Origin of the sequence: Pseudomonas sp. NPDC089741 (assembly GCF_044748825.1) — a bacterium.
Taxonomy (GTDB): Bacteria; Pseudomonadota; Gammaproteobacteria; order Pseudomonadales; family Pseudomonadaceae; genus Aquipseudomonas; species Aquipseudomonas helmanticensis.
Genome location: NZ_JBIVGT010000011.1, coordinates 33,064 through 88,989 on the forward strand (window position 1 = coordinate 33,064; position 55,926 = coordinate 88,989).

Here is a 55,926-nt window from a genome sequence, read left to right on the forward strand (position 1 = left end):
GGTTGGACGAGGACGATTTGGCCCGTTGGGCCACCGCTGCGGGACTCGTTCCCGGGGAAAGCCTCTATGGAGGCGTACGTAATGGTTTCCAGATTCAGGTTCGCCACTTTCAGCGACCGACTGGCGACACTCACCATCGGTAAATTCAGGAAAACATCGAGATGAGCGAATACTCCCTCTTCACCTCCGAGTCCGTGTCCGAAGGGCATCCGGACAAAATCGCCGACCAGATTTCCGATGCGGTGCTGGACGCCATCATTACCCAGGACAAACACGCACGCGTTGCCGTGGAAACCCTGGTCAAGACTGGCGTGGCCATCGTTGCCGGTGAAGTCACCACCAGCGCTTGGGTCGATCTGGAAGAGATCGTGCGTAACGTGATTCTCGACATCGGCTATAACAGCTCCGACGTCGGCTTCGACGGCGCGACCTGCGGCGTGATGAACATCATCGGCAAGCAGTCCCCGGACATCAACCAGGGTGTTGACCGTGCCAAGCCTGAAGATCAGGGCGCCGGCGACCAGGGCCTGATGTTCGGTTACGCCAGCAACGAAACCGACGTTTTGATGCCTGCACCGATCACCTTCTCGCACCAGCTGGTACAGCGCCAGGCCGAAGCCCGTAAATCGGGTCTGTTGCCTTGGCTGCGTCCGGACGCCAAGTCGCAAGTGACTTGCCGTTACGAAGGCGGCAAGGTTGTCGGTATCGACGCGGTTGTTCTGTCGACCCAGCACAACCCTGAAGTGTCGTACAAAGACCTGCGCGAAGGCGTGATGGAGCTGATCGTCAAGCACGTGCTGCCTGCCGAACTGCTGAGCAAAGACACCCAGTTCCACATCAACCCGACCGGCCAGTTCATCATTGGCGGCCCGGTAGGTGACTGCGGTCTGACCGGTCGCAAGATCATCGTCGACAGCTACGGCGGCATGGCCCGTCACGGCGGCGGCGCGTTCTCCGGTAAAGATCCATCGAAGGTTGACCGTTCGGCTGCCTACGCTGGCCGTTATGTTGCCAAGAACATCGTCGCTGCCGGCCTGGCCGAGCGTTGCGAGATTCAGGTTTCCTACGCGATCGGTGTTGCTCAGCCTACTTCGATCTCGCTGAACACCTTCGGCACCGGCAAGATCAGCGACGACAAGATCGTCAAACTGGTCCGTGAAGTGTTCGACCTGCGTCCATACGCAATCACCACCATGCTTGATCTGCTGCACCCGATGTACCAGGAAACTGCAGCGTACGGCCACTTCGGTCGCACGCCAGAGACCAAGACTGTTGGCGAAGACACCTTCACCACGTTCACCTGGGAAAAAACCGACCGCGCCGACGCTCTGCGCGCCGCTGCTGGTCTGTAATATTTCCCCGGCGGTACCCAAAAGCCCCGCACGGTTCGCGCCGTGCGGGGCTTTTTCATGGCTGCCAGATCAAAAGATCGCCGCCTGCGGCAGTTCGTACAGATATCCGCATGCCAATGTAGGAGCTGCCGCAGGCTGCGATCTTTTGATCTTCAGCCGTCGAAACACCCCGAAAAACACCTGCCCACCCCTGCCCGAAATCCCGACTAGCCTTCAAATACCTTCCCTGAGCAAGGATGCTCACGATGCGCTCTCTGCTTGTTTTCCTGCTGACCTTCATCAGTCTCACTACGCTCGCCGACTGTCCCGACTGGACCGCCCTCAAAGCACAGAACGAAATCACCGCCCTGCAAAACCAGATCGACCAATGGGACGACGCCTACCACCGCGAAGGCCACTCACCGATTGCCGACGAACTCTACGATCAGTCGCGCCTGCGCTTGAGCGAGTGGCGGCTGTGCTTCGATCTGCCGTCCGCGCCCAAGCCGTTGCGCACGGCCTCAGGCTCAATCGCACACCCAGTCGCTCACACCGGCCTGGACAAGTTGCACGAGGCCGCCGCCGTGGAAACCTGGCTGCGCGACCGCCAGGACGTCTGGGTACAACCGAAAGTCGACGGTGTTGCGGTGACGCTGATCTATCGCGCTGGAGTTTTGCAGCAGGCCATCAGTCGTGGCGACGGTGTTCGTGGGCAAGACTGGACCACATCGGCACAGAAAATCGGCGCCATCCCTCAGCGCCTCACGCAACCACTGGATCTGCTGGTGCAAGGCGAACTCTACTGGCGCTTGAGCGAACACGTGCTGGCGCGGGCCGGCAGCGTCAACGCCCGCGCCAGCGTTGCCGGGCTGATGGCGCGCAAATCCCTCGATTCAGAACAAGCAAACGGGATCGGGCTATTTGTCTGGGACTGGCCGCAGGGACCGCCGGACTTGCCCGAGCGCATGTCCACGCTGGCAACCTTGGGCTTCGCCACAAGCGCGCCCTACAGCCACGCCGTCAGTGACTTTGCAGAGGCGCAGAAATGGCGCGATCACTGGTATCGCTCGCCCCTGCCGTTTGCCACCGACGGCGTGGTTTTGCGCCAGAGCCGGCGCCCGCCAGCTGAACGCTGGCAAGCCCGCACACCCTATTGGGCCGTCGCCTGGAAGTATCCGTTTGCGCAAGCATTGGCCGAGGTGCGCAAGGTCAATTTCAAGATCGGCCGAACCGGGCGCATCACACCAGTCCTCGAACTCAAACCAGTCATGCTCGATGATCGGCAGATCAAACGGGTCAGCGCCAGTTCGTTGAAGCGCTGGCAAGCGCTGGATATACGCCCAGGCGATCAGGTTGCAATCAGCCTCGCCGGTCTCACCATTCCCCGGCTCGACAGCGTTGTGCTGCGCGCCACCGAACGGGTCGACATCGACATTCCCAACGCCGAGGACTTCCACGCTTTGAGCTGCTGGCAACTTGATCCGGGTTGTGAAAGCCAATTCCTTGCACGGCTGACCTGGCTCAGTGGCAAACAAGGGCTGGCGATGCAGAATGTGGGGCGAGGCACGTGGGAGAAACTTCTCGAAACACGCCGCCTGAACAACCTGCTGGATTGGTTGACCCTCGACGCGCCAGAGCTTGCTAACATTGCTGGCTTCGGCGAACGCAGCAGCGTGCGCCTGATGGAAAGCTTTCACAGCGCCCGCCAACAACCGTTTGCCCAATGGCTTAAAGCAATCGGCTTGCCGCCAACTGGCCAGGCACAACTGCCGGACTCGTGGCAGGCGCTGGTACACCGTGACACCGAACAATGGCAGGCAGAAGCCGGCATAGGCCCGGGACGCGCGGCGCAATTAAGCGCATTCTTCCGCGACCCGCAGGTGCTGGCCCTGAGTGAAACCTTACATGCCGCCGGAATCGACGGTTTCTGAACACGCAATCCCGCCTCGCCGGGAACCCAACGGCGGCCAGGGCGCTCCAACAGCGCAGTGCCTTACCGACCCGATTGCCTTTGCACATGGAGCTTTTATGAAATTTCTCGCACCGCTCGCCATGCTGACCCTCTGCGGCATGATGGCCGCCCCTGTAATGGCCGATGAAGACGCCCCGGGCCTGACCGGTTGCGCCGCCAAGAAGCAGGGCATCATGAATCAGATCGAACAGGCCAAGTCGCGCGGCAATGCCGATCAGCAGGCAGGTCTGGAAACGGCCCTGCGTGAAGTGAACGAACACTGCACCGACGCCGGCCTGAAGAAAGAACGCGAAAACAAAGTGCTCGAAGCCAAACACGAAGTCAGCCAGCGCCAGGCCGATCTCGACAAGGCAATGAAAAAGGGCGATCCGGAGAAGATCAACAAGCGCAAAGACAAACTCGCTGAATCGCGCAAAGAACTGCAGGACGCGCTGGACGAAATCGACAAGTAATTGATGGCCCTGTCGCGAGGGGATTTATCCCCGTCCGGCGGCGAAGCCGTCGCAAATCCGGCTAGTCGGGTCTGACTGAAAAAACCCGGTTGTATGGTTTTGGGGCTCCTTCGCAACCCAACGGGGATAAATCCCCTCGCCACAAGGTTACTCAGCAGTCTTGTAGATCAATGATCCCGAAACTGTTTATGGCAAGCAGTGCAGGCGTCTTCAACTTTCTGCACCGCAGGCCCCAGGTTGCTGGCTTTATACGGCTGGACCTGACTGGCGATCACCAATTCACCGGTGGCCGCTTCAAGGTTGCGGGCCATTTCCTGAAAACGCGCCTGCTGCTTCCAGACATCGTCCTTGGCGCTGGTGTGATCTTCCTCGCGAACCTGCGGGAAATGCTTCCACGGCTCATGGGACAACGCATCGAGTTTCACCGCACCTTCGGCGAATTTCGGCCCATCGAACGGAATACGTCCACGCAACATGCCGCCGAGGTCTTCACCGGTCTTGAGCATTTGCTTGAAGATCGCCTTGCGTTGGCCCAGCGGCGAATTCGGATCGACACCGCCACAGGCGGACAAGGTCAGACAGGCCAGCAATACAACAGAAATTCTTTTAAGAGTCATGGTGGCTTCAGGTCACGGAATTCGGCGGCCAGTATCCTCGCGTCACCGCCAAACACCAATAGCCCTATTAAAAATACGGGTTGCTTGAACGCATGGAGCATTCGGGCAACCGGCACAGGAATCACTCCATGAACAGCCGTTTCCAGGCCTGGCGTCACCCGCTGATCGCAACCCTTCCGCTGCTGGCAATCCTCGCTGGCTGCACCGGTGGCGAGACTGCCAAGCCGAAAACCCATGCCCTCGCGACCTATTCCAGTGCCACTTGGGAAGCACTGCCGGCGGTGTCTGATAGCGACCTGGTCGCCGGTTTCGGTTCGTGGCGCAGCGCCTGCACCCGACTCAAGGCTGATACGGTCTGGGGCCCGACCTGCGCAGCAGCAGCCACAGTGCCGCAAAGCGCCACGGAGATTCGCGCGTTCCTCAAGCAGAATCTGGATGTCTACGGCCTGCGCGCTGAAAACGACAACCCCAACGGTTTGATCACCGGTTACTACGAACCGGTCTACCCCGGCAGCTTGACGCCGACCGACACGGCCAATGTGCCCGTGTATGGCGTGCCGGAAGACATGATCATTGTTTCACTGGACAGTATTTATCCAGAACTCAAAGGCAAACGTCTGCGCGGTCGCCTCGAAGGCCGCGTGCTCAAGCCTTACGACGACGCAGCGACCATTGAATCGAAAGGCGTCAAAGCCCCTGTGGTTGCCTACCTGACCGATCCGATGAACCTGCAATTTCTGCAGATCCAGGGTTCCGGGCGTATTCAGACCCAGGACGGCAAACAGCTGCGTATCGCCTACGCCGATCAGAACGGTCATCCGTACCGGCCGATCGGGCGCTGGCTGGTCGAACAAGGTGAGCTGAAGAAAGAAGACGTGACCATGAGCGCAATCAGCAACTGGGCCAAAGCCAATCCGGCGCGCATCCCGGAACTGCTCGGCAGCAATCCGAGCTATGTGTTCTTCACTCGCAACCCGGACAGTAACGAAGGCCCTCGTGGTTCGCTGAACGTACCGCTGACTGCCGGTTACAGCGCGGCAGTGGATCGCAAGGTGATTCCGCTGGGCAGCCTGCTGTGGCTGTCGACCACCCGCCCGGATGGCACGGCACTGGTGCGCCCGGTGGCGGCGCAGGATACCGGCGGCGCGATTGCCGGCGAGGTCCGCGCGGATCTGTTCTGGGGCACCGGTGATGCGGCCGGGCAACTGGCCGGCGACATGAAACAGCAAGGGCAGATCTGGATGCTCTGGCCCAAAGGCGCGGCGCTGCCGCAAGTGCCGCAGGTGGCTGACAAACCCTGAAAAGCAAAAGATCGCAGCCTGCGGCAGCTCCTACAGGGATTAACACATAACCTGAGTAGGAGCTGCCGCAGGCTGCGATCTTTTGATCTTGCTTTACCTAAACCGAAACAAAGAAGAACGAAGCAATCAACCCCATCCCCACAAACCACACCAGCGACCGCAAGATCGCCCAGTCCGCCAGATAGCAAATGATGTACAGCAGACGACTGGTGATAAACAGCACCGCCAGCACATTGACCGTCACCAGCTGCGCCGTGCCCACCAGGTGCGCAACGATCACCGCCGCCGCAAACGCCGGCATCACTTCAAAGCTGTTCAGTTGCGCGGCATGCGCACGTCTCGCCACACCGCTGAGGCTTTCGAGAAAGTCGCGCGGATCATGGTTGTCACTCAGTCTGTAACCGCCCACGGCCTTGGCCACACCCGTGCAGACATACGGCAGAAAAATCGCGACCAACACACACCACAGAGCCACCGTCATAACGCCGTCCTTTTTTCGATTTATAGAATTCGCAGGCCGTCAGAACTTCATGATCAACATGCCGATCAGCACCAGCCCACAGGCTAAGAGCCGTGGCCGGCCGAAAGGTTCTTTCAGGTAGCGCATACCGAACAGCACCACCAGAATCACGCTGATCTCGCGCAACGCCGCCGCTTCGGCAATCGAGCCCAACTGCATCGCCCACAGCACCAGAGCGTAGCTGGCCAACACGCAGAAGCCCACCGCCAGCCCGAGCTTCCACTCCTCGCGCCAGAACAGCCGGAACGCCGGGCGCTTGGCGACCCACGCCAACAGCGGAAACGGCCAGGCACTCAGCAGCGTCACCCAGACCAGATAATCCAGCGGGTGCGACCAGCGTCGCAGCGCCTGGCCATCGATGTAGGTGTAGCAGCCGATGCACAGGCCGATCAGCGCCACCACCGGCAGCATCGACCACGGCAGGTGTTTTCCGCCGCCGCCCTGCCAAAGCAGACAAACCATGCCCAATGGAATCAGCATGATGCCGAAGATCTGCTGCGTGGTGAGGACTTCGCCGGCGAAGATCAGCGTCAGCGCCAGCACCACCAGTGGCGACAACCCGCGCATCAGCGGATAGACCAGGCCGAGATCGCCGACCCGATAAGCCTGGATCAACAGGTAACGATAGAGCAGTTCAAACGCCGCAGAAGCGAGAATCCACGGCCAGATTTCCATGGGCGGCAGACTCACGAACGGCAACGCGATGGCGACCACCAGCAGCGCCACGGTGTCCATGCACGCCACCACCAGCAGCCGTTCGGCGCTGAATTTGATCAATGTGTTCCACGTCGCGTGCAACAGCGCCGCCACCAAAACCAAAGCTGTCGCCAGCACGTCTTACCCCTTGTTTTTATAGTCTCGATGTAGGAGCTGTCGCAGGCTGCGATCTTTTGATTCTGATTTTTAACAACCAGATCAAAAGATCGCAGCCTGCGGCAGCTCCAGTGAGCACCCGAAAACCCAAACGGTTAAACATCCGAAAACCGAATAGTCAGATTATTGATTCGCGATGTGTCAGCAGCTGTTTATACTGCAACCGACCACGCCGCACTCAGTTGCGCACAGAAAAATACCAATAATTCCTGCCTGCCCCGTACTCATTCGAGAACGGTCGCTGGCCTGCGTATGCCTGATCAACGCGTCAAGACTAACGACAGAGACCTTGCGCATGCCACTCGCCTTGCTTGCCCTTGCTGTTGCCGCGTTCGGCATCGGCACCACTGAATTCGTCATCATGGGCTTGCTGCCCGACGTCGCCCGCGACCTCGCCGTGAGCATTCCTCACGCTGGCCTGTTGATCACCGGTTATGCCCTGGGCGTAGTGTTCGGCGCGCCGATCCTGGCGATCGGCACCGCCAACATGCCGCGTAAAGCGACGCTGCTGGGCATGACGCTGATGTTCATCCTCGGCAATATCCTCTGCGCCCTCGCACCGAACTACGCGACATTGATGGCGGCGCGCGTGGTCACCGCGTTGTGTCATGGCGCGTTTTTCGGCATCGGCTCGGTGGTCGCCGCCGGACTGGTGGCACCGAACAAACGCGCGCAGGCAATTGCCATGATGTTTACCGGCCTGACGCTGGCCAATGTCCTCGGCGTGCCGTTGGGTACAGCGCTCGGTCAATACGCCGGCTGGCGCTCGACGTTCTGGGCAGTGTCGGTGATTGGCGTGATCGCGGCGCTCGCGCAGTGGTTATGGCTGCCAAAACACATCCCGATGGACAAGGCCAATCTCGCCAGCGAATTCAAAGTGCTGGGCAAGGTCAATGTGCTGTTGGCGTTGGGCATGAGCGTATTGGCGTCCACCAGCCTGTTCAGCGTGTTCACTTACATCGCGCCGATCCTGCAGGACATCACCGGTGTCAGCCCGCACGGCGTGACCGTGATGTTGCTGCTGTTCGGAGTCGGCCTGACCGGTGGCAGCATGCTCGGCGGGCGCTTGGCCGATAGCCGTCTGCTGCCGTCGCTGGTCGGTGTGGCCTTGGCGGTGGTGGTAATTCTCGCGGCATTCAGTCAGACCAGCCGTTCGGTGATTCCGGCCGCCATTACGCTGGTGCTGTGGGGGATTTTTGCCTTTGCGCTGTGCCCGATCCTGCAATTGCTGATCATCGATCAGGCCCATGAAGCGCCGAACCTCGGCTCGACGCTGAACCAGAGCGCATTCAATCTCGGTAACGCGGCGGGCGCGTGGATTGGCGGGCTGGTGGTGGCCAGTGGCGCGGACCTGGCGGACTTGCCTTGGACGGGTGCGCTGGTCGGTGTATTGACGGTGCTGACGGCGCTGTTTTTCATCTATCTGCAACGTCGCGAAGCGGCTGCGGTCAATGTGTCCGGCTGATCGGGTTTAGCCTGCAAGAGCCCTCACCCTAGCCCTCTCCCAGTGGGAGAGGGGACTGACCGTGTTGAATGTTTGAGTTACATCGACCTGAAAATTTCGAGCCGAACTCAGGCCCTGAAAGACTTGAAGATCTGCTCCCTTTCCCCCTCTCCCTAAGGGAGAGGGCTGGGGTGAGGGGGCTGTTGATCTCATCACACCCTCAACTGTGTCCCGATCCTGACTCAGCCCATCCAATCCCTGCACCAAAGATTCGGTGCGCTGTCTTTCCACCCCTCATCCAAAGGACCCCGGATGCTTGAACTTGTCGCCGCTTTCATCTGCCTCACCACCCTCCTCACCTTCGTCAACTTCCGCTTCATCGGCCTGCCGCCGACCATCGGTGTGATGGTCACTGCGCTGTTGTTCTCCCTGTTGCTGCAAGGCCTGAGCGTGCTCGGCTACCCCGGCCTCGAAGAACGCGTGCAGCAACTGATCGGCCAGATCGACTTCGGTGATCTGTTGATGAACTGGATGTTGTCATTCCTGTTGTTCGCCGGCGCCTTGCACGTCAACCTCAATGATCTGCGCAGCTACCGCTGGCCCATCGGTTTACTGGCGACTTTCGGCGTATTGATCGCCACCGCGGTGATCGGCAGCCTCGCCTTTTACATCTTTGCCCTGTTCGGCTGGCACGTGAGCTTCCTCTATTGCCTGTTGTTCGGCGCGCTGATCTCGCCGACCGATCCGATCGCCGTGCTCGGCGTGCTGCGTACCGCCAATGCGTCGAAACCGCTGAAAACCACCATCGTCGGCGAGTCGTTGTTCAACGACGGCACCGCAGTCGTGGTGTTCACTGTGCTGCTGGGCATCGCTCAACTCGGCGAAACCCCGACCATCAGTGCCACGGCCATGCTGTTCGTTCACGAAGCGATTGGCGGCGTGTTGTTCGGCGGGATGATCGGTTACCTGGTCTATCGGATGATCAAGAGCATCGAGCAGCATCAGATCACGGTGATGCTCACTCTGGCGCTGGTCATCGGCGGTTCGGCGATGGCCACCGAGATTCATGTTTCGGCACCGATTGCGATGGTGGTCGCCGGTCTGATCATCGGCAATGTCGGCCGTAATCTGGCGATGAACGAAATGACCCGGCGCTATCTCGACGGTTTCTGGGAATTGCTCGATGACATGCTCAATGCGCTGTTGTTCGCGTTGATCGGCATGGAGCTGTTGCTGCTGCCGTTCAACTGGCTGCACGTGGCGGCAGCGAGTTTGCTGGCGGTGGCAATTTTGTTGTCACGCCTGCTGACCGTGGCCCCGGCCATCGTCCTGCTGCGGCGCTGGCGGACGGTGCCGGCCGGCACGATCCGGATTCTGACCTGGGGCGGTTTGCGCGGCGGTGTCTCGGTGGCACTGGCGCTGGCCCTGCCGCTGGGCCCGGAGCGCGATCTGCTGCTGAGCATCACCTACATCGTGGTGCTGTCGTCGATCCTGTTGCAGGGCCTGACCATCGGCAAACTGGTCAAGCATGCGACTCGCAATGAGCCAAGTACCGCGACTGAGTCAGCGCACTGACGCATCCCTGCGGCGCCGTCGTGGATTACTGTCATGACGCGTCGCCGAGCAATTCGAGCAGATGCCGCATCGCTAATGGGCGGTGCGGCGTCGAGCTGTGCATCACCACCAGTTCGCGCGAATAGCGCTGCCCATCCCCCACCGGCATGACACACATGCCGTCCAGCGCCATCCCGGCCCATTGCGGCACCAGCGATACCCCCATCCCCTGCGCGACCAGCATGACGATGGTTTCCAGCGCATCCAGCTCACAGAGCACATTGGGTTCGATCGCCTGCTCATCGAGGTAGCGCTGAGCAATCTGCCCGCCCCATGAACGCGCGTCGTAACGTATGAGTGGGCCTGCGCGCAGCAGCGTTTCCAGCGATTGCCCGGCGTGCGCGGCCGGAGCAACCAGAACCAATGGCTCAACCTTAAGCACAGTCAGCGCCATGGCCTTGGGTGGCTGAAACGGCGGCCTGACCAGAATCGCCGCGTCCAGTTCGCCTGCCAGCACTTTCTCGTAAAGGCTTTTTGAATCACCCGGCGTGATCTTCAATTTCAGCGCCGGCGCCGATAACGCCAAGCGCTCGATCAATCCCGGCAACACACCGGTCAGCGCCGTCGAAATCGCCCCGATCTTCACTTCACCCGTCAAAGCATCGTGATGCAGATCGTTTTGCAGCGCCTGCGTCTGGTCGATGATCGCCCTGATTTGCGGCAGCACCAGCAAACATTGATCCGTCGGCCGTGCCGCATGCGCGGTGCGCAGCAACAAGGCATAACCCAATGATCGCTCGAGTGCCTGCACCCGCTGACTGATCGCCGCCGCCGTGCGGTTTTCGCGGCGTGCGGCCGCCGCAATCGAACCGGTTTCAACCACCGCGATCAGGCTTTGAAGAAAGCGCACGTCCATAAGTTTTCCTTTCGCTCAGAACAAGGCGAAGCCGTTTTGCCTCGCCGATCAGCCTGTTTACCCTGAGCGCTCCTTCACTCGGGGCTATCACATGAACAGACCCTTTCACGCTGCATACCATGTTTGCGACCTGGAACAGGCACGGATTTTTTATCGAGATGTGTTGGGTTGTACTGAGGGCCGCAGTACAGAGAGCTGGGTCGACTTCGATTTTTTCGGCAATCAGATTTCGCTGCACTTGGGCACACCCTTCGCCACCACCCGCACCGGACACGTTGGCGAACACAAAGTGTTGATGCCGCACATCGGTGTCGTTTTGCCGCTCGAAGAATGGCTGGAACTGGCCGAGCGCCTGAACCGTCTCGGCAGCGTTTTCGAGATCCCGCCATTGATCCGCTTTGCCGGCGAACCTGGGGAGCAACGCACGATGTTCTTCCTTGACCCCAGCGGCAACCCGATCGAAGTCAAAGGCTTCAAGGACTTCAGCGGCCTGTTCGCACATTGACTCCACCCCCAACAACCACAAGAAAAAAGGGGCACAACATGAGCAGCAAAACACCCACCAGTCTTGTCACGCGCATCATGATCGGGCTCGTTGCCGGGGTTATTGTCGGCATCCTTCTCAACCAGTTTCCCGAATACAAAACCTGGTTCATCGACAACTTGCTGCAACCGGCAGGAGACCTGTTCATCAGGCTGATGAAAATGATCGTGGTGCCGCTGGTCTTTGCCTGCATGGTCGTCGGCATAGCCGGCGCGGGCAGTACCAAGGCGCTTGGCCGGGTCGGGATAAAGACGCTGGTGTATTTCTTCACGATCACCAGCATCGCCATCGTCTTCGGTCTGATTGTCGGTAACGTGTTCCAGCCCGGCGCTGGTGCGGACTTCAGCAGTACCCTACAGGCACCGGTCAGCGGGCTGGCCACTTCAGGTGAAACACAGAATCTTGGCCGAACCCTGGTCAACATCGTTCCGGACAACATCGTACTGGCGATGTCGCAGGGCAAACTGCTCTCGGTGTTGTTCTTTGCCATCCTGTTCGGCTGCGCCCTGTCGATGCTGCCCGAGCAACAGAAGGCGCCGTTGATCGCGGTGATGCAGGCGGTTTCCGACACCATGTTCAAGGTTACGCATCTGGTCATGCACTATTCGCCGATCGGCATCTTCGGCCTGATCGGCGTGACCGTGGCCAGCTTCGGGTTGAGTGCCTTGCTACCGCTGGCCAAGCTGATCGGCATCACTTACGTAGCAGTGCTGCTGTTCGCATTCTGCGTGCTCGGGTTGGTGGCAAGAATCGCCGGTATCCGTTTTTTTCACCTGATCCGGGAAATACGCAGTGAACTGCTGTTGGCTTATAGCAGCGCCGCTTCGGCCACGGTGATGCCGCAACTGATCGAGAAAATGGAGCGCTATGGAGCGCCGCGACCGATTACCAGCATGGTCATTCCACTGGGCTACTCGTTCAACCTCGACGGCGCATCACTGTTCGCGGGGCTAGGCACCTTGTTCATCGCCCAGGCTTACGGCATCGACCTCGGGCTGGCAGATCAGGCCATGCTCGTATTGATCATGGTGCTGACATCAAAAGGCGCGGCCGGAGTGCCTGGTTTCATGTTTATCATTCTGACAGCAACGCTCACCGCCGCCGGATTACCGGTGGAAGGCGTGGCGATCATCGCCGGCGTGTACCGTTTGATGGACATGCCGGTGACCGCACTCAATGTGTTGGGCAATGCGTTGGCGCCGTTGGTCATCGCACGCTGGGAGGGACAGCTCAAGGCACCGCAAAGCGAACCGCTCGCACAACCGGCCAGCCCGCCACTCAAGGCCTGAACCTATTGGCGCTTGCTGTCCGGCTCATCCTCGCGGGGTTCGCCAGAGTCTGGTTTATCAGTCTTCGGCGCCCCGCTCTCACTGCGGATCTGTGCATGACTGATCAGCGCGAAGATGAAGCTGCCGCCAATGATGTTGCCCGCCAGCGTCGGCCCGGCAAAGACCATCCAGAAATCGCTCCACGGCAATTCGCCGGCAAACACCAGGTACGACACTTCGGCCGAACCGACGACGATGTGGGTGAAATCGCCGAGCGCCATGAGGTAAGTGATGAGGATGATGATCCACATCTTCGCGCTCTCCATGGACGGGATCATCCAGACCATGGTGGCGATCATCCAGCCGGAAACGATGCCTTTGGCGAACATCTGGCTGGCGTGGTTTTCCATGACCTTGCGGCCGATTTCGAGGAAGGCGTGATCGGTCTTGGTGTCGAAGATCGGCAGTTCGAGCATCACGTACGCGACCAGAATCGTGCCGCAGAGGTTGCCGACCAGCACCACCGTCCACAGGCGGATCAGTCGGCCGAAGTTACGGATCGTCGGCTTGGTCATGACTGGCAGCACGGCGGTCAGGGTGTTCTCGGTGAACAGTTGCTGACGGGCGAGAATCACCGCCAGGAAGCCTGCGCAGTAACCGAAACTGGCTATCACCTTGAATTCGTCACCTTCGGGCAGGCGCGAGTTGAGCAGGCCCATGCCCATCAGCGACAGGCCCATGGTCAGCCCGGCCGCCAGTGCCGACCACCAGAGTGCGGCGATGCTGCGCTCCAGTTCCTGATCGCCTTGTGAGCGGATGATTTCGTGCAGGACGGCCGCGCGCGGCGGCTGGCTCTTCTCGACTTCGTGCTGTTCTTTGGCCGAGAGATCGGGGGTCTTGCCGTCGGTGGGGGTGGTCATGGCGTGGCAACCGTGGGGGGTGGTGTTTACCTACGACCCTTGCGGCTTGTAATACGTTCTGTGAGCGCCACGCTAATAGTGTAGGAGCTGCCGAAGGCTGCGATCTTTTGACTTTGTTTTTTGTAAAGCAAGATCAAAAGATCGCAGCCTTCGGCAGCTCCTACAGGGGTCGCGTTATTTAGTGACTAATTCGTCTTCCTGAAACTGGTCTTTGACATATTTGATTTCAGTGCGGCCATGCGGTGCCGGCAGGCCGTCTTCGCCAAGGTTCACGAAAACCATCTTCTCGACGGTCAGAATGCTCTTGCGAGTGATCTTGTTGCGCACTTCACAAGTCAAGGTGATCGAGGTGCGGCCGAACTCGGTGGCGGTGATGCCCAGCTCGATGATGTCGCCCTGGCGCGAGGCGCTGACGAAGTTGATCTCGGAAATGTACTTGGTCACCACGCGCTGATTGCCCAGCTGCACGATGGCGTAAATCGCCGCTTCCTCATCGATCCAGCGCAGCAAGCTGCCGCCGAACAGGGTGCCGTTGGGGTTGAGGTCTTCGGGTTTTACCCATTTGCGGGTGTGGAAATTCATCTTCACTCCTGAGTGTCTTGCCGAACGATGGACGGTATCTTGGCAGACTGAGCGGTCATGCTCCATGCGGCTTCGACTATGGTCGTCATTAACGATCTTCATCTGGCCGACAGAAACCCTTTGGAAGATCAGTCTAGACGGCTATAATCGCCACCGTTTCAAAACGGTCATCTTCAATTGATACCGTTTTCCCGCCACCTGTCCGAGGGGCGCTGCAGCAGGTTCAACCTGTCAGGCTCGGATGGGGCGTTGACTGGCCACGGCCGGACACTAAACGCACAACGGCGCCCATTCGCATACATTACGAATGGAGGCTCATCATGAGCGCTGTTATCACGCCTGCAGATTTTAACGATTACAAAGTTGCCGACATGTCCCTGGCTGCCTGGGGCCGTCGCGAAACCATCATTGCCGAATCGGAAATGCCAGCTCTGATGGGTCTGCGTCGCAAGTACTCCGGCGAACAGCCGTTGAAAGGCGCCAAGATCCTCGGCTGCATCCACATGACCATTCAAACTGCCGTACTGATCGAAACCCTGGTTGCCCTGGGTGCCGAAGTTCGCTGGTCGTCGTGCAACATCTTCTCCACTCAGGATCAGGCCGCTGCCGCTATCGCTGCTGCCGGCATCCCGGTTTTCGCCTGGAAAGGCGAAACTGAAGAAGAATACGAGTGGTGCCTGGAGCAGACCATCCTGAAGGATGGCCAGCCATGGGACGCCAACATGATCCTCGACGACGGCGGCGACCTGACTCAGCTGCTGCACGACAAGTACCCACAGGTTCTGGATCGCGTTCACGGCGTGACCGAAGAAACCACTACCGGCGTACACCGTCTGCTGGACATGCTGGCCAAGGGCGAGCTGCGCATCCCGGCCATCAACGTCAACGACTCGGTGACCAAGTCCAAGAACGACAACAAGTACGGCTGCCGTCACAGCCTGAACGATGCAATCAAGCGCGGTACCGACCACCTGCTGTCCGGCAAGCAAGCGCTGGTCATCGGTTACGGTGACGTGGGCAAGGGTTCGGCGCAGTCCCTGCGTCAGGAAGGCATGATCGTTAAAGTGTCCGAAGTTGACCCGATCTGCGCCATGCAAGCGTGCATGGACGGTTTCGAACTGGTTTCGCCGTTCATCGACGGTATCAACGACGGTTCCGAAGCAAGCATCGACAAAGCGCTGCTGGGCAAGATCGACCTGATCGTGACCACCACCGGCAACGTCAACGTTTGCGACTCGAACATGCTCAAAGCCCTGAAGAAGCGCGCCGTTGTCTGCAACATCGGTCACTTCGACAACGAAATCGACACCGCTTTCATGCGCAAGAACTGGGCATGGGAAGAAGTGAAGCCTCAGGTACACAAGATCCACCGTACCGGTGCTGGCGCTTTCGACGCTCAGAACGATGACTACCTGATCCTGCTGGCCGAAGGCCGTCTGGTCAACCTGGGTAACGCCACTGGCCACCCAAGCCGCATCATGGACGGTTCGTTCGCCAACCAGGTTCTGGCACAGATCTTCCTGTTCGGCCAGAAGTACGCCGACCTGTCGCCAGCCCAGAAAGCCGAGCGCCTGACCGTTGAAGTACTGCCGAAGAAACTCGACGAAGAAGTGGCCCTGGAAATGGTTCGCGGCTTCGGCGGCGTGGTCACTCAACTGACCAAGCAACAGGCTGACTACATCGGCGTGACCGTCGAAGGCCCGTTCAAGCCGCACGCTTACCGCTACTGATTGGCTGAGCGTCGACGCGGTGTGCCTGGCGCACCGCGTTGCCTGACTGGCGCTGCTGACCACTCTGTGTAGGAGCTGCCGCAGGCTGCGATCTGTTGATCTGCAAAGATCGCAGCCTGCGGCAGCTCCTACAGGGTGCAGCGTCCGGCTTACGTGTTTCCAAGGGTATGACCATGTCCCAAGACCGTCGCTACAGCTTCGAGTTCTTCCCGACCAAGACCGATGCTGGGCATGAAAAACTGCTCGCCACTGCCCGTCAGCTGGCCACTTACAATCCTGATTTCTTTTCCTGCACCTATGGCGCTGGTGGTTCGACCCGTGATCGCACCCTCAACACCGTTCTGCAACTGGAAAGCGAAGTCAAAGTACCGGCCGCACCGCACCTGTCGTGCGTCGGCGACAGCAAGGACGACCTGCGCGGCCTGCTGAACGAGTACAAGGCTGCCGGCATCAAGCGCATCGTTGCCCTGCGCGGTGACCTGCCGTCCGGCATGGGCATGACCAGCGGTGAGCTGCGTCACGCCAATGAACTGGTGGAATTCATTCGTGAAGAAACCGGTGATCATTTCCACATCGAAGTCGCTGCTTATCCGGAGATGCATCCGCAAGCACGCAACTACGAAGACGATCTCGCCAACTTCGTGCGCAAGGCCCGTGCCGGCGCCGACAGCGCGATCACCCAGTACTTCTTCAACGCCGACAGCTACTTCTACTTTGTCGACCGTTTGCAGGCGCTGGGCGTGGATATTCCGGTCGTACCGGGGATCATGCCGATCACCAACTACAGCAAGCTCGCGCGCTTCTCCGATGCCTGCGGTGCGGAAATTCCGCGCTGGATCCGCAAGCAACTGGAAGCCTATGGCGATGACACGCAAAGCATTCAGCGCTTTGGCGAGCAAGTCGTCAGCGAGATGTGCGAACGCTTGTTGCAGGGCGGCGCGCCGGGGCTGCATTTTTATTCCATGAACCAGGCTGAGCCTAGCCTGGCGATCTGGAATAACCTGAAGTTGCCGCGTTAAGCATCAAAAGAAAGATCAAAAGATCGCAGCCTTCGGCAGCTCCTACATTGGTGTTAATTACACCTGTAGGAGCTGCCGACGGCTGCGATCTTTTGCTTTTGAAGCCCCGAAACAGAGCTTGTGCAGGCACTTTCTGGCTCTTTCGCGTTTCTCGTCGTAATCTCAAGCCATGCCTTTGATCACACAGTTATTCGCCGTGCTGGTTTTTGCTTGCCTGAGCTTTGCCGCTCGAGGCGAGAAGTTGCGTATTGTCACCGAGCCATGGGCGCCGTACGTGTATGAGGAAGGCGGCAAGAACCTCGGACTCGACTACGAAACCACGGCCATTGTCTTCAAACGCCTGGGCATTGAAGTCGAATGGCAATTCCTGCCGTGGAAGCGTTGCCTGTCGATGCTCGAAACCGGCCAGGCCGACGGTGCACTGGATATTTTTCACAGCGATGAACGCGACGCCACCCTGCTCTACCCGAGCGAGCCGCTGTCGGACGTCGAGTTCGTGATGTTCTACGCCAACAACCGGCCGCATCCGTTCAGCAAACTTGAAGAACTCCAAGGCCTGACCATCGGCACCTCGCCGGGCTATCTGTACAGCCCCGACTTCAGCAATTCGACGCTGTTTACCCGCGAACCGGCGCCGACCCACGAGGCCAATTTCGGCAAACTGGTGCGTGGCCGGATTGATCTGCTGATCACCGATCGCCGCGTCGGCCAGCATTTGCTCGACGAGTTGGATATCCGCAATCAGATCACTGAAAACCCTACAGTTATTAGCCGTCAGAGCCAATTTCTCGCGGTTCGCCGCAATGCCGGCATGGATTTACTCGTACAGCGCTTCGGTGCCGAGCTCAAGCGCTTCAAGCGCGAGCCGGCCTATGCCGAGCTGAGCGCCCGCTATGGCGCAGCTCCGGCGGATGCCGCGCCGTTGAGCAATGCCTCGGCGAGCAGTAAAACCGTTGAGCAGCAGGAAAGCGGCGCACAGTGATTGCTCTGTTATACTCCGGCGTTCCCGCCAGGCTCACGCCCGGACGCCCGGAACCGTAACAGGCCTCTCGACCCGCTACAGCGCAGCTTTGCAGCCCGCGCGAGCACTCCAGACGTGCCTTCGGAACCGCAGCAGGACCGGACGGGATTGCGTCCTCTTAAACGTGATTCGCGCCAGGCAAGACTCCCATTGGGCCAAGCCCTAACTAAAACAGGATTACTCATGTCCTTTGCTTCCCTCGGTCTCTCCGAGGCTTTAGTCCGCGCCATCGAAGATGCGGGCTATACCGAGCCTACTCCGGTGCAACAGCGGGCTATTCCCGCCGTGTTGCAAGGTCGCGACCTGATGGTTGCGGCACAGACAGGTACCGGTAAAACCGGCGGTTTCGCCCTTCCGATCCTGGAGCGGTTGTTCCCCAACGGTCACCCGGACAAATCCCAGCGTCACGGCCCGCGCCAACCGCGCGTACTGGTCCTGACCCCGACCCGCGAACTCGCGGCCCAGGTTCACGAGAGCTTCAAGATCTACGCCCGTGACCTGAAATTCGTCAGCGCCTGCATCTTCGGCGGTGTCGGCATGAACCCACAGGTTCAGGCCATGTCCCGTGGCGTTGACGTACTCGTCGCCTGCCCGGGTCGTTTGCTCGACCTCTGCGGCCAGGGCAGCGTTGACTTGTCCCACGTGGAAATCCTCGTCCTCGACGAAGCCGACCGCATGCTCGACATGGGCTTCGTGCACGACGTGAAGAAAGTTCTCGCGCGCTTGCCGTCCAAGCGTCAGAACCTGTTGTTCTCGGCAACGTTCTCCAAAGACATCACCGACCTCGCCGGCAAGCTGCTGCACAACCCGGAACGCATCGAAGTGACGCCGCCGAACACCACGGTCGAGCGCATCGAACAACGCGTGTTCCGTCTGCCGGCCAGCCACAAGCGTGCGCTGCTGGCACACCTGATCACCGCTGGCGCGTGGGAACAGGTACTGGTCTTTACCCGTACCAAACACGGCGCCAACCGTCTGGCCGAGTATCTGGACAAACACGGCCTGCCGGCTGTGGCGATCCACGGCAACAAGAGCCAGAACGCGCGCACCAAAGCGTTGGCCGATTTCAAGGCTGGCGAAGTACGCATTCTGGTCGCCACCGACATCGCTGCACGTGGTCTGGACATCGACCAGTTGCCGCACGTGGTCAACTTCGAACTGCCGAACGTTGATGAAGACTACGTTCACCGTATCGGCCGTACTGGCCGTGCCGGTCGTTCGGGCGAGGCGATCTCGCTGGTCGCGCCGGACGAAGAAAAACTGCTGAAAAGCATCGAGCGCATGACCAAGCAGAAAATCGCCGACGGCGACCTGATGGGCTTCGATTCGAGCACCATTGAAGCCGAGAAGCCGGAAGTGCGCGAGCGTCCGGACGTGCGTAACCCGCGCAACCCACGTGGCCCACGTGGCCCACGCGGCGACGGGCCAAATGGTGGCGGCGGTGGCGGCGGTCGTAAAGACAAAGGCAAAGACAAGGGCAAAGAGAAGCCGGCCGGTGAACGTGGCGAGCGTCCTGCCCGTCAGCAGAAACCGCGCGAAGGCACGCCGGCCCGTGAACAGCGTCCGAGCCAGCCACCGCGTGCGGCGGCTGATCGTGCACCGGACGAGTTCCTCGACGACGATGTGGATAACTTCGGTAACCGCGTTGACTACGTGCCAAAGCCAGCTCCGGCTGGCGGTCGCGGCCGTCGTCCAGGCGCACCGGCGCAGGGCGCAGGCGCAGGTTCCGGCGCACCACGTGGCGGTCAGCCACAAGGTCGCCAGAACGGTCCGCGCAACAGCAACGGCTCGAGCACCGGCACCCCACCGGCCAAACGCAGCGGCCCGCGCAACGGTGCACCGCGTGATGGTCAGCCGGCTCGTCGCGATGACGCTTCATCCTCGCGCAACCGCCGTCCAGCCCGTGACGACCAGCCACGCAGCGAACCGGCTGTGCAAAACCCGCGCAGCAACGGTCCGAAGATCATGCACAAGGAATCGAAAGCCGACCGCTTCCCGACACCTGAGCAGCTCGATCAACTGCCAGCTCGCCCGCGTGGCGAAAAACCGGCCTTGCTGACCCGCAATCGCTGAGTTAACGCCGCCATAAAAAATGCCCCGCCTCGAAAGAGCCGGGGCATTTTTCATGCACCAAACAAACCCGCTTCTTGTAGGAGCTGCCGAAGGCTGCGATCTTTTGATCTTGATCTGCAAAAAGCCAGGATCAAAAGATCGCAGCCTTCGGCAGCTCCTACAGGGGAAGTTGTGTTTTGACGGGCAATAAAAAACGCCCCCGGCCTTTCGACCGGGGGCGTTTTTGTGTGGCGGGGGAAAGTTATTTAACTTTCACGCCTTCCAGCGAGATGTCCAGATCTGCAGTTTGCGAGGTAGGACCTGGGCCCTTGATCCCGAAATCGTTCAGGTTGAGGGTGGTGGTGGCGTTGAAACCAGCACGCTCGCCGCCCCATGGATCCTTGCCTTCGCCGTTGAACGTGGCCTTGAAGGTCACTGGCTTGGTCACGCCGTGCAGGGTCAGGTCGCCAGTCACGTCAGCAGTCTTTTCACCGGTCGATTTAACGGCAGTGGAGACGAACTTGGCATCAGCAAACTTGCCAACATCCAGGAAGTCTTTGCTGGCGATGTGCTTGTCACGTTCAGCGTGGTTCGACCACAGGCTGGCGGTTTTCACATCAACAGCGATCTTGCTGGCTTCAGGCTTGGCCGAATCCCACGAGAAAGTACCGTCGAAATCTTTGAAAGTACCGTGGATGAAGCTGTAACCCAGGTGGCTGATTTTCCAGTCAACGAAGGCGTGCTGACCTTCCTTGTCGATTTTGTAGTCCGCTGCCATGGCCTGAGCCGAGAGCAGTGCAGAACCGATTGCCAGAGCGGCCAGAGTCTTTTTCAACATGCTTTCTTTTCCTTTGAGTCGAGGTTGAATTTCAGGCTTTGCGACCGAGCATTCGTGTCAGGGTCGCATCACGATCGAGAAAGTGGTGCTTCAATGCTGCCAACGCATGGAGACCGGAAAAAATTACCAGCGCCCACGCCAGCCAGAGATGAATCACCCCAGCGGTATCTGCCTGATCCGGTAGCCCGGAAACCAGTGCAGGAACTTCAAACAGGCCAAACACCGGGATCCCGACACCGTCTGCGGTGGAAATCAGGTAACCGGCAAGCATCACAGTGAACAGCGCCAGATAGAGAAACCCGTGGCCGAACTTGGCGCCGATACGGGTCATGCGGCTGTAGCTTTGCAGCGTCGGCGGCGGTGGGCTGATAAAGCGCCACAACACCCGCAACACCATCACGGCCAGCAACACCAGGCCGATGCTCTTGTGCAGATCCGGCGCCTCTTTGCGCCAGCTGCTGTAGTAATCCAGCCCGACCATCCACAGGCCCAACGCGAACAGCCCGAAGACCACCAGCGCCACGCCCCAGTGCATGAAGATGCTGACCCAACCATAGCGCGATGAAGAGTTACGTAGCTGCATTGCCCAAATCCTGTGAGAACTGCGAACCAAGACTAGCGAGTTATCTATCGAATTAAAGCGGAAAATTTCGCTTTGAAATATCGATAAATACGATCAAGAGTCTGTAAGTGGCGTGTTAAGGAAAGATTAAAGGCGATTACGGCGTGGGGCGTCTGGACAAATGATCGTTGCTGAACCCTCGGGCGCCTGCACAAGCGCAAGCAAAGGTGGCCATGGGAAACTGCCGAACGGGACAGAGTTATTCGTGGAACCGGCCCTTTATTCATGGCTGATTAGTTATGAAGCACCGCCGGTGGTTGCAGGCAATCGGCGCTGTAGGGATCTATCTGGCATTTATGCGCGAGTTCTGAACTATAACCGCCAGGTAATAAGCGCCCGTTGGAGCAACCTGGAAGTGCAATCAGCAAAAGCATGAGCGTGAACGTTTTCATCAAGTGCCTCCTATTTTTCCCAGCATAGAATTGGCGCCGGGGCACCCGCTATCACCTCAGTCTGAGTACTTTGTGGGAAGGCTCCGGTACACAAGTAAGCCCCGTGACCGGATGGCGAAGGACAAAATTGCAGGGCAAAAAAACGCGACCCGAAGGTCGCGTTTTTTATTGAAGCAAAGGCTTACTGCGCCTTGGTCTCAGTAGTGGCTGCCGGTTTGGCCGCTGGCTTCTTCGCCGGTTCGGCCTTTTTCGCTGCCGGTTTGGCTGGGGCCTTCTTCGCCTCGGTTTTAGCTGCAGGCTTCTTCGCCGCTGGCTTGGCCGCCGCTTTCTTCGCCGGTTCAGCTTTCACCGGAGTCACTGGCTTCGGTGCTTCCACCGGAGCTGGCGCAGGTGCCGGAGTCGGCGCAGGCGCTGGAGCAACCGGAGCAGGAGCTGGCTCTGGCGCCTTCACAGGCTCTGGCTTCTTCTCGTCATCCGAACCGCCGAACAGGTTGCTGAAGAAGTTGCCCTTCTTCGCTGCCACGGCACCCGCCGCGCCTGCCGCTGCTGCAGCCGGCAGCACTTTGGCTGGCTCGAACGATTTGCCTGCCGCCAGATCTTCAACCTGACTGGCCGCACGCTGACCGGTGCGCAGTGCACCTTCCAGGGTGCCCGGGTACAAGGTGTCGGTGTGTTCGCCAGCGAACGTCACACGCTGCAGCGGACGTTCCCACAGACGCCAGAACTTGCTGATCTGGCCCGGGCCGTAAGCCAGGTACGCGCCACCCATCGAAGGATCGGTGCTGTAGCGACGGATTTCATAACCGGTGAACGAGCCACGGGCCTGTGGATAAAACGCGTGCAGACGAATCAGCACCTGATCGACCATCTGTTTGTCGCCAAACGCCTGCATCACGCGGGCATTGTCGCCGGACAGGTTGATCACCACGTTGGCGCCGCCCTTCAGGGCTGGTTCGATCCAGAGCATACCGAGACCGGTGTTGCTGTAGATCTCGCCGGACATGCGCGCCTTGCTTTCCCACACCGGCGTCTTGAACTTCAGCATGATCTGGTCGCGCCAACCGTAGTTGGTGCCCTTGATCGCCGCAAGATGCTGAGCATCCAGCGCAGGCGTCAGCGCAATCTTGTTCAGTGCACGCAATGGCACGGCCAGCACCACGTAGTCAGCCTGGTAGCCAACGCTGCCGACCTTGACGGTCACGCCGTCCTTGTCCTGGGTGATCGCCGACACTGGCGCGTTGGTCTTGATGGTTTTGATCTGTTTGACGAACGCCTGCGCCAGTACCTGGCTACCGCCGACCAGACGCGAAGCGCGCAGGTCACGGTCGGACACGCCGCGATAGACGCGGTTCTGCTGCGCGAAATACAGCAGCGACAGACGCGAAGGCTCGTCGTAGTGAGTGCGGATGTCCTGGTTGATCAACTGACGCGCGGTCGCTGGCAAGTTCTGCTTGTCGAGCCAGCTCGATACGGTGATCTGGTCCAGCGCGTGCAGGGTGTTGGTCGCGGCCGGGTTCTGCGGATCGTCGATCGAACGCGCCAGATCGTCGAGGGTTTTCTGGTAGCGCTTCAAGGCATCGGCGGTGGCCGGCTGCTTGGTCGCCAGATCAGCGGCGGAGAAATACTCGCCGTCGATCAGATAACCCGGCGTACGCACGAATTCCGGTGCTGGCGTGGTGCCCAGCTTGAAGGTCGAAACGTACTTGTTCAGCACCGGCTGGGTCTTGTCGTTGCCGATCCACTCGCTGGTGGCCATACCGGAGCGACCGCCCAGGCTTGGTTTGGCTTCCAGCAGGGTGACCTGCCAACCTTTGTTTTGCAGTTCGTAAGCGGCAGTCAGGCCCGACAGGCCGCCACCGATCACGATTGCGGTTTTATCCTTGGCCAGCGCCGTAACGCTGAACAGCCCCAATATCACCAGCGCACAGGCGCGCAGCCAACCGACAGACATTCAGCGAACTCCGGAAATACACAGAAAAAAGCAGTTGTGCGGGTCAGACGACCCAAAGAACCGCGAAGAATACGTTAGCCATCAAAACGCCGCCAGCGACGTCTATCGGCTCATACAAAGTAGCTCAATCGACACAATGGGTTGTCCCCGCGCGACGCATTGCATAGGCTTGCGCGATTGTTTGCCCGCGCCTGACGCGAGCCGCCTCGAGGAGACTGTAAATGGGCCTGAATAACCAGTGGATGCAACGCGACCTCGCGGTGTTGTGGCATCCCTGCACCCAGATGAAAGACCACGAACAGCTGCCGCTGATCCCGATCAAGCGCGGTGAAGGCGTCTGGCTCGAAGACTTCGAAGGCAAGCGCTACCTCGACGCCGTCAGCTCGTGGTGGGTCAACGTGTTCGGCCACGCCAACCCGCGCATCAACCAGCGCATCAAGGATCAGGTCGATCAGCTTGAGCACGTGATTCTGGCGGGTTTCAGCCATCAGCCGGTGATCGAGCTGTCCGAGCGTCTGGTGAAGATGACGCCGGAAGGCCTGAACCGGGTGTTCTACGCCGATAACGGTTCGTCCTGCATCGAAGTCGCGCTGAAAATGAGCTTTCACTACTGGCTCAATCGCGGCCAACCGAACAAAAAGCGTTTCGTCACCCTGACCAACAGCTACCACGGTGAAACCATGGCGGCGATGGCGGTCGGCGACGTGCCGCTGTTCACCGAGACCTACAAAGCGCTGCTGATGGACACCATCAAAGTGCCGAGTCCGGATTGCTACGGGCGCCCCGAAGGCATGAGCTGGGAAGAACATTCGCGCAACATGTTTGCGGCCATGGAACAGACATTGGCCGAGAACCATGACAGCGTCGCGGCAGTGATCGTCGAGCCGCTGATTCAGGGCGCTGGCGGCATGCGCATGTATCACCCGGTGTATCTGAAATTGCTGCGCGAGGCTTGTGATCGCTACGGCGTGCACTTGATCCTCGATGAAATCGCCGTTGGTTTCGGCCGTACCGGGACGATGTTTGCCTGTGAGCAGGCCGGCATTCGCCCGGACTTCCTCTGTCTGTCGAAGGCCCTGACCGGCGGCTACCTGCCGCTGGCGGCGTGCCTGACCACCGACGAGGTCTACAGCGCGTTTTACGACGACTATCCGACCTTGCGCGCGTTCCTGCATTCGCACAGCTACACCGGCAACCCGCTGGCGTGCGCGGCGGCACTGGCGACGCTGGATATTTTCGAGCAGGACAACGTCATCGAGAACAACAAGGCGCTGGCCCAACGCATGGCCTCGGCGACGGCGCATCTGGTCGATCATCCGAATGTGTCGGAAGTGCGCCAGACCGGCATGGTCCTGGCCATCGAGATGGTCAAGGATAAGGCCACGAAAGAGGCCTACCCTTGGCAGGAGCGTCGCGGTTTGAAGGTGTTCCAGCATGCGCTGGAGCGTGGCGCGCTGCTGCGTCCGCTGGGCAGCGTGGTGTATTTCCTGCCGCCGTACGTGATCACCCCGGAGCAGATCGACTTCCTCGCCGAAGTCGCCAGCGAAGGCATCGACATCGCTACCCGTGACAGCGTCAGCGTCGCCGTGCCAAAAGATTTCCACCCCGGCTTCCGCGATCCGGGTTGATTGCCATCTAAAGGTTTGAAAAAAACCCTGTGGCGAGGGGATTTATCCCCGTTCGGCTGCGCAGCAGTCGTGAAATCAGCACACGCAATACTCCTGACTCACCGCGTTTGCAGATTTTAGGGCGGCTTCGCCACCCAACGGGGATAAATCCCCTCACCACAAAAGCTCTTCACTACAGTGACTACGCGCCAATTTTTTAGAGACCCGAAATGAGACTGTCCCGCTTCTTTATCGACGCTCCCCTGAGCACCGGCGAACACGAATTGCCGGAAGCCCAGGCGCATTACATCAGCCGCGTGCTGCGCATGGCCGAGGACGATGCGGTGCAGCTGTTCGACGGCTCCGGCCATGAGTTTCGCGGCGTCCTACTGGAAGTCGGCAAGAAGCGCGTGACCGTGCAGATCGACGAGCAATTCGCCGGTCAGGTCGAATCGCCGTTGCACATTCACCTCGGCCAGGGCCTGTCCCGTGGCGAGCGGATGGATTGGGCGATTCAGAAAGCCACCGAGCTGGGCGTGAATGAAATTACGCCGATTTTCAGCGATCGCTGCGAAGTCCGCCTCAAGGATGAGCGAGCCGACAAACGCCTGCTGCACTGGCGTCAGGTGGCGATCAGCGCGTGCGAGCAATGTGGTCGTTCGCGGGTACCGGTGATTCATCCGCCGGTGTTGCTGGCGGACTGGATCAAACAGACCGAAGCCGAGTTGAAACTGGTGCTGCATCCGGTGGCCGAGCCGTTGGTGAGTCATGCCAAACCGGCGACTCTGGCATTTCTGATCGGGCCTGAAGGCGGTTTGACGGATGCCGAAGTCGAGCAGGCCAAGGGTAACGGCTTCCACGCCGCCCGCCTCGGCCCGCGAGTGTTGCGCACCGAGACGGCGCCGGTTGTGGCGTTGGCGGTAGCCCAACAATTGTGGGGTGATTTCTAATCCTTTTTGCCGAATTGATCATTCCCACGCTCTGCGTGGGAATGCCGCCCGGGACGCTCCGCGTCCCAAACGGCGTGACGCAGAGCGTCACAGGAGGCGTTACCACGCAGAGCGTGGGAACGATCAGTCAGCCGGCTAGAGGACATAAAACAGAATCGCGACAAAGTGCAGCAAGCTTCCGGCAATCACAAACAGATGCCAGATCCCATGCGCATGCCGCAGCCGGTGATCCAGGGCAAAAAAGATAATCCCCACCGTGTACAAAACCCCGCCCGACGCCAGCCAGGCAAACCCTGTTGTGCCCAGCGCCGCAATCAAAGGCTTCACCGCCACCAACACAATCCAGCCCATCACCGCGTAAATCACGATCGACAGAATCCGCGCCTCCGAACGCGGTTTGATCTCTTGCAGAATGCCGATCAACGCCAGCCCCCAGACAATCCCGAACAGCGTCCAGCCCCACGCCCCGCGCAGGGTCACCAGGCAGAACGGTGTATAGCTGCCGGCAATCAACAGGTAGATCGAAAAGTGATCGACCTTCTTCATGATCGCTTTCTTGCGCCCGCGCACGCTGTGGTAAACCGTCGAAGCGCTGTAGAGCACCAGCAAAGTGAACGCGTAGATCGCCACACTGACAATCTTCCACGGACTGCCATCCAGGCTGGCAATCACCAACATCCACACGCCGCCGACAAAAGCCGCCACCGCCCCGACCAGATGGGTCCAGGCGTTCAATCGTTCTCCGTGATACATGTATTGCTTACCTCATATTCATTACCGCAGCGCGCAAGGCTCGGGCCTTGAGCGTAAAAGCGCAATCAAAAGATCGCAGCCTGCGGCAGCTCCTACAGGTAATCGCATTCCAATGTAGGAGCTGCCGAAGGCTGCGATCTTTTGATCTTCCGTGCACAATCGGCCGATACCAAAAAGAGTCCGCGCCATGCTGATCGACGAAGAGTTGACCCTGAAAAAACTCGAGGTGTTCCTCGCCTTCATGCGCACCGGCAACCTCGCCCGCGCCGCTGCCGAACTGCAGACCAGCAACGTCAGCGTGCACCGCGCGATTCACTCGCTGGAAAGCGCCCTGCGCTGCCCGCTGTTCAAACACGAAGGCCGCAATCTGACGCCGCTGGAAAGCGCTTACGTCCTCGAAGAACGCGCGCAGAAACTGATCAACGACGTCGTCGAAAGCGTACGCCTGACCCGCGAAGCTGCCGGCTTCTCTGCCGAACGCTTCAAACTCGGCTCCTTGTATTCGCTGACGGTAAAAACCGTACCGCAACTGATCATGGGCCTGAAAATCCGCCGCAGCGAACTCAATATCGACCTGATCCTCGGCTCGAACATCGACCTGCTCTACAAGTTGAAGAACATGGAAGTCGACGCGATTCTGGTGTCGCTGGACGACAGTATCAACGACCCGGATTGCGAACAGATTGCGCTGTTTTCCGACGACATATTCCTCGCCACTCCGGCGGATTCAAAGTTTGCCCAGCGCAGTGAAGTGGACCTGGCGGAAGTGCGCGATGAAACGTTCATCACCTTGACCCAAGGCTTCGCGACGCATCAGGACGGCAACCGGGTGTTCAAGCAGGCGGGGTTCGAGCCGAAGGTGGCGATGCAGGTGAATGACATCTTCACGCTGCTGAGCATGGTCAGCTCGGGGGTGGGTTATGCGTTGCTGCCGGGAAGGATCGCTGCGGTGTATGAGAACCGGGTGAAGCTGATTCCGTTGCAGGAGAAGTACCGGTTGCAGCAGCACATTGGCGTGGTGTTCTTGAAGGCCAAGGAGCGCGATCCGAATTTGCTGGCGTTGTTGGCGGAGTGTCGGATGTATGCCAATCGGCAGGTTGGGGTTTAGATCAAGATCAAGAGCTATCCCCTCACCCCAGCCCTCTCCCCCAAGGGGGCGAGGGGGAAAGGGAGCAGATCTCCGTGGGTTTCAAGGCCTGAGTTCGACTCAGGACTTTCAGGTCGGCGTACCTCGAACATCCAACTCGGTCAGTCCCCTCTCCCTACGGGCGGTCCGACGTTTCGGGAGGGCTAGGGTGAGGGCCGCTTTTAGCGATTAACCCACCAACCCGCGCATCGCCAAAAACAACAGCGAAGGCCCAAGCAAACACCCGAGCGCCGTATAAAACGCCGCCGTCAGACACCCATAAGGCACCAGCTTTGGATCCGTCGCCGCCAACCCGCCGGCCACACCGCTGGACGTGCCCATCAGTCCGCCGAAAATCACCGCACTGCGCGGGTTATTGAGGCCGATCATCGGCGCCACGAACGGCGTCATCACCATCACCAGAATCGCCTTGATCAGCCCCGCCGCAATCGACAGCGCCATCACCTCGGAACTCGCACCAATCGCCGCGCCGGTCACTGGCCCGACGATGTAAGTCACCGCGCCCGCGCCAATGGTGGTCAGACTCACCGCATCGGTATAACCGAACGCCATCGCCACGCCGACCCCAGCGACAAACGACGTACCGACACCTACAAACAGCGCCAGCACACCGACAAACCCGGCACGCTTGAGCTCTTCAACACTGACACCAAACGCCGTGGCAACAATCGCGAAATCGCGCAACATCGCCCCGCCGAGCAAGCCGATGCCGGACAGCAAGGGAATATCCACCACACCCTTCTGCCCGCCAGTCAGTGCGCCGCCGACATACGACAGCACCAGCCCGAGCAAAATAGCGATGGCCGAGCCGTGCAAGCGGCCCTTGGTGAAGGTGTTGGACATCCAGTAGGACACCCACATGGTCAGGCCGACAATCAGGAAACCGCTGATCAAACCGTAACCGGTGATGACTTTCATCATTGATTCGTACATGGCGATTACCCCGCAGTCTTGGCTGGAGCGATCGGGGTCTGCTCCTTGTTGCCCATGCGCGTCAGCACCGGCACCAAGGCAAAGGCGATGACCACGGCCAGCGTCCCGGCGAGGATCGCCATTGGCCCGCCCTTCAGTGCGCCGTAGACGTTTTGCTGGGCCGCCATGGCCACCACGATAGGAATGTAGACCGCGCTCCAGAATTCGACACCCTGCTCGGTCTTGCCCTTGAGCCAGCCGCTTTTGTTGAGGTAACTGCCCAGGCCAATCAACAGCAGCATCGCGATACCGACACCGCCGACGTTGGCCGGCACGCCGATCAGCTTGCCGAGCAGTTCACCGACCCAGATACCCACCAGCGTACAAAAGGCGAGAAACGCCACACCGTAAATAATCATTGTTGTAGTCCTCAAAGTGCATCGTCGAATGTTGTTTTTGTTGTTCGAAGCTTGAGTCGCGGCGGTTTAAAGTTGGCGGCTACCCTCCTCACGCAACAGCGCCTGCAAGGTGTCGAGACGCGCACTGTCGAAGGCAGTGACTGTGCCCTGCTCGAACACCCGGCGCGCCAGCCCGGTCAGCACCGCACCGGGCGGCAGTTCGATCTGTAAACGCACGCCGCGCTCGTAAGCGCTTTGCACGGTGCCGCGCCAATCCACCACGCGGCACATGTTGAAGGCGAGGTCGTCGCGCAGCGCTTCTACTTTGGTCACAGGGCGTGCGCGGCTGCCGCTCAGGTAAGCGATTTTCGCGGTTTTCAGTTCAACCTTGGCGAAGGCTTCGGCGAGGGTTTGTGCCGGTTTTTCCAGCAGTGGGCAGTGCGAAGGCACGCTCACTGCCAGACGTTTGGCCAGACCGGCGCCACGACTGCGCGCGAGTTCAGCCACGGCTTGCATGGCCTTGTCGCTGCCGGCAATCACCACCTGGTTATCGGCATTGATGTTGGCCAGATACACCGGCGAATCTTCGCTGTGCACCTGCGCCAGCAGCGTTTCGACTGTGGATAACTGCAGGCCGATGATCGCGGTCATTCCATAGCCTTGTGGATAAGCTTGCTGCATCAGTTCGCCGCGCAGGCTGACCAGATGCAGCGCATCGCTGAAGCTCAAGGCGCCGGCAACCACCGCTGCCGGGTAAGCGCCGATGGACAGGCCGGCGACATAATCTGCCGTGAGTCCGTCTTGCAACAGCTGCCGCGAAGCAGCGACGCCGGCGATCAGCAGGCACAGCTGAACCGCCCTTGTCGTGCGCAACGCTGCGCTGGAATCCAGCAGCGATACATCTTCACCGAGCACATCACTGGCCTCGACCAACGATTCCCGAGGCAAACGCTGCAGCATGCCCGCTTGCTGCGCACCCTGGCCGGGGAACACCAGCAGACTGCTCACGCTGCCTGCTCCTGCGGGTTCCATGGATCGATCACCAGGCACGCCTGATGAGCATTTTTCAGCAGCACGCGCGCCGAACCGCTGGCCCATTCACGCAACGCCACAGCACCAAACGGAGTCTGCAATTGCAGGTCGACCCGGCACACGGCCTGATCAAAAAGTTCGACCAGTTTGCGTGCCTGATTACGAGTGATCAGTTGCGGTGTACGCAGAATCAAATCGAGGTCGCTGGCCGCGTGCATCGCGATAAAACCACTGGCCAATTCAAACCCGACACTGCCACTGACACCCCAGACCCAACCGCAATCGTCGAGCATTGGCCGCAGTTGTTTGAGCGCCTGCATCACTGGCAGATCGCGTTCGCAATCGACATGACAAAGCACTTCGGGGCTGACCCGACAGGCAGTCGAACCCAGTGCCATAAACGCTGCCAGCCGCTGCTCGCGCAACACACCGCGCACGCCGACCGCGACAAAACCTTCAGCACTCAACGCGCGCCGCACCACCACCGGTTGCCCAGCGGCCAGCGACTCGACCGCCCACAACGGCGCATCCGCCGGCAACTGCGCCGGGGTCATGCCCCAGAGCAGATCGTGGGCCAGAGGCGTGCTCACCACTGCGCCCTCAACAGTTCGCGCACTTTGCTGGAAGCCGCACGATTTTTCGCGCCGAGACGATTGCTCAAGTCAGTGCTGGAGACATCGCCGATGGCTTGTTTGAGGCATTCGTTAACCCTTGAGAGATCCTCCGCCGTCGGCTGCTCGATCTGCTGCACCGACAAGGTTTCCCAGAGCAATCCGAGACTCGCATAGCTGTCGATGTCATAAGCCATCGGCGGCACGCTGGCGGCCAACGCTTCCAGCTCTTCAACAGTGCGCAAGGTCACCCGTGCGGCCGAAGCTTTGCCCATCGCATGCACCATCACGCCCGGATCGCGCAGCGCAATCAAACGGTTGGCCTGGTAACCATGAGCCAGAAACGCCCCGGACATAGCCTTACCCACCAACAACGCAATCACCGGATGCCCGGCCAGACGTGCGCGGGCATAACTGTCCGCCGCACCGGCCAGCGCCTGGTGAATGCCGAGGGCTTCTTCACGGCGACCGTAGGCCTGGCTCGGCACATCGACGATGGCGATGATCGGGCGCTTCTGCGCTTTATCGCGGTCAGCCGTGATCGCGTCATCCACAGCCTTGGCCAGACCCCAGCCTTCGAGCAAGCCGACTTCGCCATTACGAGCACGCGGAAAACGATTGTCCGGATCAGCGACCACAGCGATAAAACGCCCCAATTCACCGTCAGCGACCCTCAACGATGGCGGCAGCCCTTCGACCTTGAGAGCGCCGGCGCTCAAGGCGTTAAACCAGTTCAAACCGCGCAATGAATAACCGCTCATGAGCGCTCTCCTTGATACAGGTCGCGAACCACCGACGGTTCGATTTGCGGGTCAGTGTTCAGACTGCCGAGACGTTGCAGAAACCATTCGGCGCGTTGGCTGCGCGGCTGCGCCGGCAAACCTTGCTGGAGCAATTCACCGACCTGCTGACGAATCTTCGCCACGTCGTCGGCGACATAACGATCCACCAGACCACTGGCAAAACGCTGCTCGCCACCGGTCAGGCTCCAGATGAAGGGACGGTCGCGGGAGTCGTATTCCTCGATCCCGGCTTCTTGCTCAATCACCTGCGGGCCGTTCAAACCAAGGCGTGCTTCCTGAGTCACCAGCAAATAACTGCACAGCGCCGCCGCAATCGACATGCCGCCGAAGCAACCGACGCTACCCGCAACCACACCGACCACCGGTTGGTACTGCTGCAAATCGACAATCGCCGCATGAATATCAGCAATCGCCGCCAGCCCGAGATTGGCCTCCTGCAAGCGCACGCCACCGGTTTCCAGCAGCAACACCGCGCGGGTCGGAATGCCTTTACGGTTGTCTTCAGCCGCCAGTTCCAGCGCGCCGGCAATCTTCGCCCCACCGACTTCGCCAAGGCTGCCACCCTGGAACGCGCCTTCAATCGCGGCAATGACTATCGGCAAACCGTCGAGGCTGCCCTTGGCGATCACCACGCCGTCATCGGCCTGCGGCACCACGCCCTGGCGTTCGAGCCACGGCGACATCACCCGTTGAAACGGATCAAGCAATTCGCGAAAGCTGCCGGCATCGAGCAAAGCCTTCGCCCGTTGCCGCGCGCCGAGTTCGACGAAGCTGTGTTTGTTAAGCAACGCTGCGCTGTCAGTCATGGCCGATCTCCTCGAAACCTTGTTCCAGACGCAAGCGCACCACCCCCGGCGTCGCGCCGAAATCGTGGATATCAATAGCCATCGCCGGCGGCGTGGTGCCGTCGAACATCCGCGCAAACAGGTGCTGCCAACGCAACTGGGCGCCGTTGACCGAGGTCTGCACATTGATCGTCAGCTTGCCGGCCAGGCCCGGTTCGATCAGCACTTCCAGATCACCCGAGCCGACACAACCAACCAGCGCGCGACCGCGTGGCGGCTGCCCGGCGGGGAATTCAAACGATAGGGTTTCCATCAAAACGCTCCCTGAAGGATGCCGTCGCGCTCGATACGGTCGAGCAGCAGCGTGGCGGCGAGCAAGTCGGCGGCGCCACCGGGCGAGGCATTCAATGCGATGAGTTGTTGATCCAGTTCGTGCAGCCGGCGGCGACCGCTGAGGCTGGCGCTACCACCGGCGTCGAGTACCGCTTGCGCGCCGAGTTGCATGGCTTGCAAGCCCTCTTCGCCGGCGCGGTAGAGCACGCAGGTGTCAGCGAGGTCAGTCATGATCGCGAGCAAGGCATCGAGTCGAGCGTTCTGTTCGCCGTGGCCGTTGGCGCGGCTGCGTTTGAGTTGTGGCAAGCCACGTTGCAGAACTGAGGGGAAGCCGAGTTGCGCTTCTTCACGAGCACCGCGAGCGCCATAACGCAGGGCGACTTGGGCGCCGTGGCTCAAAGGTTTGGGGGCGTGGCGGTCATCCAGCAAGGCCAGTCGCGCGGCGCGCAATGAAACTGCATTGGCGCTGGTGGATTTCGGCTCCATTGCAGCGGCGGTCACCAACAATCCCAGCGCCCAAATTGCGCCGCGATGCGTGTTCACGCCGTTGGTGGTGGTGAGCATGGCTTGCTCGCCCTCACGGCCGATGCGGCCAATCGCTTCGCGCAACGTTGAATCGACTTCGCCGATTTCAACCGCTGCTTCAGCCATCTCCTTGAACGCCGGCCACAACGACAGCGCCGACGCGTGCATCAGGCCCAGGTGCAAATCGGTGTGCGCGCCATTGCCGCGACGGTCGACCAGTGCCGGTTTCGGCGACAGATCGGCTTCGTCAATCAGCGCGTCCACCGCCAGATCGGCCAATCGATCAGCCACGGACAGCGGTTTCGCTTGCAGGTTAAATGCGTGCATTACCAGCTCCTGAATTTGGCGGGCGGGTTGTACAGGCCGCCGGACCACTCGACCAGATCGGCCACGCTTTTTGCCGCGAGCAATTCGCGAGTGGCGTCGGTGCGGCGGATGCCGAGGTCTTCGGGCAAGGCGATCAGGCCTTCGCGGCGCATGCGTTCGGTGTCTTTCGGGTTGTGGCGCAGGCCGATGGCGGTGACGCCGGCGACTGCTGCGATCATCGCCTGGCGCTCTTCCAGCGAACGCGCCTTGTACAGGTAGGCGATGCCTTCTTCGGTGAGCAGGTGGGTGACGTCATCACCGTAGATCATGATCGGCGCCAGCGGCATGCCGCTTTTCTTCGCCACTTCCACCGCGTCGAGGGTTTCGACGAAGGTCGGTTTGCCGCCCTCCTGGAATGTCTCGACCATTTGCACCACGAGTTTCTTGCCGCGTTCGAGCATCGGTTGCTGCGAATCGTCGTGGCGCATGTCCAGCCACGCCGGGGTGCCGTGACGGCGACCGCGCGGGTCGTGGCCCATGTTCGGCGCGCCGCCGAAACCGGCGAGACGGCCACGGGTCACGGTCGAGGAATGGCCATCGCCATCGACCTGCAACGTCGCGCCGATAAACAGATCCACCGCGTATTGTCCGGCGAGTTGGCAGAACATCCGGTTGGAACGCAGTGAACCGTCACGGCCGGTGAAGAACACGTCCGGGCGGGCGGCGATGTAGTTTTCCATGCCCAGTTCGGTGCCGAAGCAATGCACGCTTTCGACCCAGCCGCTTTCAATCGCCGGGATCAATGTTGGGTGCGGGTTGAGCGTCCAGTTGCGGCAGATCTTGCCTTTGAGGCCTAGGGATTCGCCGTAGGTCGGCAGGATCAATTCGATGGCGGCGGTGTTGAAACCGATGCCGTGGTTGAGCGACTGCACGTTGTGTTTTTCGTAGATCCCGCGAATCGCCATCATCGCCATCAACACGTGCACAGGCTTGATGTGGCGTGGGTCGCGGGTGAACAGCGGTTCGATGTAGAACGGCTTGTCGGCGACCACGACGAAATCGACCCATGACGCGGGAATGTCCACTCGGGGCAGTTCGCTGACGTCGTCGACCAATTGGTTGACCTGGACGATGACGATGCCGTCGCTGAACGCTGCCGGCTCGATCAGCGCCGGGGTGTCTTCGGTGCTCGGGCCGGTGTAGATGTTACCGGCGCGGTCGGCCATGAACCCGGCCGAGAGCACGACGTTGGGGATCAGGTCCACCACCAGTCGCGCATAGAGTTCGATGTAAGTGTGAATCGCGCCGATTTCCAGCAGGCCGTCTTCAAGCAACTGGCTGATGCGCAGGCTCTGGGTGCCGGCGAAGGAGAAATCGAGCTTGCGGGCGATGCCGCGTTCGAACAGGTCGAGGTGCTCGGAGCGACCGACGCTGGGCATGATCATGTGCAGGTCGTGGAGCTTTTCCGGGTCGGCTTTGGCCAGCGAACGGGAGAGGAAATCCGCCTGCTTCTGGTTGTTGCCCTCCAGCACCACACGGTCGCCGGGATGAATCAGCGCTTCGAGCGCGGCGACGATCTTGTCGGTGGGCAACACCACACCGTCGGCCAGCCCGCGCACCTTGTCGAGGCGGCGCTGCTTCTCATCGCGCCGCCGCGTCCAGCGCGAGTCGGGGGAAATTGTTGTTGTCATGCTCACTCCACGGGGTTCGCTGTCGTGGAGCTAAGGTAGGCGTGTGGGGTGGGGGCATCAATCAAGCGCGGCGGTGAATCATTACGCTCAGGGTAACGATCAAGAGCCGCCCTCACCCTAGCCCTCTCCCGGGGGGAGAGGGGACCGACCGAGGTTTATAGCGCCATACATCGACCTGCCCCACCGAGTCGATTATGGATTCACAGCGGTACTTTCAGGTCGGCGTAACTTGTTAGCATCCCGCGGTCGGCCCCCTCTCCCTCCGGGAGAGGGCTGGGGTGAGGGTCGGCTTTTAAATCACTCCGTCGGCACCAACCGATCCAACAAACGGTTGACGGCCATCTCCGCCACCATCACCACCTGCGCAATACCTTGCACAGTCTTGCGGTGCGTACCTTCCACCGTTGCTGCGTGGTTATTGAGCATGACCGTAGCCGAACCAAGGGTTTCGCTGGCGTCAGCCAGCAGGGATTCGGTGTCGGCATTCGGGTTGGCCATGTACAGCGTGTTCGGGGTGTAGGGCGTGGCCATGAGGTCGGCGTTGGTCGGGCCGAGGTAATGGTCGAGGGCGCGTTCGGCGGCTTCGTGGAATTTCTTCGAATCGGGGGATTCGTAGGGGGATGCGGGATCTGCGAGCGGGGGGTTAGGCGTTGGTTTAATCATCTTCAGGTTCCGAAATTAAGCTGGAACCGCTTCTCTGCTAAAAGAAGGGGTGGCAGCTGAACGCAGGTTAGCAGACCGGGGAACCTAAGGAAGCCGGCGCGCCGAAGCGCCCTGCGCACAGCCGCCATCGAATGCAGGCGAAGCCTGACGATGGTGTATGTGCACCCTTAGATTAACCACGGGCTGCTAAACCCGATCACTGGAAATCAGTGACGGAATAAAGTTACGCAGCAAGCCCAAGGCGCACAAGCCGGCGGATTCTGGTGCATGCGTAGGCAGCGGCGCAAGGATTTGTAGGCTAGGGAGCCGTAACACCGGGTGTCTTTAAACAGATGTGCCTGGATGCGTTTATTGCACTGCAGAAATTGAGGATTTGCCTGTCGGATTTTGGGGGATGCCGCAGGCGCTATCGCGAGCAGGCTCACTCCTACAGGGGAATGCATTCCAAATGTAGGAGTGAGCCTGCTCGCAATGCGGCCAGTCAGGCCAATGAAAACCCTGGATCAATAAACCAGTCCTGCATCCACCAACAACTTCTCCAGCCCCAACAAATCCGGCACCTTCGCCACCTGCTCCCCGACCTGCACCGCCGCCTGCTCCAGCGCACACAACGGCACGTCGACATAACTCAGCTGACTGTCGAGCTTGTAAGAACGCGGAATCCCCTGCACCAGCAGCGCAATGAACTTCAGCTCCGGCAACCCGCCCAGCGCATTCAAAATCACGATCCGCGCCCGCTCGCCAATAACGATTTTCTGCCCGCACGCCGACTCAAAACTCAGCAACGGAATCTGCCGCTCGCGCCACTTCACCCGCCCCAGATACCACGGCGGCGTATCCAGATCGAAAGCGCTGGCCTGGTAATCGATCAATTCAGCGACAGCGACGTTAGGCAGGATCAAATTGCGATCCGCCAGCGGCAGCAATAGCCCGGTCAGCTGACTGCTGCGCTGATTATGCCGGCGCTCATGCATGTTTCTTGCTCCACTGGGCAATGCTTTCAAGCAGCACCGACTCTTGATACGGCTTGCCGAGGTAGTCGTTGACGCCAATCGCCATCGCGCGGTCGCGGTGTTTCTGCCCGGTACGTGAGGTGATCATGATGATCGGCAGGTGTTGCAGACGTTCGTCGTTGCGTACCTGGGTGGCGACTTCGAAGCCGTCCATGCGCGGCATTTCGATGTCGAGCAGCATCAGGTCGGGCATGTGTTCTTCCAGCAGCAGCATGGCGTCGACCCCGTCCTTGGCGGTCAGTACGTTCATGCCGTGGCGTTCGAGCAAACGGCTGGTGACCTTGCGCACGGTGACCGAATCATCGACGACCATCACCAGCAACGGTTTCTGCGGTTCGCTGTCGATGTCCGGCAGCGTCGGCGTCTGTGCAATGCGTGCCTGCATCGCGCGGATCGGCGCGAGCAGATCGAGAATCAGCACCACCCGGCCATCGCCAAGAATCGTCGCCCCGGACACGCCCTGCACCGCCGCGAACTGCGCGCCAAGGCTCTTGACCACGATTTCGCGCGTACCCGCCATCGCATCAACCTGCACGGCAATGTGCCGGTCGTTGTAGTGCACCAGCAGCACCGGCAATGGCAGGTTCTGCCCGAGCAGTTTCGGCCGTGGCGCGGTTTTCAGCAGTTCGCCCAGGTAGCACAGCTCATAGGTCTGGCCACCGTATTGATAACGCGGCGGATCAACCCGGAAGTGCCCTTCCAGATCATTCGGCAACACGCGGACGATGCCTTCGATGGTGTTCAGCGGGATCGCGTATTGATCCTCACCGCACTGCACCATCAACGCGCGGTTGACCGACACGGTGAACGGCAAGCGAATACGGAAATGCACGCCCTGCCCCGGCACGGAATCAATGCTCATGCTGCCGCCGAGTTGCCGCACTTCTTCATGCACCACGTCCATGCCGACGCCGCGCCCGGAAATCTGGGTAATCTTTTCCGCCGTGGAAAACCCCGGCTGGAGGATGAACTGCAACACGTCGCGGTCGCTGATTTCGGCTTCCGGCGCGAGCATGCCGCGCTTGATCGCCTTCTTGCGCACGGCTTCCAGCGGCACCCCGGCGCCGTCATCGCGAATATCGAAAACAATGTCGCCGCCCTCGCGGGACAGGTCGAGGCTGATCTGCCCTTGCACCGGTTTACCCGCCGCCAGGCGCACTTCGGCGGACTCCAGACCATGGTCGACGGCGTTGCGCAGCATGTGTTCCAGCGGCGCAGCCATGCGTTCGAGGACGTTGCGATCCATCTCGCCTTCGGCGTTGCCGACGACGAAGGCGACGTCTTTGTTCAGCTCTTCGGCGACTTGGCGGACGATGCGTTTCAGGCGCGGCAACATGCGTTCGAACGGCACCATGCGCGTGCGCATCAGGCCTTCCTGCAATTCGGTGTTGATGCGGCCCTGTTGCTGCAGCAGGTTCTCGGCGTCGTGGTTACGGCGGTCGAGGGTTTCCTTGAGGTCGAGCAGGTCGGAGGCGGATTCGAACAGCGCCCTCGACAGCTGCTGCAACTGTGAATGACGGTCCATTTCCAGCGGATCGAATTCTTCGTAGCCAAGGCGTTCGGCATCGACTTGCTGACGGCTGAGAATCCGCCCCTGGGTTTCAGTGTCGAGGCGGCGCAACTGATCGCGCATGCGCTCGATGGTGGTTTCCATCTCGTTCAGGGCGATCTGCGCGTCGTTGACCTGCTGCTCGATACGGCCCCGGAAGATCGAGGTTTCGCCGGCCAGATTGACCAACTCGTCGAGCAGTTCGGCGGAGACTTTGACCATGTCCGCGCCAGCCTCGGCAACCGGCGGCGTCACGTCAGTCTTGACCGGAACAGGTAGCACGGGCGGCGTTTCTACCGTCGCCGGATGACTGAAATTCTGGATCGCGTTGATCAGCCGATCCGCCGGTGGGCACGGTTGCCCGGCGCGCACGCCATCGAGCATTTGCGCCAAACGATCATGCCCGCGCTGCACCAGCGCAAACAGCTCCGCAGACGGCTGCAAGGCGCCACTGGAAAGACTTTCGTAAAGGTATTCCAGCTCATGCGCGAGGTCGCCGATCGGGCCGATCTCGACCATCCGCGCACCGCCCTTGAGGGTGTGCAGATCGCGCAGCAGGGTTTCCACTTCCTGGCGATTGCCCGGCTCGGCCTGCCAGCGCAGCAACGCGGCGCCGGAGTTTTCGATGATGTCGAAACCTTCTTCGAGGAAGATCTCCAGCAACTCAGGGTCGTGACCGGCGCTGTCGTGTTCGGCTGTTGCTGGCGGCGCTTCGGCAACGTTCTGGCCTTGGCGGACCTGACGGATAACGTCGATCAGATCCTGTGCCGGCGTCAGCGGCTGATGGTTCTGCAGCTGATCAAGCAACAACGCCAAGCGGTCGTGACTCTTGAGCAGCAAGCGCCCCAAGGTTTCGCTGTAGCTGTAGCGACGATCGACCAGGCCTTCGTAGAGACTTTCCAGCTCTTGCGCCAGATCGCCGATGGCCTCGACTTCAGCCATCCGCGCGCCGCCCTTGAGCGTATGCAGATCCCGCTGCAACGAGGACAGCGGCGCTGTGTTGTCGGGGTCGCTGAGCCAGCGCTGCAAGGCTTGGCCGGAGCTGTCGAGAATGTCGACCGCTTCTTCAAGGAAGATCTCGACAATCTCGTCATCGGGTTCAAGCGCCATTGCCTTTTGCTGCAACTCAGCGGTGGCGCCGCCCAGCTCGCGGATGCTCAAAGTGCGGCTGCCATCGCTGCGAATCAGGCCCATCGACGATGGATCGAGACTCTCATCGAGCAGATCATGCAAGGCGCGAATCCGTGCCGGCTGCGGCGTGACTTCCTGCCCGGCCGCCAGTTCGTCGAGCATGTTGATCAGCGCTTCATGAGCGTTTTGCGCTTCCTGGAAAAACCGCTCGCTGACCGCCAGGCTGCTTTCTTCCACAGCGCCATACAGGTCGAGCAAGGCTTCACAGAGCACGTCGACCGGCAGCAGATCAGCCATGTGTGCGCCTTCGCCGAGGGTGGTCAGTTCATCCAGCAACGCACTGAGTTCCTGACGCTCGCCGGGATGTTGCTGCCAGCGCTGCAAGAGGTTTTCGGCGTCGAGGAGGATGTCCATGCCCTGGGCGAGGAAGTTGTTGATCAGTTGCGGGTCACGCTTGATCCGTAACCCGGTATTTGGTGCATTGAGGATGGTTTCGAGGCGCTCGGCGAGCAGCGTGTCGGTGCGTTTGATCAGCGATTGAGCACCGACTATCGGCGCCAGCGGATCGTGCTTGAGCTGACGCAGGCCAATACGAAACAGGCCCTCGGCTTCCAGCAGCAATTCCACTTCGTCGAGATCCAGCGGCAACTGATGCGCCTTGAACTCGCGGGCCAGTTGATCGAGCGACGCGGCCAATTCGGCAATCGGCAAAACCCCGGCCATTGAGGCGCTGCCCTTGAGCGTATGCAGCGCGCGCTGCAACTCATCGCTGGCCTGTAACGGCACATGCTCGGCGGCCTGATCGAGGAAACGGTTGAGGCTGGCGAGATGGGTTTCGGCTTCTTTGCGGAAGATCTCCAGCAACAGCGGATCGAGTGCAGCGACATCGTCGATGTCTTCGGCGGCCAGCGGTTCGTCACCTTTGGCCAATGCGTGGGCACGGGCGGCAAGCTGATCGACATCGCTGCGCTGACGCTGGCTGTTAGTGGCGAATTCGTTGATCAATTCGGGCAGCAAGAGCACCGTGTCGGTCAGCAGTTGCTGCACCACCGATCCCGGTTCGACACTTTGTTCAAGCACACGGTTGAGCAGGTTTTCCACGGCCCACGCCAGCTCACCGAGGATCAGCGCACGGACCATGCGCCCGCTGCCCTTGAGGGTATGGAAGGCGCGACGGAGTTCGGTCAGCGCATCGCGATCCTGCGGGTTGGCGGTCCAGCGCGGCAGGTATTCATGGAGCACTTCGAGGACTTCGTCGGTCTCTTCGAGGAACACTTCGCGCAGCTCGTCGTCGATCGGTTCTTCGCCGGCCGGCGGCGGCATCAGGCTGCCGGGCGTGATCAGCGCCGGCGGGTTGAGCGCGGAAACCGGGCTGGCCAGAACCTCGGCCAACGATTGCACGATCTCGGGATCGTCCAGCGCCTGCATGTCCTGCATCACCAGCGCTTCGCTGGGGCTGAGAACGTCTTCGAGCACGGGCACAGAGTGTTCGCCGGGCTCTTCGTCAGGGAAATAACCGAGGTTGGCGAGGGACTTCTGCGCGATGTCCAGCAGTTGCTCGCTCGGCGCCTGCGGATCGTCACTCAAGCGCTCGAGGTAGTACTCGAGGCTGCTGATGACATCGGCCAGACGATCCAGTTGCTCCCAACCCGGCTCGTGGGGATCGAGCAGCAGATGCTCGCGGATAAAACCGTTGCAGGCCTCGACCAGACTCGCTGCGCGGCTGAGCGGAATCATCGCCAGCGCACCGCGCACCTGGGTCAGCAGCGCCGGCAACGGTTGCAGTTGCTGGCGATCCCAATCGGCGTCGATGTAGTCGACGATCATGTCCTTGGCCTGTTGCAGGCAGATGCGCGCTTCCTTGATCACGATCTGATAAATCTGCGTCAGGTCGGTGGTGGGCAAGCGCGAGTCTTCCGGACTTTCCGGCTCGACCGTGCCGACCATTCCGGCCAGCGTCGCTTCGACGTAAAGCAGCGCGCCGGCAACGTCCATCAGGATCGCGTCATTCGGTTCACGCTGGCCTTGGGCGAGGCTGAGCACCACGGCCAGTTGATCGATGATGACTTTGCGCGGCTGGCCAAAACCGAGCACGGCAAGGGTGTCGGCGATCTGCCTTAATGGCGCGAGCAGGCTTTCCAGATCCGAAGCGTGCTGGCGATCGCTGCGCACGAACAGATCGAGGCGCTCCTTGACCCGCACCAGCTCTTCGCACAGTGCCGCCAGCACCGAGCGCATCGCGTCGCGGTCAGGGCCGGCCAGGCGCGCGCGTTCTTCGTCGACCATCGCGCTGTCGGGCAACGCGTCGTCCAGCGAGTAGCGATCTTTCATGGTCAGCATCTGCCCGGTGGGATGTTCGGCTTTGGCAATATAGAACAACAGGCTTTTCAGCAGCTCCGGCGGGGGCGGCTGATTAAGGCCCGACATACCTTGCTCGAGCAGGCGCTTGAGCTCTTTGTCGGCGTCCTTGAACAGACTGCGCAGCGCCGGACTGTTGGCGATGGCGCCTTCGCGCATGCCTTCTACCAGCGCCGAAGCAACTTGCCACAACGGGCTCAGGGGCGAATCGCCGCTGAGCGCTTCGAGGCGGGTGAAGACTTTGGCGAGGTATTCGAGGTGCGTCTGGTCGTCCTGCTCGCGCAGCAAACCGACCAAAGCCATTTGCAACATCTGGCGTAATTTGCGCAGCACATTCGGCAGTTCGGCCGGTTCCAGCAGTGCCAACGCATCTGCGCTCAGCGGTGCTAGTTCCGGCAATTGCGGGCTGAACAGGCTGGTTTCCGAGAGCAGGCTTTCGCCGCGGGCGCTGCGCAGATCGTTGATCAGCGGCAACACCACCAACGGCAGATCCCGGCGAGCGTTCTGCACACGGTCGAGGTAGATCGGCAATTGCCCGAGCGCTTGCAACAACAGGTGCAGGGCTTCGTCGCGATGGCTGACGCGCTCGTGCTGCAAGGCTGCAACCAGTTTCTCCATCTCTTCGGCGAGCAACGCTGCTCCATAGAACTCGACCATCTGCAAACTGCCGTGCACCTGATGGATGTAATTCAGGCATTCGTCCAGCCCCGCAAAGGCCTGCGGATCATCGAGCACGGCTTCAATCGCCTGATGCGCCTGCTTCAGCGTTTCGGCAATTTCGCCCTTGACCCATTCGAGGGCCACATAGTCGTGCCGATCACCCATAACCGCTCCGATCACACTTTATCCGTCGCCGGCGCGGACGCTGCCGGCAAGGTGAATCCGGACACCGAACGGCGCAGCTGACTGGCCATTTTCGCCAGGTTGCCGATGCTTTCGGCGGTGGCCGTGGAGCCGGACGAAGTCTGCGAAGTGATCTGCTGGATCACGTTCATCGTCAGCGAGATCTGCCCGGCCGACGAGGTCTGCTGCTGCGCCGCGTTGGAGATGCTTTGAATCAGCGCCGCGAGGGTCTTCGATACGCCTTCGATTTCTTCCAGGGCCACCCCGGCATCCTGCGCCAGTCGCGCGCCGCGCACCACTTCGGTGGTGGTTTGTTCCATGGAAATAACGGCTTCGTTGGTGTCGGTCTGAATCGCCCGCACCAGCGTTTCGATCTGCCGGGTGGCGGCGGACGAGCGCTCGGCGAGGCGCTGCACTTCGTCGGCGACCACAGCAAAACCGCGCCCGGCATCGCCGGCCATCGACGCCTGAATCGCCGCGTTGAGGGCGAGGATGTTGGTTTGGTCGGCGATGTCGTCGATCAGGCTGACGATGTCGCCGATTTCCTGCGACGACTCGCCAAGACGCTTGATGCGCTTGGCGGTGTCCTGAATCTGTTCGCGAATGTTGTCCATGCCGTGGATGGTGTTGTGCACCACCTCGTTGCCCTTGTTGGCAATTTCCACGGAGCGCTCGGCGACCGCCGAAGACTCAGCGGCGTTGGCCGAGACCTGATCGATGGACTCGGCCATGTCGCTGATCGCCGTCGACGCTTCGGAAATCTGCTGGGCCTGATGCTCCGAGGCCTGCGCCAGATGCATAGCGGTGGCCTGGGTTTCCTGCACCGCTGCGGCGACCTGGCCGGCGGTGAGGTTTATGGTCGCGACCAGATCGCGCAGTTGGTCGACGGAGTAGTTGATCGAGTCGGCGATGGTGCCGGTGAAGTCTTCGGTCACCGAAGCCGTCACCGTGAGGTCACCGTCGGCGAGATCTTCGATTTCGTCGAGCAGGCGCATGATTGCGTTCTGGTTACGCTCGTTCTTCTCGGCGGTTTCGCGCAACTGGCGATTGGTCTCGCGGACCATGACCATGCCGATGAGGATGATCGAAGCCAGCGCCAGCAAACCGAGGACGTAACCGCCGATAGTGTCGGTGTTGCGCCCGCCGGCAAGGTTTTCAAAACCGGTGGCCAGGTGCGAGGCTTCGTCGAGCAGGGTTTGCGAGAGGCTGAAGATGTTGCTCGCCGATTCGCGAACCTTGAACAGCTCCGGCGAGGTTTCGAGGATTTCATCGACGGAGCCGGAAACGAACTGGAACAGCTCGGAGATTTCGCTCAAACGCGCGCGGGCATCGCGGTCTTCGACCTGGCTGATTTTCAGCGTCGGGTTGCCTTGCAGCATGCCGTTGAGCACTTGGCCGAAACGGGTGGCGTCACGGCCAAAGGCATCGGCGGCTTGTTGGGAGTTTTCATCGCCGGCGAGCACGGTGTTGACCGCGCCGAGGATACGTTCAGCCAGCAGCGATTGGCGCTGGGCCATGGCGACCTGCGCCGCCGGGGCGCCACGTTGCAGGAGGATTTCGACGACTTTTTCGTATTCGATCTGCAACTGTGGCACGGTTTCGGCCAGGGTCGCGGCGACCTGATGCAGCGACAGCACAGTCTGTTCGCTGGAGAGAATCGCGTCGGTGTTTTTCAGCAGACGTTCCCAGTCGAGCTGCACAGCGCGCATTTCCGGGCGCACGGTGGCGGGGGCTGGCGGCAGGCCAGTGACCGCGTCGCCCTTCTTCAGGTAACCCCAGCGCAAGGCGAAATCGTTGCGCGCATCGCTGAGCAGCTTGAACGCGGCAGCCTTGCCGGCGGCGGCTTCGGTGGCGTTCTTGGCAATGCGTTGCGAGAGCACGCGCAGCTCACCGGCGTGGCCGATGTACTGTTTGTCGTAGTTCGCCTGGGTGTTGAGGTACGCGAAGTTGGCGAACAGCAGCATGATGAACACGATCAGTGCGATGAACAGCACGATGATCTGCGAGCGACTGCGCGATCCTTCCGCCGGCTTGCCTGTTTTTGCTTTTGTCATCGGTCCTCGCCTTAACCCACACCTTTGAGGCCTGCTGCAATCCCTGTGGGAGCGAGCCTGCTCGCGAAAGCGCTGGGTCAGCCAATATTTATCTTGCCTGACACGCCCTCTTCGCGAGCAGGCTCGCTCCCACAGGGGACGGTGTTGAATCTGTTATATCGCGACGCTCATGAACACCGGGGATTTCGCCAGGGCAAACAGGCTGAATACCCGCCAGTTCTGCTCGCGCCGGAAATAGCCTTTGACGAACTCGGCCTTCGAGCCCTGGCGCTTGCTGATCGAGATCGGTTCGAAGCTGTCCTGCTCGAAATGCTGCAAGCCGATGACTTCATCGACCATCAACCCGGCAAACACATCCCCATGTTCAACCACCAACACCCGCCGCTGTTTACGCAACGGCGACAGCTCATGCCCGAAAAAGCCGCACAGATCCATGATCGGCAGCAGCCGTCCGCGCAGGTTAGCCACGCCTTTGACCCACGGCTTGACCCCGGGCAACTGGGTGAAGCGCGGTTCGTGCAGCACTTCGCTGACTTCGCCCATCGGCGCCACATACCAATGCTCGCCGAGGCGAAAGCCGATGCCGCTCCAGCGATCCTGACGCGCCGGTTGCGACGGCAGGTCCGCCGCCAGCAAGCGGCAGCGCTGGTCGATTTGCCAGAGCAGTTCGAACGCGGTCAGCGATTCGCTCATGGTTGCGCAATCAGCCTTTGAGCACGTTGTTCAGGGTCTTGATCAGGGTGTCTTCGTCGACCGGTTTGGTCAGGTAGTCCTTGGCGCCCTGGCGGGTGCCCCAGACCTTGTCGGTTTCCTGATCCTTGGTGGTGATGATGATCACCGGGATGTGGCTGGTCTCGGCATCCTTGGTCAGTTGGCGGGTCGCCTGAAAACCGTTGAGGCCGGGCATGACGATGTCCATCAGTACCGCGTCGGGTTTTTCCTGACGGGCCAGGGCCACGCCGTCGGCGCCGTTTTCGGCCTTCAACACTTCATGGCCGTGCTTTTCGAGCATGCCGGTGAGTTTGTACATTTCAGTCGGCGAATCATCGACGATCAGGATACGTGCCATGGTTTTCCCCATTTTTCTTGTCGACCCCCGGCCCGCTGGCCGAGCGTCACTGTACGTGTCTTACTGCGGCAAAACGGCGGCGAAGCCCGGAACATGGGCCTGAATCGCGTTGAGCAGTTCTTCCTTGCTGAAAGGCTTGGTTAAAAATTGATCGGAACCGACAATCCGCCCCTTGGCCTTGTCGAACAGTCCGTCACGCGATGACAGCATGATCACCGGCGTGGCCTTGAATGCACTGTTGTTCTTGATTAAAGCGCAGGTCTGATAACCATCCAGACGCGGCATCATGATGTCGACAAAAATGATCCCGGGATGGTTGTCGGCGATCTTCGCCAGGGCGTCGAAACCGTCGATCGCCGTGATCACTTCGCAACCGACATTCTTCAACAATGTTTCGGCGGTGCGACGAATCGTTTTCGAGTCGTCGATCACCATGACCTTCAAGGCGCTGGACTGCTGTTCCATAAGAGGGCTCTACCGTCGCCTTTGCGAATCAATTTGTCCGTTTTGCGGTTATGAATGGCTCGAAACCCTTGATGCTCAAGGGCCAGCACGCTACGCCAGCCTTTTTAGCACAGTCTCCAGATGCAATCTATCGACGGGTTTTTCCTTGACCGAAAACCCGCCCGGCGCCACTCTGGCGGCACTTTTTCAATACCGATCCGGTAGCCAATTTTCGAGGAAAACCCAATGAGCGTTCGCGTCGGGATTGTCATGGACCCTATCGCCAGCATCTCCTATAAAAAGGATAGCTCGCTGGCCATGCTGCTGGCCGCGCAAAAGCGTGGCTGGGAACTGTTCTATATGGAGCAGAGCGACCTGTATCAGGCCGAAGGTCAGGCACGCGGGCGCATGAAGCCGCTGAAAGTCTTCGCCAATCCGGAAAAATGGTTCGAACTGGACGCCGAGCAGGACAACCTGCTGAGCGATCTGGACGTGATCCTGATGCGCAAGGATCCGCCGTTCGACATGGAGTTCGTCTACTCCACCTACCTGCTCGAACAGGCCGAAACCGCTGGCGTACTGGTAGTGAACAAGCCGCAAAGCCTGCGCGACTGCAATGAAAAGCTGTTCGCCACGCTGTTCCCGCAGTGCACGCCGCCGACCATCGTCAGCCGTCGCCCGGACGTCCTGCGTGAGTTCGCCGACCATCACGGCGACGTGATCCTCAAGCCGCTGGACGGCATGGGCGGTTCCTCGATCTTCCGCCACACCGCCGGCCACCCGAACCTGTCGGTGATCCTCGAAACCCTGACCTTGCACGGCAAGCAGCAGATCATGATTCAGGGCTACCTGCCGGCTATCGTCGATGGCGACAAGCGTATCCTGATGATCGACGGCGAGCCGGTGGATTACTGTCTGGCGCGGATTCCGGCGCAAGGCGAAACCCGTGGCAACCTCGCCGCCGGTGGCCGTGGTGAAGCGCGCCCGCTGACCGACAAGGATCGCTGGATCGCCGCTCAGGTCGGCCCGACCTTGCGTGAGAAAGGCCTGCTGTTCGTCGGTCTCGATGTGATCGGTGAAAGCCTCACCGAAATCAACGTCACCAGCCCGACCTGCATCCGTGAAATCGACAATGCGTTTGGCACTGACATCGGAGGCATGTTGATGGATGCGATCGAAAAGAAGCTGCAAGCCGCCGGCAAATTGCCACAAGCTTGATGCACGTCACATGCAGTCTGTCGCTTGAAGCGTGAAGCCCAAGGCGTGAAACCAACATTGCGTTATCATGCGCAGCCTCTGAAAAACGCGATGTTGGTTTTCTTGTCATGACCCTCCCGTCCGATCTGCCCGCAGAACTCGCCCATCGTGGCGTGCGCCCGGCTGATCGCCTCGGATTTACCTTATTCCTTGCTGCGTTGATCCATTTGGCGCTGCTGCTCGGCGTCGGCTTCACGATGGTTGAGCCCAAGCAAATCAGCAAAACCCTGGAAATCACCCTCGCCACCTTCAAGAGCGAAAAGAAGCCGGAGAAGGCTGACTTTCTTGCTCAAGAGCATCAGGAAGGCAGCGGCACGCTGGGCAAGAAGGCGATCCCCAAGACCACTGAAGTGGCGCCATTCCAGGACAATCAGGTCAAGAAAGTCACCCCGCCACCGGCCGCCAAGCCGCAAGTGCAGGAAGCCGCGCCCAAGGCTGCGGTGACCACCGTCGCGCCGAAGCCGAAAAAAGCGCCGACCAAGAAAGAAGAAACCAAGACCGAAGTCAAACCGACGGTCGACGCACCGGAATTCGATAGCTCGCAGCTGTCCAGCGACATCGCCAGCCTCGAGGCCGAACTGGCCAAAGAACAACAGTTGTACGCCAAGCGTCCACGCATCCACCGCTTGAGCGCGGCGTCGACCATGCGCGACAAGGGCGCCTGGTACAAAGACGACTGGCGCAAGAAGGTCGAGCGTATCGGCAACCTCAATTACCCCGAGGAAGCCCGGCGCAAGCAGATCTACGGCAATTTGCGCCTGATGGTTTCGATCAACCGCGACGGCTCGCTGTATGAAGTGCTGGTACTGGAATCGTCCGGCCAGCCGCTGCTGGATCAGGCGGCGCAGCGCATCGTCCGGTTGGCGGCGCCGTTTGCCCCGTTTACCGGAGACTTGTCGGACATCGACCGTCTGGAAATCATCCGCACCTGGAAATTCGCCCGGGGCGACAAGCTCTCCAGCAATTAAGGGCAAGATCAAAAGATCGCAGCCTTCGGCAGCTCCTACATTAGCCTGCATTCACATGTAGGAGCTGCCGAAGGCTGCGATCTTTTGGCGGCTTCAGCTTGTCAGTTTGCCCCCCGAACGCCACACTAGCGCACATGAAAAACGTCAGCCCCAGCTACCTCAAGCATCAATTCCTGATCGCCATGCCACACATGGCCGACCCGAACTTTGCCCACACCTTGACCTACATCGTCGAGCACACGGCCAATGGCGCTATGGGGATTGTGGTCAACCGGCCGCAAGAGCTGAATCTGGCCGACATTCTTGAGCAACTGCGCCCGGACATCGAGCCGCCAGCACTCTGCCAGCACGTACCGATCTTTATCGGCGGCCCGGTGCAGACCGATCGCGGTTTTGTTCTGCACCCGGCGGGCAAGACCTTCCAGGCCACCGCGCAACTGGACGGCGATCTGGCCCTGTCGACTTCGCAGGACGTGCTGTTCGCCATCGCGGACGGTGTCGGCCCGGCGAAAAGCCTGATTGCCCTCGGTTACGCCGGTTGGGAAGCCGGGCAACTGGAAGCCGAAATGGCCGACAACGCCTGGCTGACCTGCCCGTACGACGCCGACATCCTCTTCAACACCAGCAGCGAATTGCGCCTCGAAGCGGCGGCCCGGCACCTGGGGATCAACCTCAGCCTGCTGACCAGCCAGGCAGGTCACGCCTGATGGCCCTACGCCTGATTCTCGGCTTCGACTACGGCACCAAACAGATCGGCGTCGCTGTCGGCCAGGTGATTACCGGCCAGGCCCGCGAGCTGTGCACCCTGAAAGCGCAAAACGGTATTCCCGACTGGAATCAGGTTGAAGCGCTGTTCAAGGAATGGAAACCCGACGCGGTGGTCGTCGGCCTGCCGCTGAACATGGACGGCACGCCGAGCGAAATGTGCCTGCGCGCGGAGAAATTCGCCCGCCGCCTCAACGGCCGTTTCAACGTGCCCTTCTATACCCACGACGAGCGCCTGACCACCTTTGAAGCCAAAGGCGAGCGATTGGTGCGTGGCGGCCAGAAAGGCAGTTACCGCGACAACCCGGTGGACGCCATCGCCGCCGCTCTGCTGTTGCAGGGCTGGCTCGATGAAAACACTGCATTGTTTGAATCCTGACAAGCGCTTCGGCGCTTTTCTTTTGAGTGAAAAACCGAGCCGCGTCCAAGGACCCGGCTCGCCCCCAACAAGGAGCAACCATGAGCCTGCCAAATCCCGCCGATCTGATCAGCCAGATGGCGACCCGCCTCAAGGCGCACCTTGCCCAGCGTGAAATCTCTGAACCGCGTTACATCGGCATCCGCACCGGCGGCATCTGGGTCGCGCAGGCCTTGCTCAAGGAACTGGGCTGCGACGCGCCACTGGGCACGCTGGACGTGTCCTTCTACCGCGACGACTTCAGCCAGAACGGCCTGCACCCGCAAGTGCGCCCGTCCGCCCTGCCCTTCGAGATCGAAGGCCAGCATCTGGTGCTGATCGACGACGTACTGATGAGCGGTCGCACCATCCGCGCCGCCATGAACGAATTGTTCGACTACGGCCGCCCGGCCAGCGTGACCCTGGTCTGCCTGCTGGACCTCGACGCCGGCGAGCTGCCGATCCGCCCCAACGTGGTCGGCGCGACCTTGTCGCTGGCCGCTCACGAACGGGTGAAGCTGTCCGGCCCGGAGCCGCTGACGCTTGAACTGCAAGACTTCAACCTTTAATCCGCCCTATTGAGAGTCCCCTTCGCGATGACGCCTCTAGATACCAAGCGCCCGCTGCAGCTCAATGATCAGGGCCAGCTGCGCCACTTCCTCTCGCTCGACGGCCTGCGCCGCGAGTTGTTGACGGAAATCCTCGACACTGCCGACTCGTTCCTCGAAGTCGGTGCGCGGGCGGTGAAGAAGGTCCCGTTGCTGCGCGGCAAGACCGTGTGCAACGTGTTCTTCGAAAACTCCACGCGCACCCGCACCACCTTCGAACTGGCGGCCCAGCGGCTGTCGGCGGACGTGATCACCCTGAACGTGTCGACCTCGTCGGCAAGCAAGGGCGAAACCCTGCTCGACACCCTGCGCAACCTCGAAGCCATGGCCGCCGACATGTTCGTCGTGCGCCACGGTGATTCCGGCGCTGCGCACTTCATCGCCGAGCATGTTTGCCCGCAAGTGGCGATCATCAACGGCGGCGACGGCCGTCACGCGCACCCGACGCAGGGCATGCTCGACATGCTCACCATTCGTCGGCACAAGGGCGGTTTCGAAAACCTCTCGGTGGCCATCGTCGGCGACATCCTGCACTCGCGGGTCGCGCGTTCGAACATGCTCGCGCTGAAAACCCTCGGTTGCCCGGACATCCGCGTGATCGCGCCGAAGACCTTGCTGCCGATCGGCATCGAGCAATACGGCGTGAAGGTCTACACCGACATGACCGAAGGCCTCAAAGACGTCGACGTGGTGATCATGTTGCGCCTGCAGCGTGAACGCATGACCGGCGGCCTGCTGCCGAGCGAAGGCGAGTTCTACCGCCTGTTCGGCCTGACCACCGCACGTCTGGCCGGGGCCAAACCCGATTGCATCGTCATGCACCCGGGGCCGATCAACCGCGGGGTGGAGATCGAGTCCGCAGTGGCCGACGGCCCGCACTCGGTGATCCTCAATCAGGTCACCTACGGCATCGCGATTCGTATGGCCGTGTTGTCCATGGCCATGAGCGGGCAGACCGCCCAGCGCCAATTCGAGCAGGAGAACGCCCAGTGAAGCTCAGCATTCTCGGCGCACGCGTCATCGATCCAAGCAGCGGCCTGGATCAAGTCACCGACATTCACGTTGAAGCCTGCAAGATCGTCGCCCTCGGCGGCGCCCCAGCGGGTTTCACGGCAGTAGAAACCATCGATGCCCAAGGCCTCGTTGCCGCTCCGGGCCTGGTCGATCTGAACGTGGCCCTGCGCGAGCCGGGTTACAGCCGCAAAGGCTCGATCATCAGCGAAACCCGCGCAGCGGCTGCTGGCGGTGTGACCAGCCTGTGCTGCCCGCCAAAAACCAAACCGGTGCTCGACACCTCCGCCGTGGCCGAGCTGATCCTCGACCGCGCCCGCGAAGCCGGCAACACCAAGGTGTTCCCGATTGGCGCGCTGAGCAAAGGTCTGGACGGCGAGCAACTGGCTGAGCTGGTCGCGTTGCGCGACGCTGGTTGCGTGGCGTTCGGCAACGGCCTGGAGAGCTTCCGCAACACCCGCACACTGTGCCGGGCGCTGGAATACGCGGCGACGTTCGACCTGACCGTCATCTTCAACTCGCAGGATCATGATCTGGCAGAGGGTGGTCTGGCTCACGAAGGCGCGGTGGCCAGCTTCCTCGGTCTGCCGGGGATTCCGGAAACCGCTGAAACTGTGGCCCTGGCCCGGGATCTGTTGCTGGTCGAACAGACCGGCGTGCGCGCGCACTTCAGCCAGTTGACCAGCGCTCGCGGCGTGGCGCTGATCGCGCAGGCGCAGGCCCGTGGCTTGCAGGTGACGGCGGATGTTGCGTTGTATCAGCTGATTCTGACTGACGAAGCGCTGATCGACTTCAGCAGCCTGTATCACGTGCAGCCGCCGCTGCGCACTCGCGCTGACCGTGATGGTCTGCGTGCAGCAGTGAAGTCCGGTGTGGTCTCGGCGATCTCCAGCCATCACCAGCCGCACGAGCGTGACGCCAAACTGGCACCGTTCGGCGCGACCGAACCGGGTATCAGCAGTGTTGAGCTGTTGCTGCCGCTGGCGATGACGCTGGTTGAGGATGGTTTGCTCGATCTGCCGACGTTGCTGGCGCGTCTGAGCGCTGGCCCGGCTGAGGCGCTGCGTTTGCCGGCGGGTAAGCTGGCGGTCGGTGGGGCGGCGGATATCGTGCTGTTCGATCCGCAGGCCTCGACGGTGGCTGGTGAGAATTGGCTGTCGAAGGGTGAGAATTGCCCGTTCATCGGGCATACATTGCCTGGGGTGGTTCGCTATACGCTGGTGGATGGGCGGATCAGCCACCAGGCTTGATGCTGAGGGATATTGTGGCGAGGGGATTTATCCCCGTTCGGCTGCGAAGCAGTCGCGAAGCCATTGCACGCGGTGGATCATCTCCACCGCGTTCTCAGATTCAGGGCCGCTTCGCAGCCCAACGGGGATAAATCCCCTCGCCACAGGTTATTGGAAAGCGCCGCGATTCTCAGCGTTGCGCACGGAAACCTGATCATTCAGCGTCCAGAAGTCATACAGCACACCCAGAAAGAACAACCCGCCCGTCAGCAGATAGATCAGGCCGCTGATCCACTTGCCTTGATACATCCGGTGCACGCCCAGCGCGCCGAGGAACGTCAGCAGAATCCACGCCACGTTGTATTCGATCGGCCCTGCGGTAAAACGCAGATCCGCTTCACGGTCCATTGCCGGGATCAGGAACACGTCGATCAACCAGCCAATCCCGAGCAAACCGAAGGTGAAAAACCAGATCGTCCCGGTCACAGGCTTGCCGTAATAAAAGCGGTGAGCGCCGGTAAAGCCAAAAATCCACAGCAGATAACCGATCACCTTGCTGTGCGTATCCTGGGGTTGTGCAACCTGCTGATAGCGGTTCATGGATGACCTCATTTGCCTCGATAGATAAATTTTTTCGGACTTTCTGTGACTTTTTTGTGTCGAGCCGACAAGTGGCTCTTCACTGTTACACCTTGTGCAAAGCCTTATTACACCGCACTTGTGTCCGACAATCGCGTCAATCTGCCGCTTATTTGGTTCCGTTGCCCACAAGCTGAATCGACCAACGGACTCAGAAGGGACAAAAAAGCTGTTATAAAGTTGCGCGCTATCACTGAAGAGCCACGCCTAATGCGACCATTTTTCAAGACATGGCTAACCATCTGCCTATTAATGCCACTGGCCGCCCACGCCACCAATCGTGAGCAACGTCTTCCCAACGTTAACGGCTTCACCCCTAAATCCCATGCTTCGGCTCCATCGAGCAAAAGCAGCAAAAGCAAAACCACCACGCTGAGCAGCAAGAGCCACAGCAAGCTGGTGCCACCGATGGCGAGCAAGGAAAGCAGCAATGTGCTGAGCCGTGCGGTGAACGTCCTCGGTACACCTTATCGTTGGGGCGGCAGCAGCCCAAGTAAAGGCTTCGATTGCAGCGGCCTGGTGAAATACGCGTTCAACGACGCCACGTTCGACCTGCCACGCACCTCCAACGCCATGGCCAGCGGCCACGGCGAGAAAGTCGAGCGCAAGGATCTGAAGCCGGGCGACCTGATTTTCTTCAACATCAAGAGCCGTCGGGTCAACCACGTTGCCATCTACCTGGGCAACGACCGCTTCATCCACGCGCCGCGTCGTGGCAAAGCGGTGAGCATCGATACGCTGAACAAGCCGTATTGGGAACAGCATTACGTGGTTGCCAAGCGTGTGTTGCCGAAAGAGCCTGCGAGCAAGCAGATGCGCGTCGTTCAGCGCTAAGCTGACTGACCCGGAATACCGATCGTTCCCACGCTCCGCGTGGGAATGCCTCAATGGACGCTCCGCGTCCGCTTCGGCAGGGACGCAGAGCGTCCCGGGCTGCATTCCCACGCAGAGCGTGGGAACGATCACTCCCTCAGAAATTATCCGGCGTACGCGCCTTCTCCCGCGCATGCTCGCGGCTGATCAAGCCTTTGGTCACCAGATCCTTCAGGCACATGTCCAGTGTCTGCATCCCCAGCGACCCACCGGTCTGAATCGCCGAGTACATCTGCGCCACCTTGTCTTCGCGGATCAGGTTGCGGATCGCCGACGTCCCCAGCATGATCTCGTGCGCCGCCACCCGTCCGCCGCCGATCTTCTTGATCAGCGTCTGCGAGACCACCGCCAGCAACGACTCCGAAAGCATCGACCGCACCATCGACTTCTCGTCACCGGGGAACACATCCACCACCCGGTCGATAGTCTTCGCCGCTGAAGTCGTGTGCAGCGTGCCGAATACCAAGTGCCCGGTTTCGGCAGCAGTCAGCGCCAAGCGGATGGTTTCCAGATCGCGCATTTCACCCACCAGAATCACGTCCGGGTCCTCCCGCAGCGCCGAGCGCAAGGCAGTAGCGAAGCTGCGGGTATCACGGTGGACTTCACGCTGATTGATCAGGCATTTGCGCGATTCGTGAACGAATTCGATCGGATCTTCAATGGTCAGGATGTGGTGATGACGATGGGTATTGAGGTAGTCGATCATCGCCGCCAATGTTGTCGACTTGCCCGAACCGGTCGGCCCGGTGACCAGCACCAGCCCGCGCGGCGCGTCGGTAATCTTGCGAAAGACATCGCCCATGGCGAGGTCTTCCATGCTCAGCACTTTCGACGGGATGGTACGAAACACCGCCCCCGCGCCACGGTTCTGGTTAAAGGCGTTAACCCGAAACCGCGCGACACCGGGGACCTCGAAGGAAAAGTCGGTTTCCAGATGTTTCTCGAAGTCGACCCGCTGGGTGTCGTTCATGATGTCGTAGATCAATTCGTGCACTTGCTTGTGATCCAGCGCCGGCAGATTGATCCGCCGCACATCACCATCGACGCGGATCATCGGCGGCAGACCGGCCGACAGGTGCAGGTCGGAAGCGCCTTGTTTGGCGCTGAAGGCCAGCAGTTCAGTGATATCCATAGCGCTCCTCAATTCCAGTAGAATGCCGCGAACCTTCAGACCGCCGGCGCCTCTTGATGTCCACGATAGCAGACAACATTCTCCACGTTGGTTCGCGCATCCAGACCGCGACCCAAGCCGCACACCGTCCTGAAAACAGCGTTCAATTGCT

Annotated in this window: 52 protein-coding genes, 1 pseudogene and 1 riboswitch (1 of these 54 only partly in view); of the genes and pseudogenes, 25 read left to right on the forward strand and 28 right to left on the reverse strand. The window is 60.4% G+C overall.

Features of this window, described 5'->3' with window-relative positions:
• The 4 genes and pseudogenes from ACIPZE_RS13440 to ACIPZE_RS13455 all read left to right on the forward strand — a co-directional run.
• Window positions 1-143, forward strand: a pseudogene (locus ACIPZE_RS13440) (ArsR family transcriptional regulator); the annotation flags it as partial.
• An 18-nt stretch (window positions 144-161) separates the two neighbouring features.
• Window positions 162-1,352 carry a methionine adenosyltransferase gene (metK, locus tag ACIPZE_RS13445; RefSeq protein ID WP_008081040.1) on the forward strand — a complete coding sequence of 397 codons (1,191 nt, stop codon included), beginning with the start codon at window positions 162-164 and terminating at the stop codon, window positions 1,350-1,352.
• A gap of 236 nt (window positions 1,353-1,588) precedes the next feature.
• Window positions 1,589-3,262: an NAD-dependent DNA ligase LigB gene (ligB, locus tag ACIPZE_RS13450; protein ID WP_400773244.1), complete on the forward strand. Its 1,674-nt coding sequence runs from the start codon at window positions 1,589-1,591 to the stop codon at window positions 3,260-3,262.
• 97 nt (window positions 3,263-3,359) lie between these two features.
• A complete protein-coding gene (locus ACIPZE_RS13455; RefSeq protein ID WP_064388116.1) occupies window positions 3,360-3,755 on the forward strand; it encodes a DUF1090 domain-containing protein in 396 nt (131 codons plus the stop codon).
• Window positions 3,756-3,922: 167 nt separating this feature from the next.
• On the opposite strand, the gene ACIPZE_RS13460 is transcribed toward ACIPZE_RS13455, so the two are convergent.
• Window positions 3,923-4,372, reverse strand: a complete 450-nt coding sequence (locus ACIPZE_RS13460) for a cytochrome c (protein WP_129395868.1) — start codon at window positions 4,370-4,372, stop codon at window positions 3,923-3,925.
• Between the two features lie 128 nt (window positions 4,373-4,500).
• Here ACIPZE_RS13460 and ACIPZE_RS13465 point away from each other — a divergent pair, with 128 nt between their 5' ends.
• Window positions 4,501-5,673, forward strand: coding sequence for a murein transglycosylase A (locus tag ACIPZE_RS13465; protein WP_129395869.1), 1,173 nt, complete (start codon window positions 4,501-4,503; stop codon window positions 5,671-5,673).
• Window positions 5,674-5,770: 97 nt separating this feature from the next.
• Here ACIPZE_RS13465 and ACIPZE_RS13470 read toward each other — a convergent pair whose 3' ends face one another.
• The gene (locus tag ACIPZE_RS13470; RefSeq protein ID WP_283438501.1) at window positions 5,771-6,154 is read right to left on the reverse strand and encodes an MAPEG family protein; all 384 of its coding nucleotides are present in this window, start codon (window positions 6,152-6,154) and stop codon (window positions 5,771-5,773) included.
• 39 nt (window positions 6,155-6,193) lie between these two features.
• On the reverse strand, window positions 6,194-7,027 hold the full coding sequence (locus ACIPZE_RS13475) for an EamA family transporter (RefSeq protein ID WP_129395871.1): 834 nt from the start codon (window positions 7,025-7,027) through the stop codon (window positions 6,194-6,196).
• A gap of 334 nt (window positions 7,028-7,361) precedes the next feature.
• Here ACIPZE_RS13475 and ACIPZE_RS13480 point away from each other — a divergent pair, with 334 nt between their 5' ends.
• Window positions 7,362-8,531 carry an MFS transporter gene (locus ACIPZE_RS13480; protein ID WP_283438500.1) on the forward strand — a complete coding sequence of 390 codons (1,170 nt, stop codon included), beginning with the start codon at window positions 7,362-7,364 and terminating at the stop codon, window positions 8,529-8,531.
• 291 nt (window positions 8,532-8,822) lie between these two features.
• Window positions 8,823-10,085: a sodium:proton antiporter gene (locus ACIPZE_RS13485; protein WP_283438499.1), complete on the forward strand. Its 1,263-nt coding sequence runs from the start codon at window positions 8,823-8,825 to the stop codon at window positions 10,083-10,085.
• A gap of 31 nt (window positions 10,086-10,116) precedes the next feature.
• On the opposite strand, the gene ACIPZE_RS13490 is transcribed toward ACIPZE_RS13485, so the two are convergent.
• Window positions 10,117-10,980: a LysR family transcriptional regulator gene (locus ACIPZE_RS13490; RefSeq protein ID WP_400773248.1), complete on the reverse strand. Its 864-nt coding sequence runs from the start codon at window positions 10,978-10,980 to the stop codon at window positions 10,117-10,119.
• A 91-nt stretch (window positions 10,981-11,071) separates the two neighbouring features.
• Between ACIPZE_RS13490 and ACIPZE_RS13495 the strand changes: the two genes are divergently transcribed.
• Window positions 11,072-11,485 carry a VOC family protein gene (locus tag ACIPZE_RS13495; RefSeq protein ID WP_283438497.1) on the forward strand — a complete coding sequence of 138 codons (414 nt, stop codon included), beginning with the start codon at window positions 11,072-11,074 and terminating at the stop codon, window positions 11,483-11,485.
• 38 nt (window positions 11,486-11,523) lie between these two features.
• Window positions 11,524-12,813 carry a cation:dicarboxylate symporter family transporter gene (locus ACIPZE_RS13500; RefSeq protein ID WP_283438496.1) on the forward strand — a complete coding sequence of 430 codons (1,290 nt, stop codon included), beginning with the start codon at window positions 11,524-11,526 and terminating at the stop codon, window positions 12,811-12,813.
• Between the two features lie 2 nt (window positions 12,814-12,815).
• Here the strand turns inward: ACIPZE_RS13500 and ACIPZE_RS13505 are convergent, their stop codons facing one another.
• Together ACIPZE_RS13505 and ACIPZE_RS13510 are read right to left on the reverse strand one after the other, a co-directional pair.
• A complete protein-coding gene (locus ACIPZE_RS13505; RefSeq protein ID WP_400773251.1) occupies window positions 12,816-13,712 on the reverse strand; it encodes a formate/nitrite transporter family protein in 897 nt (298 codons plus the stop codon).
• 174 nt (window positions 13,713-13,886) lie between these two features.
• Window positions 13,887-14,294: an acyl-CoA thioesterase gene (locus ACIPZE_RS13510; RefSeq protein ID WP_016984776.1), complete on the reverse strand. Its 408-nt coding sequence runs from the start codon at window positions 14,292-14,294 to the stop codon at window positions 13,887-13,889.
• A gap of 198 nt (window positions 14,295-14,492) precedes the next feature.
• Window positions 14,493-14,591, forward strand: a riboswitch (S-adenosyl-L-homocysteine riboswitch).
• Between the two features lie 23 nt (window positions 14,592-14,614).
• Between ACIPZE_RS13510 and ahcY the strand changes: the two genes are divergently transcribed.
• The 4 genes from ahcY (at window position 14,615) to ACIPZE_RS13530 (ending at window position 20,137) form a co-directional block, all read left to right on the forward strand.
• Entirely contained in the window at window positions 14,615-16,024 is a 1,410-nt protein-coding gene (ahcY, locus tag ACIPZE_RS13515) for an adenosylhomocysteinase (protein WP_129395875.1), read from the forward strand.
• Window positions 16,025-16,197: 173 nt separating this feature from the next.
• Window positions 16,198-17,043 carry a methylenetetrahydrofolate reductase [NAD(P)H] gene (gene metF / locus ACIPZE_RS13520; protein ID WP_123376213.1) on the forward strand — a complete coding sequence of 282 codons (846 nt, stop codon included), beginning with the start codon at window positions 16,198-16,200 and terminating at the stop codon, window positions 17,041-17,043.
• 169 nt (window positions 17,044-17,212) lie between these two features.
• Window positions 17,213-18,025: an ABC transporter substrate-binding protein gene (locus tag ACIPZE_RS13525; RefSeq protein ID WP_283438494.1), complete on the forward strand. Its 813-nt coding sequence runs from the start codon at window positions 17,213-17,215 to the stop codon at window positions 18,023-18,025.
• Window positions 18,026-18,247: 222 nt separating this feature from the next.
• Window positions 18,248-20,137 carry a DEAD/DEAH box helicase gene (locus tag ACIPZE_RS13530; RefSeq protein ID WP_400773254.1) on the forward strand — a complete coding sequence of 630 codons (1,890 nt, stop codon included), beginning with the start codon at window positions 18,248-18,250 and terminating at the stop codon, window positions 20,135-20,137.
• 241 nt (window positions 20,138-20,378) lie between these two features.
• On the opposite strand, the gene ACIPZE_RS13535 is transcribed toward ACIPZE_RS13530, so the two are convergent.
• The 3 genes from ACIPZE_RS13535 to ACIPZE_RS13545 form a co-directional block, all read right to left on the reverse strand.
• Window positions 20,379-20,954 (reverse strand): YceI family protein, encoded by a 576-nt coding sequence (locus ACIPZE_RS13535; RefSeq protein ID WP_053124658.1) that lies wholly within the window; start codon window positions 20,952-20,954, stop codon window positions 20,379-20,381.
• A 31-nt stretch (window positions 20,955-20,985) separates the two neighbouring features.
• Window positions 20,986-21,537: a cytochrome b gene (locus tag ACIPZE_RS13540; RefSeq protein WP_400773256.1), complete on the reverse strand. Its 552-nt coding sequence runs from the start codon at window positions 21,535-21,537 to the stop codon at window positions 20,986-20,988.
• Window positions 21,538-22,149: 612 nt separating this feature from the next.
• Window positions 22,150-23,919 carry a flavin monoamine oxidase family protein gene (locus ACIPZE_RS13545; RefSeq protein ID WP_283438492.1) on the reverse strand — a complete coding sequence of 590 codons (1,770 nt, stop codon included), beginning with the start codon at window positions 23,917-23,919 and terminating at the stop codon, window positions 22,150-22,152.
• 221 nt (window positions 23,920-24,140) lie between these two features.
• On the opposite strand from ACIPZE_RS13545, the gene ACIPZE_RS13550 reads away from it, so the two are divergent.
• Window positions 24,141-25,547 carry an adenosylmethionine--8-amino-7-oxononanoate transaminase gene (locus ACIPZE_RS13550; RefSeq protein WP_007913711.1) on the forward strand — a complete coding sequence of 469 codons (1,407 nt, stop codon included), beginning with the start codon at window positions 24,141-24,143 and terminating at the stop codon, window positions 25,545-25,547.
• Window positions 25,548-25,756: 209 nt separating this feature from the next.
• Window positions 25,757-26,476 carry a 16S rRNA (uracil(1498)-N(3))-methyltransferase gene (locus tag ACIPZE_RS13555; protein ID WP_400773257.1) on the forward strand — a complete coding sequence of 240 codons (720 nt, stop codon included), beginning with the start codon at window positions 25,757-25,759 and terminating at the stop codon, window positions 26,474-26,476.
• 135 nt (window positions 26,477-26,611) lie between these two features.
• Here the strand turns inward: ACIPZE_RS13555 and ACIPZE_RS13560 are convergent, their stop codons facing one another.
• On the reverse strand, window positions 26,612-27,229 hold the full coding sequence (locus ACIPZE_RS13560) for a hemolysin III family protein (protein ID WP_283438491.1): 618 nt from the start codon (window positions 27,227-27,229) through the stop codon (window positions 26,612-26,614).
• 187 nt (window positions 27,230-27,416) lie between these two features.
• Here ACIPZE_RS13560 and ACIPZE_RS13565 point away from each other — a divergent pair, with 187 nt between their 5' ends.
• Window positions 27,417-28,337: a LysR substrate-binding domain-containing protein gene (locus ACIPZE_RS13565; RefSeq protein ID WP_129395882.1), complete on the forward strand. Its 921-nt coding sequence runs from the start codon at window positions 27,417-27,419 to the stop codon at window positions 28,335-28,337.
• A gap of 207 nt (window positions 28,338-28,544) precedes the next feature.
• Here ACIPZE_RS13565 and madM read toward each other — a convergent pair whose 3' ends face one another.
• The 16 genes from madM to pilG form a co-directional block, all read right to left on the reverse strand.
• Complete coding sequence (madM, locus tag ACIPZE_RS13570; protein WP_129395883.1) at window positions 28,545-29,309, reverse strand: malonate transporter subunit MadM; 765 nt, start codon at window positions 29,307-29,309, stop codon at window positions 28,545-28,547.
• A gap of 5 nt (window positions 29,310-29,314) precedes the next feature.
• On the reverse strand, window positions 29,315-29,707 hold the full coding sequence (gene madL, locus ACIPZE_RS13575) for a malonate transporter subunit MadL (protein ID WP_129395884.1): 393 nt from the start codon (window positions 29,705-29,707) through the stop codon (window positions 29,315-29,317).
• A 66-nt stretch (window positions 29,708-29,773) separates the two neighbouring features.
• Window positions 29,774-30,694 carry a malonate decarboxylase subunit epsilon gene (gene mdcH / locus ACIPZE_RS13580; RefSeq protein ID WP_283438489.1) on the reverse strand — a complete coding sequence of 307 codons (921 nt, stop codon included), beginning with the start codon at window positions 30,692-30,694 and terminating at the stop codon, window positions 29,774-29,776.
• Window positions 30,691-31,311 (reverse strand): malonate decarboxylase holo-ACP synthase, encoded by a 621-nt coding sequence (locus tag ACIPZE_RS13585; protein WP_400773261.1) that lies wholly within the window; start codon window positions 31,309-31,311, stop codon window positions 30,691-30,693. Before ACIPZE_RS13585 ends, mdcH begins: the two co-directional genes overlap by 4 nt.
• Window positions 31,305-32,090 (reverse strand): biotin-independent malonate decarboxylase subunit gamma, encoded by a 786-nt coding sequence (gene mdcE / locus ACIPZE_RS13590; protein ID WP_400773263.1) that lies wholly within the window; start codon window positions 32,088-32,090, stop codon window positions 31,305-31,307. Before mdcE ends, ACIPZE_RS13585 begins: the two co-directional genes overlap by 7 nt.
• On the reverse strand, window positions 32,087-32,938 hold the full coding sequence (locus ACIPZE_RS13595) for a biotin-independent malonate decarboxylase subunit beta (protein WP_283438486.1): 852 nt from the start codon (window positions 32,936-32,938) through the stop codon (window positions 32,087-32,089). The genes mdcE and ACIPZE_RS13595 overlap by 4 nt, the downstream gene beginning before the upstream one ends.
• On the reverse strand, window positions 32,931-33,230 hold the full coding sequence (locus ACIPZE_RS13600; protein WP_007913697.1) for a malonate decarboxylase subunit delta: 300 nt from the start codon (window positions 33,228-33,230) through the stop codon (window positions 32,931-32,933). Before ACIPZE_RS13600 ends, ACIPZE_RS13595 begins: the two co-directional genes overlap by 8 nt.
• Window positions 33,230-34,102, reverse strand: coding sequence for a triphosphoribosyl-dephospho-CoA synthase (locus tag ACIPZE_RS13605; RefSeq protein ID WP_400773265.1), 873 nt, complete (start codon window positions 34,100-34,102; stop codon window positions 33,230-33,232). Before ACIPZE_RS13605 ends, ACIPZE_RS13600 begins: the two co-directional genes overlap by 1 nt.
• Window positions 34,102-35,772 (reverse strand): malonate decarboxylase subunit alpha, encoded by a 1,671-nt coding sequence (mdcA, locus tag ACIPZE_RS13610; protein ID WP_093429846.1) that lies wholly within the window; start codon window positions 35,770-35,772, stop codon window positions 34,102-34,104. The genes ACIPZE_RS13605 and mdcA overlap by 1 nt, the downstream gene beginning before the upstream one ends.
• A gap of 297 nt (window positions 35,773-36,069) precedes the next feature.
• Window positions 36,070-36,435 (reverse strand): DUF6124 family protein, encoded by a 366-nt coding sequence (locus tag ACIPZE_RS13615; RefSeq protein ID WP_137217436.1) that lies wholly within the window; start codon window positions 36,433-36,435, stop codon window positions 36,070-36,072.
• 503 nt (window positions 36,436-36,938) lie between these two features.
• Window positions 36,939-37,409 (reverse strand): chemotaxis protein CheW, encoded by a 471-nt coding sequence (locus ACIPZE_RS13620; RefSeq protein ID WP_400773267.1) that lies wholly within the window; start codon window positions 37,407-37,409, stop codon window positions 36,939-36,941.
• The gene (locus tag ACIPZE_RS13625) at window positions 37,402-43,311 is read right to left on the reverse strand and encodes an Hpt domain-containing protein (protein WP_400773269.1); all 5,910 of its coding nucleotides are present in this window, start codon (window positions 43,309-43,311) and stop codon (window positions 37,402-37,404) included. Before ACIPZE_RS13625 ends, ACIPZE_RS13620 begins: the two co-directional genes overlap by 8 nt.
• An 11-nt stretch (window positions 43,312-43,322) precedes the next feature.
• Window positions 43,323-45,383: a methyl-accepting chemotaxis protein gene (locus tag ACIPZE_RS13630; RefSeq protein ID WP_129395893.1), complete on the reverse strand. Its 2,061-nt coding sequence runs from the start codon at window positions 45,381-45,383 to the stop codon at window positions 43,323-43,325.
• A 153-nt stretch (window positions 45,384-45,536) separates the two neighbouring features.
• Window positions 45,537-46,076 (reverse strand): chemotaxis protein CheW, encoded by a 540-nt coding sequence (locus ACIPZE_RS13635; RefSeq protein ID WP_007913675.1) that lies wholly within the window; start codon window positions 46,074-46,076, stop codon window positions 45,537-45,539.
• Between the two features lie 10 nt (window positions 46,077-46,086).
• On the reverse strand, window positions 46,087-46,452 hold the full coding sequence (gene pilH / locus ACIPZE_RS13640; RefSeq protein WP_008084306.1) for a twitching motility response regulator PilH: 366 nt from the start codon (window positions 46,450-46,452) through the stop codon (window positions 46,087-46,089).
• A 60-nt stretch (window positions 46,453-46,512) separates the two neighbouring features.
• Entirely contained in the window at window positions 46,513-46,917 is a 405-nt protein-coding gene (gene pilG / locus ACIPZE_RS13645) for a twitching motility response regulator PilG (protein ID WP_007913673.1), read from the reverse strand.
• Between the two features lie 225 nt (window positions 46,918-47,142).
• Here pilG and gshB point away from each other — a divergent pair, with 225 nt between their 5' ends.
• The 7 genes from gshB to ACIPZE_RS13680 all read left to right on the forward strand — a co-directional run bounded on the left by gshB (window position 47,143) and on the right by ACIPZE_RS13680 (window position 53,152).
• On the forward strand, window positions 47,143-48,114 hold the full coding sequence (gene gshB / locus ACIPZE_RS13650; protein ID WP_400773271.1) for a glutathione synthase: 972 nt from the start codon (window positions 47,143-47,145) through the stop codon (window positions 48,112-48,114).
• Window positions 48,115-48,221: 107 nt separating this feature from the next.
• Entirely contained in the window at window positions 48,222-49,121 is a 900-nt protein-coding gene (locus ACIPZE_RS13655; protein WP_400773273.1) for an energy transducer TonB, read from the forward strand.
• Window positions 49,122-49,255: 134 nt separating this feature from the next.
• Window positions 49,256-49,828 carry a YqgE/AlgH family protein gene (locus ACIPZE_RS13660; RefSeq protein ID WP_400773275.1) on the forward strand — a complete coding sequence of 191 codons (573 nt, stop codon included), beginning with the start codon at window positions 49,256-49,258 and terminating at the stop codon, window positions 49,826-49,828.
• Window positions 49,828-50,265 (forward strand): Holliday junction resolvase RuvX, encoded by a 438-nt coding sequence (ruvX, locus tag ACIPZE_RS13665; protein ID WP_007913667.1) that lies wholly within the window; start codon window positions 49,828-49,830, stop codon window positions 50,263-50,265. Before ACIPZE_RS13660 ends, ruvX begins: the two co-directional genes overlap by 1 nt.
• Before the next feature lie 80 nt (window positions 50,266-50,345).
• On the forward strand, window positions 50,346-50,852 hold the full coding sequence (pyrR, locus tag ACIPZE_RS13670) for a bifunctional pyr operon transcriptional regulator/uracil phosphoribosyltransferase PyrR (protein ID WP_400773277.1): 507 nt from the start codon (window positions 50,346-50,348) through the stop codon (window positions 50,850-50,852).
• A gap of 27 nt (window positions 50,853-50,879) precedes the next feature.
• Window positions 50,880-51,884, forward strand: a complete 1,005-nt coding sequence (locus ACIPZE_RS13675) for an aspartate carbamoyltransferase catalytic subunit (protein ID WP_007913665.1) — start codon at window positions 50,880-50,882, stop codon at window positions 51,882-51,884.
• Window positions 51,881-53,152 carry a dihydroorotase gene (locus tag ACIPZE_RS13680; protein ID WP_283438478.1) on the forward strand — a complete coding sequence of 424 codons (1,272 nt, stop codon included), beginning with the start codon at window positions 51,881-51,883 and terminating at the stop codon, window positions 53,150-53,152. Before ACIPZE_RS13675 ends, ACIPZE_RS13680 begins: the two co-directional genes overlap by 4 nt.
• A 147-nt stretch (window positions 53,153-53,299) precedes the next feature.
• Here ACIPZE_RS13680 and ACIPZE_RS13685 read toward each other — a convergent pair whose 3' ends face one another.
• A complete protein-coding gene (locus ACIPZE_RS13685; protein ID WP_129395898.1) occupies window positions 53,300-53,731 on the reverse strand; it encodes an NINE protein in 432 nt (143 codons plus the stop codon).
• Window positions 53,732-53,980: 249 nt separating this feature from the next.
• Between ACIPZE_RS13685 and ACIPZE_RS13690 the strand changes: the two genes are divergently transcribed.
• Window positions 53,981-54,604, forward strand: a complete 624-nt coding sequence (locus tag ACIPZE_RS13690) for a C40 family peptidase (protein WP_129395899.1) — start codon at window positions 53,981-53,983, stop codon at window positions 54,602-54,604.
• Between the two features lie 136 nt (window positions 54,605-54,740).
• Here ACIPZE_RS13690 and ACIPZE_RS13695 read toward each other — a convergent pair whose 3' ends face one another.
• A complete protein-coding gene (locus tag ACIPZE_RS13695) occupies window positions 54,741-55,775 on the reverse strand; it encodes a type IV pilus twitching motility protein PilT (protein WP_007953348.1) in 1,035 nt (344 codons plus the stop codon).
• Between the two features lie 56 nt (window positions 55,776-55,831).
• On the opposite strand from ACIPZE_RS13695, the gene ACIPZE_RS13700 reads away from it, so the two are divergent.
• Window positions 55,832-55,926 carry the 5' end (the start) of a YggS family pyridoxal phosphate-dependent enzyme gene (locus ACIPZE_RS13700; protein WP_400773279.1) on the forward strand. It continues 592 nt past the right edge of the window, so only the first 95 of its 687 coding nucleotides appear in the window; its start codon is at window positions 55,832-55,834; the stop codon falls past the right edge of the window.

What these genes read in the sequence shown, in the direction of transcription:
- ACIPZE_RS13530 (WP_400773254.1), top strand. Translation starts at nt 18,248, where the DNA reads ATGTCCTTTGCTTCCCTCGGTCTCTCCGAGGCTTTAGTCCGCGCCATC.
- ACIPZE_RS13460 (WP_129395868.1), bottom strand. Translation starts at nt 4,372, where the DNA reads ATGACTCTTAAAAGAATTTCTGTTGTATTGCTGGCCTGTCTGACCTTG.
- ACIPZE_RS13660 (WP_400773275.1), top strand. Translation starts at nt 49,256, where the DNA reads ATGAAAAACGTCAGCCCCAGCTACCTCAAGCATCAATTCCTGATCGCC.
- ACIPZE_RS13555 (WP_400773257.1), top strand. Translation starts at nt 25,757, where the DNA reads ATGAGACTGTCCCGCTTCTTTATCGACGCTCCCCTGAGCACCGGCGAA.
- ACIPZE_RS13635 (WP_007913675.1), bottom strand. Translation starts at nt 46,076, where the DNA reads ATGAGCGAATCGCTGACCGCGTTCGAACTGCTCTGGCAAATCGACCAG.
- ACIPZE_RS13540 (WP_400773256.1), bottom strand. Translation starts at nt 21,537, where the DNA reads ATGCAGCTACGTAACTCTTCATCGCGCTATGGTTGGGTCAGCATCTTC.
- ACIPZE_RS13655 (WP_400773273.1), top strand. Translation starts at nt 48,222, where the DNA reads ATGACCCTCCCGTCCGATCTGCCCGCAGAACTCGCCCATCGTGGCGTG.
- ACIPZE_RS13535 (WP_053124658.1), bottom strand. Translation starts at nt 20,954, where the DNA reads ATGTTGAAAAAGACTCTGGCCGCTCTGGCAATCGGTTCTGCACTGCTC.
- ACIPZE_RS13625 (WP_400773269.1), bottom strand. Translation starts at nt 43,311, where the DNA reads ATGGGTGATCGGCACGACTATGTGGCCCTCGAATGGGTCAAGGGCGAA.
- ACIPZE_RS13485 (WP_283438499.1), top strand. Translation starts at nt 8,823, where the DNA reads ATGCTTGAACTTGTCGCCGCTTTCATCTGCCTCACCACCCTCCTCACC.
- ACIPZE_RS13690 (WP_129395899.1), top strand. Translation starts at nt 53,981, where the DNA reads ATGCGACCATTTTTCAAGACATGGCTAACCATCTGCCTATTAATGCCA.
- ACIPZE_RS13615 (WP_137217436.1), bottom strand. Translation starts at nt 36,435, where the DNA reads ATGATTAAACCAACGCCTAACCCCCCGCTCGCAGATCCCGCATCCCCC.
- ACIPZE_RS13480 (WP_283438500.1), top strand. Translation starts at nt 7,362, where the DNA reads ATGCCACTCGCCTTGCTTGCCCTTGCTGTTGCCGCGTTCGGCATCGGC.
- ACIPZE_RS13550 (WP_007913711.1), top strand. Translation starts at nt 24,141, where the DNA reads ATGGGCCTGAATAACCAGTGGATGCAACGCGACCTCGCGGTGTTGTGG.
- metK (WP_008081040.1), top strand. Translation starts at nt 162, where the DNA reads ATGAGCGAATACTCCCTCTTCACCTCCGAGTCCGTGTCCGAAGGGCAT.
- ACIPZE_RS13595 (WP_283438486.1), bottom strand. Translation starts at nt 32,938, where the DNA reads ATGACTGACAGCGCAGCGTTGCTTAACAAACACAGCTTCGTCGAACTC.
- ruvX (WP_007913667.1), top strand. Translation starts at nt 49,828, where the DNA reads ATGGCCCTACGCCTGATTCTCGGCTTCGACTACGGCACCAAACAGATC.
- ACIPZE_RS13600 (WP_007913697.1), bottom strand. Translation starts at nt 33,230, where the DNA reads ATGGAAACCCTATCGTTTGAATTCCCCGCCGGGCAGCCGCCACGCGGT.
- ACIPZE_RS13510 (WP_016984776.1), bottom strand. Translation starts at nt 14,294, where the DNA reads ATGAATTTCCACACCCGCAAATGGGTAAAACCCGAAGACCTCAACCCC.
- ACIPZE_RS13455 (WP_064388116.1), top strand. Translation starts at nt 3,360, where the DNA reads ATGAAATTTCTCGCACCGCTCGCCATGCTGACCCTCTGCGGCATGATG.
- metF (WP_123376213.1), top strand. Translation starts at nt 16,198, where the DNA reads ATGTCCCAAGACCGTCGCTACAGCTTCGAGTTCTTCCCGACCAAGACC.
- ACIPZE_RS13500 (WP_283438496.1), top strand. Translation starts at nt 11,524, where the DNA reads ATGAGCAGCAAAACACCCACCAGTCTTGTCACGCGCATCATGATCGGG.
- ligB (WP_400773244.1), top strand. Translation starts at nt 1,589, where the DNA reads ATGCTCACGATGCGCTCTCTGCTTGTTTTCCTGCTGACCTTCATCAGT.
- gshB (WP_400773271.1), top strand. Translation starts at nt 47,143, where the DNA reads ATGAGCGTTCGCGTCGGGATTGTCATGGACCCTATCGCCAGCATCTCC.
- ACIPZE_RS13545 (WP_283438492.1), bottom strand. Translation starts at nt 23,919, where the DNA reads ATGTCTGTCGGTTGGCTGCGCGCCTGTGCGCTGGTGATATTGGGGCTG.
- ACIPZE_RS13470 (WP_283438501.1), bottom strand. Translation starts at nt 6,154, where the DNA reads ATGACGGTGGCTCTGTGGTGTGTGTTGGTCGCGATTTTTCTGCCGTAT.
- ACIPZE_RS13465 (WP_129395869.1), top strand. Translation starts at nt 4,501, where the DNA reads ATGAACAGCCGTTTCCAGGCCTGGCGTCACCCGCTGATCGCAACCCTT.
- ACIPZE_RS13685 (WP_129395898.1), bottom strand. Translation starts at nt 53,731, where the DNA reads ATGAACCGCTATCAGCAGGTTGCACAACCCCAGGATACGCACAGCAAG.
- pilG (WP_007913673.1), bottom strand. Translation starts at nt 46,917, where the DNA reads ATGGAACAGCAGTCCAGCGCCTTGAAGGTCATGGTGATCGACGACTCG.
- pyrR (WP_400773277.1), top strand. Translation starts at nt 50,346, where the DNA reads ATGAGCCTGCCAAATCCCGCCGATCTGATCAGCCAGATGGCGACCCGC.
- ACIPZE_RS13525 (WP_283438494.1), top strand. Translation starts at nt 17,213, where the DNA reads ATGCCTTTGATCACACAGTTATTCGCCGTGCTGGTTTTTGCTTGCCTG.
- ACIPZE_RS13630 (WP_129395893.1), bottom strand. Translation starts at nt 45,383, where the DNA reads ATGACAAAAGCAAAAACAGGCAAGCCGGCGGAAGGATCGCGCAGTCGC.
- ahcY (WP_129395875.1), top strand. Translation starts at nt 14,615, where the DNA reads ATGAGCGCTGTTATCACGCCTGCAGATTTTAACGATTACAAAGTTGCC.
- ACIPZE_RS13505 (WP_400773251.1), bottom strand. Translation starts at nt 13,712, where the DNA reads ATGACCACCCCCACCGACGGCAAGACCCCCGATCTCTCGGCCAAAGAA.
- ACIPZE_RS13565 (WP_129395882.1), top strand. Translation starts at nt 27,417, where the DNA reads ATGCTGATCGACGAAGAGTTGACCCTGAAAAAACTCGAGGTGTTCCTC.
- ACIPZE_RS13560 (WP_283438491.1), bottom strand. Translation starts at nt 27,229, where the DNA reads ATGTATCACGGAGAACGATTGAACGCCTGGACCCATCTGGTCGGGGCG.
- ACIPZE_RS13495 (WP_283438497.1), top strand. Translation starts at nt 11,072, where the DNA reads ATGAACAGACCCTTTCACGCTGCATACCATGTTTGCGACCTGGAACAG.
- ACIPZE_RS13620 (WP_400773267.1), bottom strand. Translation starts at nt 37,409, where the DNA reads ATGCATGAGCGCCGGCATAATCAGCGCAGCAGTCAGCTGACCGGGCTA.
- mdcA (WP_093429846.1), bottom strand. Translation starts at nt 35,772, where the DNA reads ATGACAACAACAATTTCCCCCGACTCGCGCTGGACGCGGCGGCGCGAT.
- ACIPZE_RS13605 (WP_400773265.1), bottom strand. Translation starts at nt 34,102, where the DNA reads ATGCACGCATTTAACCTGCAAGCGAAACCGCTGTCCGTGGCTGATCGA.
- mdcE (WP_400773263.1), bottom strand. Translation starts at nt 32,090, where the DNA reads ATGAGCGGTTATTCATTGCGCGGTTTGAACTGGTTTAACGCCTTGAGC.
- madL (WP_129395884.1), bottom strand. Translation starts at nt 29,707, where the DNA reads ATGATTATTTACGGTGTGGCGTTTCTCGCCTTTTGTACGCTGGTGGGT.
- ACIPZE_RS13695 (WP_007953348.1), bottom strand. Translation starts at nt 55,775, where the DNA reads ATGGATATCACTGAACTGCTGGCCTTCAGCGCCAAACAAGGCGCTTCC.
- madM (WP_129395883.1), bottom strand. Translation starts at nt 29,309, where the DNA reads ATGTACGAATCAATGATGAAAGTCATCACCGGTTACGGTTTGATCAGC.
- pilH (WP_008084306.1), bottom strand. Translation starts at nt 46,452, where the DNA reads ATGGCACGTATCCTGATCGTCGATGATTCGCCGACTGAAATGTACAAA.
- ACIPZE_RS13675 (WP_007913665.1), top strand. Translation starts at nt 50,880, where the DNA reads ATGACGCCTCTAGATACCAAGCGCCCGCTGCAGCTCAATGATCAGGGC.
- ACIPZE_RS13490 (WP_400773248.1), bottom strand. Translation starts at nt 10,980, where the DNA reads ATGGACGTGCGCTTTCTTCAAAGCCTGATCGCGGTGGTTGAAACCGGT.